Source organism: Mariniflexile sp. AS56, from assembly GCF_030552475.1.
Lineage (GTDB): Bacteria > Bacteroidota > Bacteroidia > Flavobacteriales > Flavobacteriaceae > Mariniflexile.
Genome location: NZ_JAUPED010000003.1, coordinates 115344 through 173014 on the forward strand (window position 1 = coordinate 115344; position 57671 = coordinate 173014).

Below are 57671 nucleotides of genomic sequence, written 5' to 3' on the forward strand. Positions count from 1 at the left end.
CAGAATCTTCCGTTTCAAACAAGATATTATTGTTGTGATAAAAAATATTCACAAGTAGATTTTCTTGTAAAATAGGATCGTTAGAAACTAGTTTAGACTTTCCGTTTTCAATTTCATAAACCCCATCTTTCACCTTTTGGAAGTAAATACTCTTGTTAACCTTAAAAATTTTATAAATAGTGGTTTCAGATTCTATTATCGAATATTCTTGGTTCTGCGTATTATAAATGTAAATTCTATTTAGTGATTGAAACAGAATCCAATCATCAATCGTTATAATATTCCAAATTTCTTCATCATCTAAAAAAGGAATGTTTAATTTGTCTGAAAGAGAAGTGTATTTTAATAAACCGTAAATATTGGGTTCCCAATAACCGAACTCCCTATAGCTTCCTGTGTAAACATGATTATTTATTACGTTAACTGATCGAACCGTGGTTTGTTTTATATTGGAGTGTAAAGTCCATTTAGCACCATTAAACTCCAAAAGTCCTTTGTTGTTGGCAATATAAATGTATTTGTTGTCAGATTGGGATATAGACCAATTCTGGTTTTCGGCATTATAATCTGTAGGAGTGTAAACTTCTATAGGAGGTCTTTCTTGGGCTGCTAGATAGAAATTTAAAATACAAAAAAAAAGAAAGAAAAGTGGTTTAGTTGGTTTCAATGGTGGTGCCTGTATTTGTTATGTTACTAATTTAGTAAAATTAAGGCATTAAAATAGTGTTGTATGGTATTTGTATAGGAAATTTTGTTATTAATTATACATAATAGCGTGAATTAAAAAGCTCTGTGTATAGGTTTGTAGTCTTTGTTTTAAACTTGAACTGTGTGAAATTATAAGGAAATAGTTAGTCTTTTTTCACATGAGATGAATCTCTAATAATTAACTCGGCATCAAGAATTTTTTTGTTTAAAGTTTGCTTTATGTCTGGGTTGTTTACACGTTCTAAAAATGTTAATGCAGCTAATTTCCCTATTTCCGTACTGTGTTGGTTGATGCTTGAAATAGTAGGGGTAACCATAGAGGTAAAAGGCTCGTTACCAAAACCAACAAGAGCCATATCGTTAGGTATGTCTATGTTATTCTCATTAAGTACTTGCAAGGCGCCTAAAGCAGCATAATCTCCAGCCACATAAACGGCATCAGGTCTGTTTTTTAAATTTAGAAGTTGTAGCATTTTTTCTCTACCATCTTCCAAAGTAAGACTGCTTTCTATTAATAGAGATTCATCTAGAGGTAAATCATATTTTTTTAAGGCGTCTATATAGCCTTTAATTCGGTTATTAAAAATTCGTGTACGTCTATAACCACCAATATGTGCAATACGTTTGCAGCCTTGTTCTACTAAATGTTCAACAATCATGTGGCTGCTTTCGTAATCGTTTATACCTATATAATCAACATTTAAATCATTTTCACCACGGTCAAAAAGAATTAATGGAATGCCTTTAGATTTTATTTTTTCATAATAATTTAAGCTAATTGTTTCATTGGCCATAGAAGCAATAATGCCATCAACTTGTGTAAAGAGTAGGGTGTCAATGTTACTGCATTCTTTTTTATAAGATTCGTTGGATTGTGTTATAATAATATTGTAACCTTCTTTATTTAAAACCTCTTCTATGTTTTGAATCACCGAAGAAAAAAAGTTGCTATTTGTTCGCGGAACGATGACGCCAACGAGGTTACTTTTGCCTCTACGTAGGGCACTAGCGAGGTGATTTGGTTGATAATTTAACTCCTTTGCAACCTTTTTTACGGCTTCTTTTGTTTTTGCACTAATTCGCGAATCGTCGTGAAGTGCCTTGGAAACTGCTGCTGGTGAAATATTTAACGCATTAGCAATGTCTTTTATCGTAGTTTTTTTTTTGTTTATCAATTTTTTATATATTTGCTTAATCGTTTAAGCAAAAGTACAGTATTACTTTTTATTATCAAAACAGATTATTCTGATTTAGGTTTTAGTATATTTAATGCGAAGCACTTGCTTAAACGTTTAAGCAAAAATTTTATTTAACTAATTTTATAATTAAAAGACATGAGTAGAGTAGTAACATTTGGTGAGATTATGCTAAGATTAGCACCTCAAGGATTTTTAAGATTTTCTCAAGCAGACAATTTTGACGTTGTTTATGGTGGTGGAGAATCTAACGTTGCAGTATCATTAGCTAATTATGGTATTTCTGTAGATTTTTTAACACGTTTACCTAAAAATGATATTGGTGAATGTGCTATGATGGAAATGCGTAAAAGAGGTGTTGGTGTAGATAAAATTGTTTGGGGTGGAGACCGTTTAGGTATTTATTTCTTAGAAACTGGTGCTGTATCTAGAGGTAGTAAAGTGGTTTATGATAGAGCACACTCTTCTATGGCGACTATTCAATCTGGTATGATTGACTGGGAAAAAGTTTTCGAAGGTGTAGAATGGTTTCATTGGACTGGTATTACTCCAGCTATTTCTCAAAGTTCTGCTGATGTTTGTTTAGAAGCTGTTAAAGCGGCTAGCAAATTAGGTGTTACTATTTCAACTGATTTAAATTACCGTGCAAAATTATGGAAATTCGGTGGTGATCGTGAAGCGATCATGACGGAATTAACTTCTTACTGTGATGTTATTCTTGGAAATGAAGAAGATGCTGAAATGCATTTTGGTATAAAACCAGAAGGTGCAGCAGTTCAAACTCACGGTCATGATGTAAAAGCGGAAGCATTTTTATCAGTTTGTCAACAAATGATGAAAAAATTCCCAAGAGCTAAAAAAGTAATTACAACTTTAAGAGGTTCTATCTCTGCATCTCATAACACATGGGCTGGAGTTTTATATGATGGTAAACAAATGTTACAAACACGTCAATACCAAATTACAGATATCGTTGATAGAGTAGGTGGTGGAGATTCTTTCATGGGTGGTTTAATTTATGGTTTATTAACGTACCCAGATAACGACCAAAATGCATTAGATTTTGCAGTAGCAGCGTCTTGTTTAAAACACACTATTAAAGGTGATGCCAACTTAGTAACTGTAGAAGAAGTAACCAAACTTATGGGTGGTGATGCTTCTGGTAGAGTTGCTAGATAGTAAATTTATAGCCTACAAGATTTTATAAGTCTTGTAGGTTTTTTTTAGTATTTCTTTTATTGGCTTCAACTAAATTTTAAACTTTTTAAGTGTATGAAAAAATCGATTGCGATTATTTGCGGCGGTGGCCCTGCTCCAGGTATTAATACTGTTATTAGTACTGTTGCTAAAACCTTTATGAAGGATGGATACAAAGTAATTGGTGTGCATCATGGGTATAAAGGATTACTTTCTGAAGACCCAGAAGTAAAGATTTTTGATTTTCATCACGCCGATCGTATTTTTAGTCGTGGAGGTTCTACTTTAATTATGAGTAGATTCAAACCTAAAGACAGCGATTTTAAAGCTGATTTTTTCAAAAAGAATAATGTGAAATTATTGGTCACTATTGGTGGAGATGATACAGCTTCTACAGCCAATAGGTTAACCAAATATCTTCAAACTCAAGAGCTTGATGTGGCTCACGTACATGTTCCTAAAACAATAGATAACGATTTGCCTTTGCCAGATAGAAATCCAACCTTTGGTTTTCATACAGCTAAAGATGAAGGTGTTCGTATTGGAAATACGGTTTATGAAGACGCACGAACTAGTGAAAATTGGTTTGTTATGTCTGCCATGGGGCGTTCAGCAGGACATTTAGCATTCGGAATTGCTTCGGCATGTCATTTTCAAATGATGATTATTCCAGAAATGTTCAACAAAACAACCATTACTTTCGAGAAGTTAATTAATATGATTATTTCTTCCATCGTTAAATGTAAAATTAAGGGTGTTGAATATGGTGTAGCCATGGTAAGTGAAGGTGTTTTTCATTTTATGGACGAAGCCGAAATTATAAACTCAGGTATTAACTTCACTTATGATGACCACGGACATCCTGAATTAGGAAATGTAAGTAAGTCGCATATATTCAATTATCTTTTACAAGTTAAGTTGAAAGAGATTGGGTTGGAAGTAAAAACAAGACCTGTAGAACTTGGTTATGAATTAAGATGTTGTAACCCAATTGCATTCGATTTAACTTTATGTACCTTGCTAGGTATAGGTGTTAAAAAATTATACGATCAAGGTATTTCAGGTTGTATTGTTAGCGCCAACTCAAAAGGAGATATTACACCTTTGTTTTTAAAGGATTTTGAAGATGAAAACGGAAAAATTCCACCAAGATTGGTAGATATTAATTCGGATATGGCACAGCTATTCATCAATAATTTATTCTATATTCAAGAGAAGGATTACGAAAAAGCAAAAAAATATGTTTCTAATCCGGAGGCATACGATTTTAAGAAAATATTAAACTGGAATTGAAAAAATTCTAAAGAATAAAAAATAAACAACAAAAAAATAATAACAACATGGCACAATTTTCAAGAATAGAAGTAGCTCAAGCCATGAAAGATACAGGGATGATTCCTTTATTTTTTCATAGTGATATTGAGTTAAGTAAAAAAGTATTAAAAGCTTGTTACGATGGTGGAGCAAGATTAATGGAATTTACAGCACGTGGTGATTTCGCTCACGAAGTTTTTGGTGAATTAACCAAATATGCTATCAAAGAATTACCAGGTATGATTATGGGTGTTGGTTCTGTTACAGACGGTGCAGCAGCTTCTTTATACATGGCTTTGGGTGCAAACTTTATTGTAACGCCTGTTTTAAGAGAAGATATCGCTATTGCATGTAACCGTAAAAAAGTTTTATGGTCTCCAGGCTGTGGTACATTAACTGAAATTGCTAGAGCAGAAGAGTTAGGTTGCGAAATAGTGAAATTATTCCCTGGTGATATTTACGGACCACAATTTGTAAAAGGCATTAAAGGCCCACAACCATGGACAAGCGTTATGCCAACAGGTGGTGTTTCTCCAACAGAAGAAAACCTAAAAGGATGGTTTGATGCTGGTGTAACTTGTGTAGGTATGGGGTCTCAATTAATCTCTAAAGAGATTATAGCGAACAAAGATTACGCAAAACTAGAGGCAGACGTTAAGAAAGCAATGGCTCTTGTAAAAGCTGTTAGAAAATAATTTTTTTAGTTTTCTAAAAATAAATGAAAAGCCGAACTAGTAAGTTCGGCTTTTTTTATTCAATACGTTTGTAATTCTCAGCATATATAGGATGGCCTAAACTATCAATTTCAACCTGAGTGAATGATTCTTCATCAATTGTTATATCGAAAATATATTTATTATTTTTCTTTATATGGATGTTCATGGCTTTTGAACCATAATCTAAAACCTCGGTTAAGGTACCATCTTTAAACGTATAATCTCCAACACCAAACCAATCTAAAGAATCCCAGGCACGTAACCTACTCCACATAATTTTGGTTTTAGAATACATTTTCATTTGCTTATAGTCTTTTGATGAGTTTATGGTGTCTACAGAGCCATCCTCTTTATAGTTTAAAAAGCTCACTAGCTCCCAAGCACCTTCTAAAGTATGTTCCTTTATTGGCGGTTCAACGGTTGTTTTATTGTTGCAAGAAAGAAGAAGGGATGTACAGAAAATAAATAAAAGTGTTTTCATAAATGAAACATTAAATTAATAATCGCATTACTACAATTTACGAAAAAAATAGGAGAAATAAAGTATTGAATAATAAGAGCTTATACTATGATAATATCTTTTGATAATTTTAACGTAAGTTTTATACCAAAAATTCTACTTTTGTTAAGATTAAATTTAATAGTAATTATGTCAGATACAATTGAAAAATTAAAATGTTTAATAATTGGTTCGGGACCTGCAGGTTATACTGCAGCGATTTATGCAGCTAGAGCCAATATGAAACCTGTATTATATCAAGGGACACAACCAGGTGGCCAATTAACAACAACTAACGAAGTAGAAAACTTCCCAGGATACCCTGATGGTATTACAGGTCCTGAAATGATGATGGAACTTCAAAAACAAGCAGAGCGTTTCGAAACAGATGTGCGTGATGGTTGGGTTACCAAAGTAGATTTTACAGGCGATGTACATAAAGTTTGGATTAATGAAACTAAAGAAATTCATTGTGATACCATTATTATTTCTACAGGAGCATCGGCTAAATATTTAGGTATAGATTCTGAACAGAAATATTTAAAATTAGGTGGAGGTGTTTCAGCTTGTGCTGTTTGTGATGGCTTCTTTTATAGAAACCAAGAAGTTGCTATCGTAGGGGCTGGAGATTCGGCTTGTGAAGAGGCGCATTACCTATCTAAATTATGTAAAAAAGTGACTATGTTGGTTAGACGTGATGAGTTTAGAGCATCTAAAATCATGGCTAATAGAGTTAAAAACACAGCCAACATTGAAATATTGTTCAATACAGAAACTGATGAAGTTTTAGGTGACGGACAAGTAGTTACAGGTGTGCGTGTTTATAACAATCAAACCAAAGAAAAACAAGAAATTCCTGTTACAGGGTTTTTTGTAGCTATTGGGCATAAACCTAATACAGATATTTTTAAAGGCTTTTTAGATTTAGATGAAACTGGTTATATTATAAATGTACCAGGAACTTCTAGAACAAATGTTGAAGGTGTTTTTGTCTCTGGAGATGCGGCAGACCATGTTTACAGACAGGCGATTACAGCTGCTGGAACAGGATGCATGGCAGCATTAGATGCAGAACGTTATTTGGCAGGAAAAGATGAGACGTTTGAAGTCTCTACTTCTAGTTATAATTAGAAATAATAAAACGATAAAAAAAAGCCGAAGTAATTACTTCGGCTTTTTTTATTATTTGATTTTCTTAATTTATTAAAATGTGTTTTCTTTGAGAACGATTTTAAACGGGATGTGGCGCAGTCCGGTAGCGTACACGGCTGGGGGCCGTGTGGTCGCAGGTTCAAATCCTGTCATCCCGACGAACCTAGTAATAGGAAGTATCAGAACACTGTTAATTGTATGATTATCAGTGCTTTTTGTTTTTAGGCATTTTATTTGATGCCAATTAAAAGCAATTAAACTCAATAAAAAGGTGTGCAATCAGGTGTGCACTTTCTCACCAGAATTGTCGTAAATTTAAAGAGCATTTAAAAGCAATTTGACTTTCGTTTTTACCAAAAAATGTCAAACTAAAGCCGTTAAAAATGCAGACAAACAGCACCTTTTCAATTATTTTCTTTACAAGAAAATCAAGAAGTACTGCGAACGAGTTATCCATTTATGTTCGCATTACAGTTTCTGGACAACGTTCAGAAATTAGTCTAAAACGAACGATTCTATTTAAAGAATGGGACAGTTCCAAAAACAGAGGACGAGGAAGCACTTATAAAATAAGAGTTTTGAACGCCTATCTAGACCAAGTTTATAGCCAATTATTGGATTGCCACAAACAACTGTTGGAAGAATCCAAGATCATTACAGCCAATGCCATAAAAGCAAGGTACTTGGGCGAGGATGATAACCATAAGACCTTAAAGGAATTAATAGCCTATCATAATACCAATATGGTAAGTGTTTTGAAACATGGTACGATGAAAAACTATGCTACCACAGAAAAATACTTGGATAAATTCCTAGACCAAAAACTAAACACAAACGACATCTATTTAAAACAATTGAATTATCGCTTTATCATTGACTTCGAGCAGTATTTGAGACACTATAAGAACAATAAAAAGAAATTGTCCTTATCTAATAATGGTGTCATGAAACATTTGGAACGCTTCAAGAAAATGATAAACCTAGCGGTAAAACTGGAATGGATATTGAAAAACCCATTTGCACAATTTCAATTAAAATTTAAAAAGTTTGATAGGGCATACCTAACAGATAGGGAACTGGAGCAAATCGAAAGCACTTATTACAACAACGATAGGCTAGAGCGTATAAAAGACTGTTTCATATTTTCTTGTTATACAGGACTGTCCTATGTCGATGTAAAGGAACTAACAATAAACCAAATCACCATAGGTATAGATGCGACCCATTGGATATTCACCAAACGGGAAAAAACAAACGAAAGGGTAAAGATACCCATCCTGCCCCAAGCCATGGCAATTATCGATAAATACAAGGATGCCAGTGAAAAGAAAGAAAACAGCCTGTTATTGCCCCTTTGCTCAAACCAAAAGGCAAATAGTTACTTAAAGGAAATTGCCAAAGACTGTGGCATAAACAAGAACGTTACCTTCCACGTTGCCAGACATACTTTTGCCACTACGGTGATGCTATCCAACGGAGTTCCCATAGAAACCGTGTCCAAACTGCTGGGACATTCCAAACTATCTACCACGCAGCTGTATGCACGAGTGGTGGAGACCAAGATAAGTGAGGATATACAAAACCTGCTTGCGAGGTTTGAAATAAAAAAGCAAAAAGCAATGGAAGTTTTAGAGGTTTGAAAAACGTTTTTAAAGGGATGGATTTAGAGGCTGGGTATTTAAAAACTCTTTTTGCATCAGTTCAGAAGTGTGCGCAGGGAATCCATCGCTTTAAAAATGAACCAAGCTCGCCCAAAGCGAGCGCGGTAGTAAGGACTTAATTAACACCAAAATCCCTATTAACAAATTCTATCAAATAGAGTCAAATTTTAGGATTTCCGTGATTTTTACTAAAAAACTCCTTGATTTTACTGGGTGTTCGAAGCTTTTTTAGTAAAATTCACGGAAAAACGAAATCTATTAATATGGTAACTTGTTATAAATCAATCAAATACAAATCAGTAACATCGCGCAGCGTGTTACCCTCTTGCTTTTCCCCCCCCCTTAGTTTTACAAACACGCATTATATAGAGAATTTTTTATGATAGTGAGAGCTTGTAAGAAGTAACTTCATATCGGGTGAAACTCTCAATAAATGTTAGCATTGATTAAGTTTATATGGAAATAAATTTGTTTATTGAATAATATTAAAATTAAAGTAAGTCTTTAGTATTAGTTTAAATTGTGCCAAATTTATTATTTTCTTTTTTATAGATTTGTTTAAACACTTAAGTACTCCCTAATTTAATGAACCTTATACTTGAGGAAATAGCAAAAAAAAACGAAATAGTTTTTAAAAACTTTTTTGACAAACATTATAAAGAATTAGTTTTGTCTGCCAATGGCTATCTTTTTGATAAAGATTCCAGTGAAGACATAGTACAAGAAATCTTTATATATATATGGGAGCATGCCGGTAAATTAAATATTGAAACCTCTTTAAAAGGCTACCTCTATACCATGGTAAGAAATAGATGTTTTAACTATCTAAAATCCATAAAAATTACCGATAATTTTGAATTGTTAGATTTTAATATCAATTTAATCACAGAGCACGTTTTTAATTCTACTTCAGACGAAGATAAAACCATTGTATATCATCAAATTCTTAAAATTGTTGATACACTTCCTGAAAAAATGCAGCAAGTCGTTAAACTTAAGTTTCTTCATAATTATAAGTACTCCGAGATAGCTAAGGAACTCGGGATTTCTGTAAATACTGTTAAAACACAGTTGAAAAGAGCAAAATTGAAAATTACAGAAATGGTAACAGTTATACTTGTTTTGCTTGAAATAAATCAGTAAAAATTAATATTCGTTGATTTAAAATCATTGAATTTGATTTTTTTTTGAAAAAAAAGTATTTTTTTGTCACCCATTATTATCTTTTTGTTGTCTTAATGTTAAAGCATTGTAATACAAGACAACTAAATGGAATTCAAATTAATTATAAAGAAACTAAATAACACCCTTTCTGAAGAAGATGCCACTATTTTTCGGGAATGGTATAATGAGTCCGACCTTCATAAAGCATATTTTAAGAAGGTGCAGGAAAATTATCATGATGAAACTTTTTTAATAGATATTGAAAAAGGTTGGAAAGCAGTAGAAAAGAAAATTAGGCCGGTTGCCGTTAAGAAAACCAGTTATTTAAAGTATGCTGTTGCAGCATCTATTGTGTTATTAATTTCTATTACTTTTTTAATTAAAAAGGAAAAGATTGAAGAAGTTGTTAATCCAATAATCACTAATAATAATATTCAAATAGGAACAGATAAAGCAACTTTAACCTTAGAGGATGGTACTCTTGTAGCTTTAGAAAAAGGGAAACAATACATTTCTGATAATTTAGAGAGTAATGGTGAAGAATTAATTTATAAAGCACCAAATACATCCAAAAAGGAAATTGCCTATAATTATTTAACCATTCCAAGAGGCGGACAATATCATATTGTGCTATCAGACGGAACTAAGGTTTGGTTAAATTCAGAATCTCAAATAAAATATCCAGTTACTTTTTCAGATGGGGAAACCAGACAAATTGAATTAGTTTATGGTGAAGCTTATTTTGATGTGTCGCCAAGTACAGATCATAATGGCACAAAATTTAAAGTACTAGCAGAATCACAGGAAATAGTGGTTCTAGGTACCGAGTTTAATATTAGTGCTTATAAGGACGAAAAAGCAATTTACACGACTTTAATAGAAGGAAAAGTGGCAGTAACAAACGGTAAAGCCAATACTGTTTTAAGTCCGAGTCAGCAATCAATTATTGTAAAAGAAAAAAATGGTATAAATGTAGTTAAAGCAGATGTTTATTCAGTGACTTCTTGGAGAAAGGGCGTTTTTAGCTTTGATAATATGCCTCTAGAAAATATAATGAAAGTTTTAGCAAGATGGTATGATGTAGAGATAATATTTGTTGAATCTAATTTAAAGGAAGAGCGCTTTACAGGAGTTCTAAGAAAAAATCAAAATATAGAAGATATTTTAAATTCAATTCAAACCACTAATAATATGGCCTATGTAATAAATAACAACACAATAATTTTTAAATAGAAAAAGAAAAGGGAATTGAGGCTCGAATATCTCACCAAACAAACCTCTGTTTCCCCTAAACATTAATTAACTAATTTATTAATTAACACAACAAATTTATGAAAATTAAATTAACCAATGTTCTTTCCCTAAAAAGAAAAAACGTGCTAAACATTATTATGAGAACATTTATATTCTTGTTTTGTTCCACTGTTTTTAGCTTTTCTTCAGGAGATGTTTTTTCTCAAAACGTAAAAGTTCAAATTGACTCAAACAAAACCATAACCATTGATGAGGTCTTTAATATTATTAAACAGCAAACAGATTTTAATTTTATCTATAAGTCGGATATGTTTAAAGACTATCCAAAAGTGAATGTAAAAAAAGGGAACATTAGTGCCAATAAATTATTGGAACAAAGCCTTTCAAAAGGAAATTTCAATATCGATATTTCTGGAAAACAAACGATAATAATTAGTGAAAATTCTAATGTAGAAGCACTAGCAGAAATTACAGTTAAAGGGCAAGTTGTTGATAAAAATGGTTTGTCGATACCTGGTATTACTGTATATGTTACCAACCAAAAACCTCAAGGGCAAGATGTAAATCGTGATTTCATTGTAAGAGGAACTACTACTGATATAGATGGAAACTTTTCGTTAGTTGCTGAAGTGGGCTACTATTTAGTTGCGTCAGGAATGGGCTATGAAGTTTTTGTTCAAGCAGTAACAAATCAAACTGTTTATAAAATTGTACTTAAAGAAAGAATAAGTGCATTAGACGAAGTTCTTGTTGTGGGATATGGTACTAAATCTAGAGAAGAAATATCATCGGCAATTTCTTCGATTCAAAGTGAAGATATTGCAAAAAACATAATAGGTCAAACTAGTTTTGACAGATCATTATCGGGCTTGGTGAAAGGTGTTAATGTAAGAGCCACTTCTGGAACTCCGGGGGCTGGTATAGATATAAATATTAGAGGTAATACGTCTCCCTTTTCAGGTAGTGACAACAATCCTTTATTTGTAATAGATGGTGTCCCTTTCCAAGCCAATCCTGTTGCAAACCGAGGGGATGACACTACATTTACTACTATTCAAAATCCATTACTATCTATAAACCCAAACGATATAGAAAGTATGGATGTATTAAAAGATGCTGCAGCTACCTCTATTTATGGTTCTCGTGGAGCAAACGGGGTTATTATTGTAAACACTAAAAAAGGTAAAAGAAATCAAAAAGCCAGTATTAGTTATTCAACTTCTGTAACAATGTCTGAGCCAATTAAACAGGAAGATTTTTTAAATGCTTCTGAGTGGAAAGAACATGTGGATACTTATTTTACAAACACGTTTAATGCTATACCAAGTGGTATTGTAGGTGCTGCAACTGTATCTGGATTTTCAGATATGGTAAATATTGGCCCTGGCTCTACTTATGGCGGATTAAAAGATGAGTATTTTGGATCAGGAAACACAAACTGGGGAGATGAAGTATACCGCTCTGCAGCATATACACAAAAGCATAACCTATCTATTAGAGGTGGAAATAATAAATCTTCTTACTCAGTTTCTGGAGGATATACAGACCAAGAAGGATTAATTAAAAAGGATGTTTTTAAACAATACAATTTAAGATTAGGGCTAGATAATACACTGAGTAAAACCTTCACAACGGGTACTAATTTAAATTTAAATTACTCAAAAAGGGCTTATGGATCTGCAGGTTTTGATGGTTTTCGTGGGAATGTATTAAACGCAAGACCAGACATTCCTGTATTTAATGAAGACGGTACACCTTCAAGGCTTGTTGGATCATACTTTGGTTTTCCTTCTGTTTTAGCTTCTCCATATGCAACATCTACACTTCAAAACAATACAACTAAAGCATATAACGTATTAGGAAATGTTTATGTTAAAGCTAATATTAATGAACACTTAAGTGTAAAGGCAGACGTTAATGGATCGTTTGCATCGACTGATAGTTACTTATATACTCCAAACACTGTGGTTGGTTTTGAAATACCTTTATTTGGAATTTTTCCATCATCCGATAGTTCTTTTGCTTATGATAGTCACGCTACAAATATAAATCTGACAACAGATTTAACAGCAAATTATACGAATAGTTTTGGTAAACACAACGTAAATGGCCTTATTGGTTATTCATGGGCAAGATTTAGTAGAGAATCTACATTTACTTTTTTACAAGGTTTCCCAGATGATATTGTATTAACTAATGCTTCAAATGCCAATTCAGCCAGTACAGATTCTTCTATCTTAGAATCAGGTTTAAATTCGTTCTTTGGTAGAGCGTCTTATAATTACAATTCTAAGTATTTTGTAACAATGACTCTAAGGTCTGATAAGTCTTCTAAATTTGCTCCTGGAAACCAAGAAGCTTTTTTCCCTTCTATAGCAGCAAGTTGGAACATAGCAAGAGAACCTTTTTTAGAAAACTCTAGTGTAATTAATCATTTAAGATTAAGAGCCAGCGCAGGAGAAACAGGAAGCACTAACCTTGGTAGTTATGATTATTTACAAGGGTTTAGACGTGGTTCTAGAGAAAGAGGGCTCTATGTAGGTAATGGAGCTATAGGCTTAACAAATAGGTTAGCAAACGATAATGCTAGTTGGGAAACCACAGCAGAGGTTAATGCTGGTTTAGATTTTAGAATATTAAATAATCGCCTTCGTGGTAGTGTAGATATCTATAACAGAAAAACTACTGGAGCCCTTGTAGGAACACCTATACCCTTAGAAGGTGGATTAAGTACTTTTACAAGTAATTTTATAGATATGACAAACCGAGGTTTCGAATTTGAAATAGGTGGAGACATTATAAAAACGGATGATTTCACTTGGGCAACTAGTATAAATATATCGCAAAATAAAAACAAAATAGATAAGTTAACTGCTGCATTTACTGAAAACGCAGGGTCTAGTTTTGTTGTTGGTAAAGAGATTAGTTTAATTCGTGGTTATATTGTAGAAGGTATTTTTCAAAATGAGGGTGAAATTAACAACCTTAATGCAAGTGCTCCAAGTGGTGCTTATAGCACCATAGGACAGGTTGTACCTGGAGATTATAGATACGCAGATATAAATGGTGATAATGAAATTACTATTGAAGATAGTTATGCTATTTTAGGAAGTGCTCAACCAGACTTTTTTGGAGGGTTTAATTCTACAATTGCCTATAAAGGTTTTGAATTAGCTGCTTTTTTCAATTTTTCTTCAGGAGCAGAAACAAGTTTAGCTTCAGATCTTCTTTCAGGGGGAATAAACCCAGACCCTCGTATAAATATACCTAGAAGGTTTAGTGCAGAAAATAGATGGTCTCCAACAAATACAGATGCGACATTAGCACAATTAGTTTATAGAGGAGGCAATGATGTAAACGTAAGACCATCATCTGTAAATATTTATGACGCCTCTTTTATTCGTTTAAAAAACATTCAATTAACATATAATTTACCAACAAATATTGTTAAACGCATTGGTATGGCTAATGCATCCGTATTTATTTCTGGCACAAATTTAGTCACTTGGGACAAGAACTTCCCTGGGCTAGATCCAGAAAATACATCAACAACATCTGCTACATTTGGGGGTTATAATTACCCTAATTCAAAATCTTTGTCTATGGGTATTAATCTTAACTTTTAATTTATAAAAAATGAAAAATATAATATATATAATAGTATTCGCATTCTTTATTAGTTTAAGTAGTTGCAGTATAGATAACGTTGAACCTAAAAACGTGTTACTGGAAAGCAATGCAATCACCAATGAAACTACCGCACTAGGTATATTAAATAGAATATATAATTCTGGTCTCAGAAATAGTATATATGGAAGAGATATTGGCGGTGGTGCTGGTGTCGCAATAGTTGAAAATATATCATTATCTAGTCTGGAAATAGAACTACTAACACCTTCAACATCGTTTACTGCATTTAACACAAACAATGTTTTAAATAATGAGGGTTTACTTCAGCAAGTATATGTAGATCTATATTTTAATATTAACCTATCTAATTATTTTATTGAGTTAGTAGAGCGTGGTGATGCTAATGTAAATGATTCAAGAAAAAATGAATTATTAGCAGAAGCTAAATTTTTTAGAGGTTTATCTCACTTTTCCCTACTACGCATCTTCGGTCAATTTTATGATGTAAACTCGCCATTAGGCGTTGTTGTAAGTACGCAACCCATTAGAAGTAATACCTCATTTCCAAGAAACAGTGTACAAGAAACTTATGATGCCATTATTGCCGACTTACAATTTTCTGCAGATAATGCCCCTACAGGTAGAGCTCATTATTATGTAAGTGCTACTACTGCACAAGCTTTATTAGCAAAGGTTCAATTAAACATGGGCGATTATACTAATGCAGCTCTAAATGCCCAAGCCGTTATAAGCAATACAGATGGATACCTACTTGAGCCTACTTACTCAGGTGTATTTAATGATAGATGGGGAGCAGAAACCTTACTTGCTGCATATGTAGATATTGATATTGAAGGTGCGCAAGCACACAACTTCGGAAGAAACACTTTTGGACCATCTACATTATTCCGCACTTTAGCGGATGAGCAAGATGGCCTGAATAGTGATGGAAGTACTGATAATGCAACGGGTTATGACCCAAGATATTCTTTAGGTTTTTATTTAGATCCAGCAAACCCAACTATTTTAATTGGTAAATATCCATTTGATGGTACATTTGCTGGAGGTGAAGGAAATGCTATAAAGACATTACGTATGGCAGAAATCTATTTAATATATGCAGAAGCAGAAGCAAGACGAGATGGAGGATCTTTAGCTAATGCTTTAGCTCGAGTAAACGAAATTAGAAATAGAGCTGGAGCAAGTGTAACTCCAAGAGTATTGTCAGACAAAGCAACTTTATTAGAAGATATAAGAATAGAGAAAATGCTAGAATTATATTGCGAAACTGGAGAAAACTGGTATGATTTAGTTCGTTATGATAGATTGGGAGATATTGATGCAAGTGCATTAAAACCATCCATATCATCTGTAAATAAATTAATTTTCCCTATTCCTAATGCTGCAATAATAGGAAATACGGAATTGGTTCCAAACCCATAATATTAAATTTTTAAAAAAATCAACTCTTAGTAATGTAAGAGTTGATTTTTTTTTAACTAAGCTATTTTAAATAGCCTAGTAATTTTTATCGCTTACATCTTTTAGGGAGTTATTCTACAATTATCTTTTAACTAGATTTTAACAATAGTTACTAAGGGTATTTCTTCTATTTCTACACTTATTGTATATAACATGCACACCAAATGAAAAAAATAATTGCATTACTAGTTTTAAGTTTAACCATAATTAGCTGTAATACATCCTCCAAGAAACAAGATTTATCTTATGCGTATACAGGTGTAAATTGGGATAAATATGAAGGGCACACTGTAGAAATTTCAGTTTTGGATAGTACTGTTGCACGTGTACATGCTGTAACAGAGACAGTATTCATAAAAAATGGCGCCTTCAAAATAGCTGATACATTAAAACAAATACGAAATGCCTATTTCGGATTATATACCCCTAAAGGAGATTTTGTATACAAACAAGAATTTATTTTAGAACCTGGGAGTCTAGAATTTAATCTAAAAGAAGGCAACGAAAAATCAACAATATCTGGAGGTAAATACAATGATATTATCTACACTTCATTTCTTTCTAATACAGACTACAACTTAAAGAATAAAACATTTTCTGATTATAGCAAAACACTTACTCAAGAAAGTTTTCAGGTAGATAGTGTAAGACAGAAATACAGTAAGCTATCCAAAATAGTACAAGATTTAAAAAAGGAGCATTATCTAAATATTTATAACAACAAAACAGATTCTATAACTAGTTTATTAGCATTTAGTAAACTTGGTTATACAGATGAAATAGAACAATTTTTAGATGTACTAGAGAAACAGTTCGGAAAAGGTAATCCGGAAATTTATTTAGCACGCAACACATATAAAATGATTCGTAAAAGTAAAACGATGACAAAAAGTGTAGGTGTAGGCAGTGTTATTAAAGATTTCTCTTCTAAAAATTTAAAAGGAAAAACATTTAAACTTTCTAATGTTTTAAAAGAAAACAAATACGTAGGAGGCTCAGAAGAAGCTTTTGTAAAACTAGACGAATTATTAAATTAAAAATAAAAAATATGAAAAACACATTTATAGTAATTGCATTAGCTCTAATGAGTCTATCATGTCAAAATAAAGAGGCAAAGACCATTAATTATAATATTCTATCCGGAAATATAGGTAGTACTAAAGGGGGTGAATTAAATATCAGTTCATTAAATGGGTTTAAAAAAACCATAAATGTTACGGATACAGGATTTTTTTCGGATACTCTTTTTATTCCCGAAAACGGCTTATATAATATACGTTTTGAACAAGTTAGGTTTGCTCCATACTTGTCTAAAGGTGGTAACGTTCAGTTAAATGTTGATGCAAAAAAACCTGCAAGCACATTAAAATTATCTGGAGATAATATTGCATTAAATAGTTATTTCGCATATAAAGCTAGTAAGAACTCAGAATTCATGATGAATAGAGAAACTAGTTATAATGTAGACGAAAGCGACTTCGAAATTAAAATAAATAATTTCAGCAAAGACTTAGAACAGCATTTAGAAGCAGTAAAGGATATTCCAGAAGGCATTAAAGTTAAAGAGTTGCGGGCTATCAATTTTGGAAGGTTGGCTAAAAAAAGCAATTACGAATTTATGTATGGCCACCTTAATAAAAATAGAGATTTTAAAGCATCTGATGCTTTTAAAGGAGAGCTATCTAAGATTTCTTTTGATAATGGAGACGACTATTTGTATTCTTCAGATTACCAACAAATGGTAAGCAACAATATTAGAGAAAAAGCATTTAATTATTATGAAAAGGACTCTCTGCCTTATCCAGAAGCCGAAGCCCAGGCAATTACTGAAATTAATAATGAAACAATAAGAAATGTAGAGCTGTATAAAAGTTTCTCCATGCAGTTAACCAGGTCTTCAGACAAGGAAACAGATTTAAACAAATTTTTAAGCGCCTCTACTAATGAGGCTCATAAAACAAGCATAAAAGAATTGTTTGAATCTTTAAAAGTCTTGGATAAAGGGCAACCTTCTCCGAAATTTGAGAATTTTGAAAATTATGCAGGAGGAACAACTTCTTTAGATGATTTAAAAGGGAAATATGTATATATAGATGTTTGGGCTACTTGGTGTGGGCCTTGTAAAGCTGAAATTCCTTTTTTGAAAAAAATTGAAAAACAATACCATGGAAAAAATATACATTTTGTAAGCCTTTCTGCAGATAAACAAAAAGATAAAGACAAATGGAAAAAAATGATTGCAGATAAGGAATTAGGCGGTATTCAATTAATATCGGACAACGACTTTAACACGCCATTTGTTAACGATTACAAGATCATGGGAATCCCTCAATTTATCCTTTTAGATCCAGAGGGTAATATAGTAAGAGCGAATGCTCCTAGACCTTCAGATGCTAAACTGATAGAATTATTTGATAAATTAAAAATTTAATTAAAGAACCAACTTTTTATTTATAACAGAAGCGCCAGTTTAAGGTGACTTATAATAAGATATTTATGACTCTAAAAAAACAAATTAAGACTACTATATTTTTGCTTTCAGTTGCAATTACGGTACAGTCTGTGAGTGCTCAAAAAAGCAACTCTAAGTTCACGAAAGTGCAAGAATTAGGTGGTATTCAAGAGTATTTATACCAACCGAATGGAATGAATTTATTATTGGTGCAAGATAATTCTGCACCAGTAGTAACAGTTCAAATTGTTTATCGTGTAGGTTCTAAGCATGAAGTACCTGGAAATACAGGTTCCACTCATTTACTGGAGCATCTAAACTTTAAAGGAACTCCTACTTTTAATAAACGAAAAGGAAATTCTATTTTTGGTGTGTTACAAGGTATGGGTGCTGAAATGAATGCCACTACATGGTATGACAGAACAAACTACTACGAAACTATTCCGAGTGATAAAATTGAAACGGCGCTGCATATAGAATCTGATAGAATGCGTAATTCGTTATTACTAAAAGAAGATAAAGACGCTGAAATGACCGTAGTTCGAAATGAATTTGAACGTGGCGAGAATAATCCCAACAGTTTATTAAGCAAGGAAATTTGGGCAACTGCTTATATGGCACATCCTTATCATCACAATACAATTGGGTGGCGTTCTGATATTGAAAATATGCCAATTGAAGTGCTAAGAAAATTTTACAATACCTACTATTGGCCAGACAATGCCACTTTAACTATTATTGGTGATTTTCAAAAAGAGAACCTATTTGATCTAGTTGATAAATATTTTTCTAAAATCACTAAGGCACCACACGATATGCCTCAGCCGTATACGACGGAGCCAGAACAATTTGGAGCCAGAAGAATTACAATCAATAAACCAGGGCAACAAGCCATAGTTTCAATAGCTTATAAAATTCCAGGACGATTGGATAATGACTACCCAGCTTTAAATGTTTTAAGTGAAATCTTAGGAAGCGGTACATCATCAGTTATTAATAAAACATTTGTTGATAATGGAATTGCTCTTTTTGGATATACTAGTGCGTCTGACTTTAAAGAAGTAGGGTTATTTAATATTTCATTAGGCTTTACAGCAGATAAGAACCACCAAGACATTAATTCACAAATGTTAGCAATGGTTGAAAAAGTAAAAAAAGAGGGTGTACAACAATCAGATATAGATAGAATTGTAGCTAAACTAAATGCTGAAACGATTTTATCTAGAGATGGTTCTGGTACTATTGCAAGCCAACTTAACGAAGCAATTGCTGGTGGTGACTGGAAAGATTATATCACTGGAATTGAAAGATTAAGTAAAGTAACTGCTGAAGATGTAAAACGTGTAGCTAATACTTATTTAAAGGACGACCAGAGTACCACAGGTTATTTTGTACCACAAGTTCCTGGTTCAAATCAACAAAATGGAGCAAGTGCGTCGAATTTTACGGATAGTAACAATAAATATTTTTACAGAACACCAGAGGTAGAAGCACATGATTTTGATTCAAATTCTCAAAATGTATCTTCTAATTTGAGTAATGCAGAAACTACATCTGCTTATGAAACAATTGAAGTTTCGGCAAAAGGAGATAAATTCGAAAGAAAACAAGTAGCTGGAATTGATGTGATTACTGCTAAAACTGGAGCGCAGGATTTTGTGACCGTAAGTGCAAGTTTTCCAATAGGAAGTTATTTGAACTCTAAAGGAAATGAAACTGTACCAGGTTTGACTACGCAAATGTTAAGCAAAGGAACCACAAAGAATGACAAGTTTAAATTTTCTGAGAAATTAGAGAAGCTTGGTGTTTCAATTAACGTTAATGCATCAACTTATAAGGTTTCTATTGGGTTCAAATGTCTAAAGAAGGATGTTGCTACAGTTATGGCCTTATTATCTGAGGAACTTAGAAATCCATTGTTTGATGCCAAAGAGTTTGAACTTTTGAAAGATCAATATAAAAACAGCTTAAAACAAGCCATGACAGATCCAGGAACTCAAGGTTCAATAGCTCTTTCACAAGCACTTTATCCTGTAGGTCATCCAAATTATAGTACAAGTATAGAAGAAACTATTAAAAACATAGAAGCAGTTACTATTGAAGATTTAAAACGCTTCCATAAAACTTATTTTGGTCCAGCAGGGATGCATTTAGTGGCAGTAGGTGATGTAGACACAAAGGAAATCTACTCATCTGTTAGCAATGCTTTTAAAGGTTGGAAAGGTGGCGTAATAGATAAAGCTACTTTTAAAGAGGCAACTAAGGCTAATGCTTTGACAAAAGTGGTGACAATACCGCAAAAACCAAGTGCTCAAATGTATATTGGTCAATATACTGGTATTGAAAGAAAAGACAAAGATTTCATGCCGTTTTATATAGGAACAAATATTTTAGGTGGTGGTTTCTCAGGAAGATTAATGCAAACAGTAAGAGATCGTGATGGTCTAACTTATGGAATTAATGCAAGTCATTCAGGACATACAAATACTGGTGGTTATTGGAATATTGGAGCAACTTTTAATCCAACATTGTTCCAAAAAGGATTAGATGCAACGATGGTAGAAGTTAAAAATTGGGTTAATAATGGTGTTACAGAACAGGAATTAGCTGATAATAAAACCAACCTTACTGGGAGTTTTAAAGTAGGATTATCTACAACTGGTGGTTTAGCAGGAGCTTTGTTAAGTTTTGTTGAACGTGGTTTAGAACCGAGTTATATCGACCAATATTCAAAAGATATTGAAGCGGTAACGCTGCAACAAGTAAATTCTGTAATCAAAAAGTATATTGATTTAGATAAATTAATAATTATAAAAGCAGGTTCATTAAATGAAAATGGTCAGCCTTTACAATAAAATCCCTCATCTTTCTCAGTACGTCTTGCCATGTAAATATTTTGAATTAGTTAATCAAAAAAAAAAAGAGGAAGATGAAAAAAGTGTTATTCATTCGAATAACACTTTTAAAAATAAAAAACAACTTAAAATTAACACTATGAAAAAAGTTATTCTACTACTTGCCTTATTTGTTTTTGCAATAGGTAATTCTCAAATTTTAGAGCCCGTAAAATGGTCCACAAAAGTGGTTAAAATATCAAAAACAGAATATGAATTGATTGCTACGGCAACAGTTGATGCTAACTGGCATTTGTATTCTCAAACAGTACCAGAAGGAGGTCCTATCGCTACTGCTTTTTCTTTTAAAAGTAGTGCTAATTACTTGAAAAAAGGGAATACAAAAGAGGAAGAAGGGCATACAGTTAATGATCCGATTTTTAAAATGAAAATAAAATATTTCAGTAACAAAGCTTCGTTTAAGCAACGCATTCAATTGAAAAACAAGGCACCATTTAAAGTAAATGGGGTAGTTGAGTTTATGGTTTGTGATGATACTAGATGTTTGCCACCGACAGAAGTAGATTTAGTTTTCAATATAAAATAATAGAATTAAAGTGTTCAAAATGAAAAAACTTATTTTTTTATTCTCGTTACTGTACATCACATTTGGTAGTGCCCAAGTTGTTAACCCTGTAAAATGGGCTACTTCTGTTGAGAAATTGGCAGAGGGGAAGTACAAATTAATTGCAAAAGCTAGCATAGAACCGGGTTGGCATTTGTATTCTCAAAATGTTCCTGATAATGGTCCTATAGCTACTACTTTCATGTTTGATGACGCTGATGGCGCTTTTAAACTCAAAGGAAATACCACTGAAGAAGAAGGGCATAAAGTGGATGATCCTATCTTTGGAATGGAAATTAAGTTTTTCGAAAAAACGGCAACTTTTGAGCAAATAGTAGAAGTAGCTGGCGATAAAGCAACCTTAAATGCTACCGTTGAATTTATGGTATGTGATGACTCTCGATGCTTGCCGCCAACCGAAGTTGATTTGCAGTTTAATCTTTTTGATAAAAACACTTCGCCTAAAGTGGCTAGCTCTAATACACAGAAAGATTCAGCAATTTCAAATACTTCCGATTCAAAATCAAGCTCTAAAAATGGACTTTGGGGCATATTCTTTATCGCTTTCTTTTCAGGATTTGCGGCTTTGTTAACTCCGTGTGTGTTTCCTATGATTCCTATGACGGTAAGTTTCTTTACCAAGCAAAGTAAAACAAAAGCAGCAGGCATAAAAAATGCTATTATATATGGATTATCAATTATTGTAATTTATGTGTTATTAGGCATTTTGGTTAGTTTAATATTTGGAGCAGATGCTTTAAATGCCTTATCTACCAATGTATGGTTTAATATTATATTTTTCATATTGTTATTAGTTTTTGCTACATCATTTTTAGGTGCTTTCGAAATTATGTTACCAAATTCTTGGGCAAACAAAGTAGATTCTCAAGCAGATAGGGGAGGTTTAATTGGTATATTTTTTATGGCATTAGCACTGGCTATTGTTTCATTTTCTTGTACGGGTCCTATTGTTGGAACCTTACTTGTTGAGGCTGCAGCAGGCGGAAGTCAAGTAGGACCAATTATAGGTATGCTTGGGTTTTCATTAGCCATAGCCTTACCATTTGCTTTATTTGCTGCTTTTCCTGGGTGGTTAAATTCTCTTCCAAAATCTGGAGGTTGGTTAAACACAGTTAAAGTAGTTTTAGGCTTTTTAGAATTAGCATTAGCATTTAAGTTTTTATCAAATGCAGATTTGGTTTTACAATTACATTGGTTAGAACGCGAAGTTTTTATCGCTATTTGGATTGCCATATTTGGAGCTTTAGCTTTTTATCTTTTCGGAAAAATACAATTACCACACGATTCGCCATTAACTCATATTTCTGTAGGTAGATTAGGTTTAGGTTTATTGGTTATGTCGTTTACAATATATATGATTCCTGGTCTTTGGGGAGCTCCACTTAATTTTATAAGTGCATTTCCGCCTCCACAGCATTATAGTGAATCGCCTTATGGTGTTGGGTTTACACAATTGGGATCTGCTTCAGCCAATCATGAAACAATTCCAGAAGGTGCGCATTTAATGCCTCCGCATGATATATTGGCTTTCAATGATTATGATAAAGGTTTAGCATACGCAAAAAAAGTTGGTAAGCCTGTAATGATAGATTTTACGGGGCATGCCTGTGTAAATTGTAGAAAAATGGAGCAAAATGTTTGGGTAAAACCGCATGTTTTAGAAAAGCTTAAAAACGATGTTATCCTAATTTCTTTATATGTCGATGATAAGCGGCCATTGTTGGAAAGTGAAGTTGTAGACTCTAAACTTAAACCTGGTAAGAAGTTAAAGTATATAGGGCAGAAGTGGAGCGAATTACAAACCATAAAATATAAAGCTAATACGCAACCGATGTATGTACTCATGGATCATAATGAAGAGAATTTGATTGATCCCGTAGCATATACTCCAGATATAGAAGAATACAATACTTGGTTAAAAAAGGGTATATCAAATTTTAAAAAATAGATAATTCCTAATTCCTAACTAATATCAACTAAAAAATAATTTGAGTTTAAAATCTTATGATTAAGTCTGAAACAAAAGAAGCAATATCAAATTCAAACCCATCGCGTTTAGAAACTTATTTTAAGAGCTTTAGGGATAATATTATAGGTAATAATCAAGAATTTGAATCACCTTATGGAAAGCAAAAAGTTTTATATGCAGATTGGACAGCCAGTGGCAGATTGTATAGACCCATTGAAGAAAAACTGCTTAATGAAATAGGTCCTTATGTTGCCAATACGCATACAGAAACATCAATTACAGGTAGTGTGATGACACATGCATATCACGAGGCAAGAAACATTATAAAAAATCACGTAAATGCTTCAAAAGACGATGTTTTAATTACAGTTGGAACAGGAATGACAGGTGCTATCAATAAGTTTCAGCGTATTTTAGGCATCAAGGTTAATGAAAACTTAAAAAGCCATACACAAGTTCCAGAAGAATTAAGACCTATTATTTTTGTGTCTCACATGGAACACCATTCCAACCAGACTTCGTGGTTAGAAACAATTGCAAGAGTAAAAGTGATTCCCTCCAACGAACATGGGCTCCCTTGTTCAAAAAGCTTAGAAAAACTGATTGACGAGCACAAGGATTGTCCGATAAAAATTGCAGCTATTACAGGCTGTTCCAACGTAACGGGTATTCAAACAAACTATTACGAAGTGGCAAAAATCATGCATCAAAACAATGGATTATGCTTTGTTGATTTTGCGTGTTCTGCACCTTACGTAAATATAGACATGCATCCGGATAATGAAGAAGAATATTTAGATGCAATTACCTTTTCTCCACATAAATTCTTGGGAGGACCAGGGACTTCAGGTGTGTTAATATTCAACAAGAAATTATATAAGAATGTAGTACCCGATAATCCTGGAGGCGGCACCGTAAGTTATACAAACCCATGGGGCGACCATGATTATATAGATGACATAGAAACTCGTGAGGATGGGGGTACACCGGGTTTTCTTCAGGCAATTAGAATAGCACTTTCTATTAAATTGAAAGAAGAAATGGGTGTGCAAAATATTTTAGACAGAGAACATGAATTAATTGCTTTAATTTTTGAAAGACTTAAAAACATTAAAAACCTAAGAATATTAGCTCCAGAACACACCAACAGATTAGGTGTGTTTTCATTCTATATTGAAAGTGCACATTACAATTTAATCGTAAAATTGTTAAATGATAGGTTTGGTGTGCAAACTCGTGGTGGTTGTTCTTGTGCGGGTACTTACGGGCATTATCTTTTAAAAGTAGATGAACCCACTTCAAAATCTATTGAAAAGAAAATTCTAGAAGGTTGTTTGGTAGAACGCCCAGGCTGGATACGTATGTCAATACACCCAACTATGACGAATGCCGAAGTTGAATTTATTTGTGATGCCGTTGAATTAGTTGCTAAAAATTTTAATACTTGGGGTAAAGATTACGGCTATGAAACTTCAAAAAACGAATATATTCATCATTCTAACTTAGATACAGAAAGTGAAATTATAAAAAATTGGTTTAAGCCCTAAATTTAATTTGTATCTTTATATAATTAAAAGCAAATAAATTTTGCCTTTAAATAGTTCTTTTTGATTTTAGTGTGCAATTCGGTGAATCATATTAAATTAAGAGTGTTTAAAATGCTGAAAAACAATTAGTTACAGATTGTTAAAAAATCCTGTCATCCCGACAACAAACCTAATTTAGACTTTATTGAAAAACGCTGTTAATTTTATAATTAGCAGCGTTTTTTATTTGATTTCGTGCTATTTTGAAACTATTTTGTTGAAATTAATGGCTTAGCGAATAAAGTGATTTATTATTTAAACCAATCCTCAATAATTTTACGTTCTGTATTTAAGTTAGAATGGTGTATATATTCGTTTTTTGAAACATCATAGGCGTAATCTTTACTCCAATAAAGGTGGTTCGCAGCAACCTTTTTAATAGCTTCGCATATAAATTCTACCTCACTATTCGTCATAGTTGGGTGTATAGACATCCGTATCCAACCTGGGCGCTCTACCAAGCAACCTTCCAGAATTTTCTTTTCTATTGATTTTGAAGTAGACTCATCTACATTCAGAAGATAATGCCCGTAAGTCCCTGCACAAGAGCACCCTCCACGGGTTTGTACCCCAAATTGGTCGTTTAATAATTTTACGATTAAATTGTAATGGGCATTTTCAATATAGAATGAAAATATCCCCAATCTATTTGTGGATTCTGGAGCTAATATTTTGAGGTTCTCAATGTTTTTAAGTCTTTCAAATATAATAGCATTCAATTCATGTTCTCTATCTAATATGTTTTGCATACCCATTTCTTCTTTCAACTTAATGGAAAGTGCAATTTTAATGGCTTGCAGAAAACCGGGTGTGCCACCATCTTCTCGGGTTTCAATATCATCAATATAATCGTGGTCGCCCCAAGGGTTGGTATAGCTTACCGTACCACCTCCAGGATTATCGGGTACTAAATTTTTATATAATTTTTTATTGAACACTAATACGCCTGAAGTACCAGGGCCACCCAAAAATTTATGCGGTGAAAAGGTAATGGCATCTAAATATTCTTCTTCATTTTCAGGATGCATGTCTATGCTGAGATAAGGTGCAGAACAGGCAAAATCAACAAAGCACAAACCATTGTTTTGATGCATAATTTTGGCTATCTCGTGGTAAGGTGTGCGAATGCCTGTTACGTTGGAACAGCCTGTAATAGCAGCAATTTTTATAGGGCAATTTTTATGGTCTTGAATCAGTTGTTCTAAACTATCAAGACAAGGTAAACCCTCTGCATTTGATGGGATGACCTTAACCTTTGCAATAGTTTCCAACCAAGATGTTTGGTTGGAGTGGTGCTCCATATGCGACACAAAAATAATAGGACATTTATCCTCTGGAACTTGGGTGTGTTCTTTTAAATTCTCATTTAATTTAATTCCCAAAATGCGCTGAAACTTGTTAATGGCGCCCGTCATTCCGGTGCCAACCGTAATTAAAACATCATCTTTTGAGGCATTCACATGTTTTTTTATAATGCTTCTGGCATCGTGATACGCATGCGTCATCACACTACCTGTTATAGAGGTCTCTGTGTGTGTGTTGGCTACAAAAGGCCCAATATCATTTAAAAGTTTATCTTCTATAGGTCTGTATAATCGGCCACTTGCGGTCCAATCGGCATAAATAATTTTTTTCTTTCCGTAAGGCGATTCAAATTCCGTGTCAATGCCAACAATATGCTGTCTGAACGGTGCAAAATAGGATTCAAGAGAAGACGTGTTTTCTTCTGAATTTGAAGCGTTTTTTTTTAATAAATTACTAACGAAGCCCATAATATGAATTGGTTTTTAAAAAGCCCTTTTGTGTTGAAAAAAGGGCTCCGAAAAGTTAAATTTGATGGCTAACTTATTCTTTTTCAAACTTCTTAACGCCGGTTTGAAGCCATGAAAGGTATTCCTCAACATTTGGTGTATAGCCTACAGGATCGAGTAAATTGTTTTCATTATGATCCATTAGTACATAAAACGGTTGCGAGTTAGCTTTGTATTTTAAGGTTTGCAATTCACTCCATTTTTGACCAATATACTTCAGTTTTTTTCCTGGTTTTAACTTGGACTCTGTGATTTCATTAGCCTCTAGAGGGCGTTTATCATCTACATACAAGGAAATTAAAACCACATCGTTTTTAAGGATGTTTAAAACTTCTGGCTTAGGCCACACGTTTTGCTCCATTTTTCTGCAGTTTACACAAGCCCAACCAGTAAAATCAATCATGACAGGTTTGCCCACTTTTTTAGCGTAAGCCAATCCTTTATCATAATCGTTAAACGCTAAAATATCGTGTGGTGCTAATAAATGCGCGCCATCTGGCAGCCCTTCATGCGTTTCTAAAGCAGAGGCTGTTCCTAATTTTGAATACCCGACACCATACGGTGATTCGCTATATTCTAAAGGTGGTGGGAAGGCGCTTATTAAATTTAATGGTGCGCCCCAAAGTCCTGGAATCATGTAAATTGTGAATGATAATACAACAAGTCCTAAACTTAAACGTCCCACAGATATATGTGTTAATGGAGAGTCATGCGGAAGCTGTATTTTTCCGAAAAGGTAAAATGCCAATGCTCCAAAAATGGCAATCCAAATGGCTAAAAATACTTCGCGTTCTAATAAATGTGCTTGTAATACTAAATCGGCTTGTGATAAAAACTTGAATGCTAAGGCTAATTCTAAAAACCCAAGAACCACTTTTACCGTATTTAACCAACCACCAGATTTTGGTAATGAGTTTAACCAACCCGGAAATGCTGCAAATAAAGCAAAAGGTAAAGCGATGGCTAATGAAAAACCTAACATGCCAATAATGGGCGCCAAACCACCTTTTGATGCTGCTTCCACTAATAGGGTTCCTACAATAGGCCCTGTGCATGAAAAAGATACAATGGCTAAGGCCAATGCCATGAAAAAGATGCCTATAAGGCCGCCGCGGTCTGCTTGTGAATCTACTTTATTGGCCCATGAATTGGGTAGCATAATCTCGAATGCTCCTAAAAAGGAAACTGCGAAAACTACTAAAATTATAAAGAAAACAATGTTGAACCACACGTTGGTTGCCAGTGCGTTTAAAGCATCGGCACCAAAAATACCTGTTACTGCCGTTCCTAAAAGCACATAAATAACGATGATACAAATACCGTAAATGATGGCGTTTTTTATTCCAACGGCTTTGTTTTTACTTTGTTTAGTGAAGAAACTCACCGTCATGGGAATCATGGGGAACACGCAAGGTGTTAATAAAGCTGCAAATCCTGATAAAAAAGCGATGAAGAAGATGGACCAAAGGCCTTCTTGTGAATATTCCTTTTTTGTAGGTTGCTCACCATTTTCAACAACCTCGATACTGTTTACGCTGGCTTTATCGGTTGATAGATTAAAAACCAAATCAACTTCGGTTGGTGGTAAGCAACGGGAATCGTCGCATACCATAAACTCAACCACACCATGAATGCTGGTTAGGCCATCTTCTACTTTTACTTTTTGTTTGAAGGTCGCTGTGTTTTCAAAAAACTTAATCTCCATGCCAAAAACAGGGTCATCTACCGTGTGACCTTCGTCTTCTGAAGTGTTTCCTGAAGTTTTAAATTGTCCTGCGCTATCATCATACGTAAATGTTGTTGGGATGGGCCCATCTTCTGGAACGTTTTGTGAATATAAATGCCAACCTGTTTCAATGGTTGCTTTTGTGATTAAAACATACTCGGTGTCCGATTGTTTTTCAACGGATGTTGTCCATTTTACGGGGTCTAGAATTTGGGCGTTTCCTAACGTAATGGAAAATAAGGTTAGTATGAGGATTAACTGTTTCATTTAGGTCTAATTTGTAGTCTTTTTTTCTATTAAATAAAATGTACTTCTATTGTAATAGCGAAACTAACTAAAATAGATGTTTTTTACGGAAAACGAATGCGCTTTTAACAAGAAAATATGATGTTTTTAACATGGGGTTTTAAATAAAACGAGTAGCTTGCTTACTTTATCAGATTAATTATTTTGTAACCTTTTTGGATAATTTGATTATTACTTTCAGATAAAATGAAAAGTGGGGATCTTTGATTTTGTTTTAAAATTTTCAAAAGGGCATGTCATTTTGTAATAAAATGAACATTTTTCGCATCTAATCCCTTAAAAAGGTATGTAATCGATAAGTAGTTAATTTCATGATGAAAAGCCTGATATGCCATATGATTTAATTTTAAATTTGTTAATATTGTAACTCTCAAAAAAAGCATGGAATGAACAAGAGTTTTTGTCTTATAATTTTAAGTTTTTATAGCAATTTTATTTTTGGTCAGTTTACTAATCTTAAGTTCGAAAACCTTAATACAGATAAAGGGTTATCTAGTAGCACGTGTTTAGAAGTGTTTCAAGATAGCCAGGGTTATTTGTGGTTTGGAACTATTGACGGCCTTAATAAATACAATGGGTACGAATTTGAGATATTTAGACCCATTTTAAAGGATACCACATCTATTAGTAATAATAGAATTAACACGATTCAAGAAGATAAACAGGGTAACCTTTGGATAGGAACCAATAACGGATTAAATTTTTTTAATACGAATACCAAGATCTTTAAACACGTTATTCTCTATAACGAGCCTGTAAAATCGTTGAACCCAAAGAAAATTATAAACACCCTTTTTTATGATAAGGAAGAAAACGAACTGTGGGTAGGTACCAGTAGTGGTTTAGTTAAATTAATTTTAAATAAAAACACAAGCGATCTTTCAAACTTAAAAACGAAGCAGTATGCTTTTAAATTTAATAATTTAAATAGCCTGGATAATGATAATGTTAATTCGATTGAAAAAGATGAAGACGGTTCTATTTGGGTTGGGACTAATGGACAACATTTAAATAAATACAACGCCAATACAGACCTGTTTCAAAGGGTTTTAATAAAAAATAAAATTCCTTATGAATTTAATCACATCCCTAAACGTCTTTTTATAGATTCAGATAATGATTTTTGGATTGGGAACGATGCGTCAAATATTGTTTTATGGAATAGAGGAACGAACACCTTTAAACATATTTCTGTAACAAAAAAAAGTGTTCCTTTTTACACCTTGTATCAAGATTCTTTAGGTTTGGTGTGGATTGTGACAGACGGCGCTGGGATTTTTATTTATGATAAAGTAAATGATATAGTACGCAATATAGTAAACGATCCTTCAGACCCATTTTCACTTCCTGGGAACCAAGTGTCTGATGTTATTGAAGATAAAGACGGCATTTTTTGGTTAGCAACCTATGATGAAGGTATATGTAAATTAGATATAACTAAGTCAAATTTTGGGCATTACTACTACAAAAAAGGAACGGAAAATGGTTTAAATGAGAAAAAAGTACAATCTGTACTGCAAGATTCTAAAGGACGTATATGGATAGGAGCTTATAATGGTGGTTTAAACTTGTTTGATGAAAAAGACAAGACTTTTAAGTCTTTTGGTCATAACCCAAATAACCCGAAGTCTTTGAGTTCTAATAGAATGATGTATACGTTTGAAGGTGCCGACGGAGATATTTGGGTGTGTACTTTAGATGGTGGCTTAAATAAATTCAATCCAGAATCCTATACCAGTCAACGTTTTTTTCATAATGAGTCTGATGATTCAACGATTGGTCAAAATTCTGTCTGGACGGGTGTTGAGGATAAAAAAGGGAGAGTTTGGTTAGGCCTAAGAGATGAGGGGTTAGATTTATTTGACGTAAAGAATAATAAGTTCCATCATTATAAAATAGGAAATAGTAATACTGAAGGCTTATTAAGTAATTTTGTTTTTTCGTTATTTATTGATTCCAAGGAAAGGCTTTTAGTAGGGACATCTTTAGGTTTAAACTATATTAATCTTAAAGATTTAAGAAAGGAGTTTCCTGAAGAAATTAAATTTAATGATGTTAATATAGATGGTATTACAGGAAACCGAATAAACTACATTGAAGAAGATCATTTACATAATATTTGGTTAGGTACCGATATAGGTATCTATAAATTAGACTCAAACCTTAATTTAATAAAATCTTATTTCACACAAGATGGCTTACCTAATAATTTAGTTACAGGAATAAAAGAAGATTTAGGTCATAATTTTTGGATTACAACACGAAGTGGTTTGTCCTTTTTAAACCCTTCTTCCAATCAATTTAAAAATTTTAATACACACGATGGTATTCAAGGTCTGGAATACCAAAGTAAATCGATAGAACGCACCAAGGATGGACGTATTATTGCAGGAGGTATTAATGGATTTAATATTTTCAACCCCAATGACATTGCTATTACGTCATCAATAAAGCTGCATCCTAAAATTGCTGGGTTAAAAATTAATAACAAATACATTTATGTTAACGATAAAATAAATAGCAATTTTACTTTAGATAAGCCAATTTCTGAAGTGGAAAATATTGTTTTAAATTATGATCAATCTAATTTATCCTTCGATTTTATTGCACTCCATTATCAAAACCAGGAGCAAGTTAAATATGCTTATAAAATGGAAGGTCTTAACGACCAATATATTGATGCTGGATCGAATAGAATTGTAAACTATTCCAGTTTGCCACCAGGTTCGTATACCTTTAAAGTGAAGGCTTCGGCAGTTGGCGATTGGGATCATGCTCCAGAATCTAGCGTGAGCATTACAATAAAATCACCACCATGGAAAACGTGGAGCGCTTACACTGTTTATTTTGTAATATCCATTGTGTTGTTGTACTATTTACAGAAGTACTATACCAATAGGGTTAAAGGTGAAAAGGAACGCGAATTCGACCAAATGAAGTTGGAGTTTTTTATAAATGTTTCACACGAATTTAGAACGCCATTAACCTTGATATTAAATCCTTTAGAGAAGTTAATGACGGGTATTAATGATGCTGAAGTTGTTAAAACATCGGCCACGTCTATCCAACGTAGTGCGAGACGTTTATTGTACCTGGTTAATCAATTACTAGATTATAGAAAAATGGAAGTTGGTATGGCGCCGCTTCAATTACAAAAGGGAGACATAGTTAAATTTAGTGACGATATTTTCGCTCTTTTTAAGGGAGTGGCTTCTAAGAAAGGGATTGATTATGTCTTTACCTCTGCCACTAATGAATTGTTTTCGTTTTTTGACTTTGATAAAATTGAAAAAATACTAACCAACTTAATCTCAAATGCCATAAAGTTTACTGAAAGTGGTGGTGAAATTAAGGTCTCAATTAATAAATACACAGAAAAGAATAAAAAGTTAAGTTTCCTTACCCAAGATAGTAGGAAATTAGAAAGTTATATTGAAATAGTTGTAGAAGATACCGGTATTGGTCTTGACAAAGAACAACTTAAAAAAATATTTTCACGTTTTTATAATGTCGATCCTAATAAAACGGGTACAGGTATTGGTCTTAATTATACCAAAGGTTTGGTGGAAATTCATGGAGGTGAAATTTTTGTTGAAAGCCAGTTTGGTAAAGGGACTAAATTCGTGGTTAGAATTCCGTTTAATAAAACGGCGGAATCCAGTGTTATTACAACAGTGAAGGATGAATTTTTGATAAACTCAATGAAATCTGTGGAGTATGATATGCTTATATCTGATGCGACTCAAGATTATGATGAGAAGGAAGATGCATCCAACAAAGGTAATTTGCCAAAATTATTGATAGTAGAAGATAATAAAGAGCTAAGGGATCATTTAAAAAATGAACTGAAAGGGCGCTATAAAATCATTGAAGCAGTAAATGGAGAAGATGGTCTGGAAAAAGTTTTAAAATACTATCCAGATATAGTGGTTAGTGATGTTATGATGCCAAAAATGGATGGTTTCGAATTATGTAAAAAAGTAAAATCGGAGTTTGAAACCTGTCACATTCCTGTTATTCTATTAACGGCACGGGCATTAGAAGAAGATAGAGTAGAAGGTTACAATACGGGTGCCGATGGCTATTTAGGAAAGCCTTTTAATATGAATGTTTTAAAGGCTAGAATTGGTAATTTACTAGAATCCAAACGCATTATTAGAGAGAAATTCTCCAAATTAGGGGCTGTTATTACTCCAAATGAAGTGACGAGTAACTCTATAGATGAAGCTTTTCTTGAAAAAACAACCAAAGTAATTTTAGATAATATTAGTGATATCGATTTTAAATTGGAGCATTTATTAAAAGAAATAGGCATTGGTAGATCTCAGTTTTATAGAAAAATACAATCTATAACAGGGCAAAATCCAAGTAATTTTATACGGACTATTAGGTTGAAATATGCTTCAGATTTGTTACTAAAAGGGGCTTATACCATTAAGGAAGTTACCCACATGTCAGGGTTTAATTCCGCGGCATATTTTGGTAAAACATTCCGTGAATTGTATGATATGACGCCAAGTGAATATGTGGAACATAATAAGGTCGATGAGTCTTAAAAATTAGAAATATAAGGGTGTGTCTTGTCTGTTAAGCACAAATGGGCATTGATTTATTTTAAATGGTTCATGGTTTATACAAAACCAATTCAAGTATTTTTATAATTGTAGTATAGGTTATATTTTGTAAGTATCTTACTAAATGTATATGTTTCAATTATAAAAAGTTACAGCATGAAGGTTTTTAAAATTATTTTATCAAGTGTTTTAGTTTCTTTCCTTTTAATGAATTGTGGTAAAGGAAAAAATGAATCGACTAAAGCAAATTCAGAAAGTGTACTCGATCAAAATGTTGTTAAGATAAAACGCGTTTTAAAGTCTTTGGATAGTGCCGATCGTTTCGCTAGAAATATTCCCAAGGGACAACAGCACTGGAAAACCGTAGGTGTTAAAGATTGGTGTAGTGGTTTCTGGCCAGGTGTTTTATGGTATGCTTATGAGCATTCAGGAAACGATTCTATAAAAAAAGCAGCCGAAAAATTTACAGCACCCATAAAAACAATTGCTTTTTCTCCAGCAGAAGATCATGATATTGGGTTTATGGTGTACTGCAGTTATGGTAATGGCTATAGATTAACAGGAAATGAAGCTTATAAAGAGGTGATGTTGGCTGCGGCCGATACCTTAGCCACTTTATACAACCCCATAGTAGGTGCCATTCAGTCTTGGCCTTCAAAAAAAAATAAATACCCACACAACACCATCATTGATAATATGATGAATTTGGAGTTGTTATTTTGGGCTTCCAAAAATGGTGGTGATAAAAGCCTTTATGACCTTGCTAAACGTCATGCCGAAGTAACCATGAAACATATTGTGAGACCAGATAGCGCCGTGTATCATTTAGGTGAATTTAATGATAAAACAGGTGCGTTTATTAAAGGCCATACACACCAAGGTTATGCCGATGAGTCTATGTGGGCTCGAGGGCAAACCTGGGGCATTTATGGTTTTGCAGTCGCTTATAGAGAAACGGGTGAACAGGCGTTTTTAGATACGTCTATCAAATTGGCCGACCATTTTTTAAACAGGTTACCAGAAGATGGTATTCCTTTTTGGGATTTTGACGATCCACGTATCCCGAACGCCCCTAAAGATGCCTCTGCAGCTGCTATTGCGGCTTGTGGTATGTTTGAAATTGCTAATATAATTTCAGATGAAAAGTTAAAAGCTAAATACAATAATGCCGCTAAAAAATTCGTAGAAATTCTTTCTTCTGATACTTATTTAAGTGGAAAGGCTAATGATGCTTTATTGTTGCATTCAACAGGACACCATCCTAAAGGTTCAGAAATTGATGTGCCTATTATCTATGCCGATTATTATTTTATGGAAGCATTATTGCGACTAGAAAAACTGGAGGCATCCACTAGTAATATTGGTAAAAGTCACTAAAAGATAAGATACTATGAGACATTTTAGAATCTTACTGTGTGCATGTGCTTTATTAATCACGCCTCAATTTTTTTACGGACAAACCATTCCATATAGCATAGGGAGAATTGTAGTGAGTTCTGATGGGAATGAACACGATCATGACGATTGGGCAGCAACGCCCTTTACATTAGCTCTATTGGCTGCTCAAAACTTGCAAGATAGCCTAACGGTTTACACCTTTAGTGATCATATTTGGGGGAGTAATCACAATAAAAGTGATGGTAAAAAGCAAATGCTTATAAGTGCTTTAGAGGGCAAAAAGATATTTCAATTTAAAAAATCTAATTTTATTGAAGCGGTTCAAGATTCCACGAAAGCCATAAACGCTATAACTGCCGAGATTGATAAATCCAGTAAAAGCAATCCTTTAACTATTATTGCAGCAGGCCCTATGCAGGTTGTTGGAAGTGCTATTCATCATGCCGATGCGACTAAACTGAAATTCGTCCGTATTATTTCGCATTCAAACTGGAATGATAGACATTCTGATAAACCATATGAATGGGAACAGCATTCCGGTTGGACTTGGGATGAAATCAAAGAAAAATTTGAATCCAAAGGATTGATTGTAGACAGAATAGTCGATCAAAATGGAGGTGAAGATTATGAAGGAATGAAAGCACCTAGACATATGTTCGATTGGATTAAAACATCACCCATTCGTAATGGTTCTTCAGAAACTCAAAAACAATTGGATTGGCTTTATGAAAGACAACTTACTTGCATCAAAAAAGGAGATTTTGACCCTTCAGATGCTGGTATGATTATCTATTTACTCACAGGTAAACAAAAAACCAACCCATATGATGCTAAAACGATTATTGAAAACCGTTTTTGATTAGTGATTTTAATTACTTTTAGTAGACAACATGTTCAACTAAACCAAATTTTAAATGAAAAAAACACGAATAATGCATCTGCTTATAGTGTTACTATCGATGTCTTTAATTTACTGTAAAGCATCAAAATCTATAGAGACTAGACCTGTTGTAATTCTAAATAAAGGTGTTGGTGGTAACACAACCGCCGATTTATTAAAAAGATTACAAGTAGATGTTATAGATGAAAAACCAGATTTGGTAATACTCATGATAGGTACTAACGATATGTTGAATTCAAGAAAAATGATTTCTTACGAGACTTATAAATCGAATTTAACCCGCATTGTAAATACGATCAAAAAGAATAAATCTGAAGTTTTATTAATGGGGTCTCCCACAGTAGATAGTGTGTATTTATTTGAAAGACACGACAAGAATTTGTTTAAAGAAACTCCCAATAAAAAAATTGATACGGCCATTGACATGGTGAAACAAGTAGCCATCGAACAAAACGTGCTGTTTTTTAATTTAAATCAATCCTTTAAGACTAAAGAGTTACCCAAACATAATGAAGATTTATACATTAGAAATCCTAAGAACAGTAATGCGAAAGATGGGGTGCACCCAACGCCTTTAGGCTATAAATTTATAGCGGAAGAACTTTATAACTTCCTTTCCAAAGAAGGTCTAGTCCATAAATATACTAAAATAATTTGCTTTGGCGATTCCATTACAAAAGGTTCTGGTGCAAAAGGAGGAGGGACTGTAACGGGAGAAAACTATCCGTCCTTTTTAAATAAAATGATTAATAATTTAAATTAATTACATTGAAAAAATAGCAAGCAATGGCTTTGCTATTTATAATCAATAAGCTCTTGATATTATAATTACTTACTAAAAGGCTTCTTTTCGAGTACATGAAAAAAAAATAACTGAAGTCCTTCAAATTAATTTTATAAAATGAATTATATCAAATTAAAATCCAAAAAATTATCAAAGCATTTACTTATAGGTGCCATGTGTTCTTTCATAACAGCCATCAGTTTTGCAAATTCTAAACCATCAAAAGGTGTTTTAAGTAGTTCTTTGCAAACCCAGTCAGCTAAGGTTAACGAAACCATAACTTATAGTTTTCAGTTTAAAAATGTTAAAAGTACTTCGGAAACCTACTATTTAAGTCTGCGAAACCCTCGAGAATTGGCTTGTGAAAATATTCTGAGTGATTCTAAAATCAGTTTAGAACCTCATGCAGTGCATCATGGTACGTTAAAGGTTATGATAAGCGATAGAATGTCATTGGGTAGCCATGAAGCGAGTGTGGTTGTGGTTAAAAATGAATTGGGAGATGAATTAGAAACTTTAGAGTTCATTTCAGTACGGTCAAAACCACATCCGTTTTTGTTAGTAACCGATGATGTATTTGAAGAAGCAAAACAGAAGATAGCGCAATACGATTGGGCAAAGCAAAATTTAGATAACATGCTTAAACAACTTGATGGTTTCAAGTTTCCTCTGCGTGAAATTATTACCAAACCACGCCCAACAAAAGTGTGGTCTAGTTTAAATTATAGTGCTAGTGATGGTGAAAAAGCCTTTCAGTTGGCATTGGCCTATAAGTTAACAGGAAAGGAAGCTTATAAAAATAAAGTGATTGCTTTAATAAAAGCCGTTTGCGATAAAGAACAAGGTTATTTATCTATTGGGGCAGCCACTAATGGGGTGCAAGTGCACGAGGGGAACTTCTTTCTGTTTTTATCGGCGGCCTGCGATATAGTTTATAACGAGCCAGAACTTTCTACAACAGATAAAACAAATATAGAAGCTAGCTTCCGTTATTATTTAGAATTGAATAAAAAGCACATGGATGGTTTGGGTATTATGAATCACCAAGCTAGTGCTAATGCAGGAGCTATATTTGTTGCACTGTTTTTACAAGATATTCCAGAATTGGAGTATTTAACAGAAGCGGATGGCGGAATGGCAGACCAAATAGGCAAAGGTGTTATGGCAGATGGCTGGTGGTTTGAAGGTACAGCCAACTATTGTTATTTGGTAGTACAACGTTATTCTTTGGTAGCACAAGCTTTTGAAAATTACGGAATGGATTTATACCACAGACGCTTTCCTGTTAAATTTAAAAGTAGAGATTTTGATAACGTGAAAGAAGGTTTTGCGGGTATGAAATTTGATAATTGGGGACCTACCGGGAAAAATACACGGGGTCTGGAAGATATGGTAACACCCTATGTGCCTTTTATGGATGAAAATGCTTATTTGGTATCTACCAACGATTCCGACTTAAAGGAGCCGAATGAATTTTATGAATTAGCATATCGTGAATATAAATTAGACAATTTAGCTTGGGTAATTAGTAAAACAAAACGAGAATCGTGGGTGTCTTTAATGTATGGCGTTCCAGAATTACCTGAAATCGAAGATCCAAGAACTGGATCCGATTATAGAGAAAATATAGGCTTAGTTGCATTACGCTCACAAAAAGAGGTTAAAACCCCAGAAAATCAAATTCAAGCTTATGTGAAATATGGAACACATGGTGGTTGGCATGGTCAATTTGACCGCGCAAGTTTGGTGGCTTTAGATCGTTATGGGCATAAATATTTTGGAACCGAAATGGTCTGGTTTGGTTATGGCAATCCTGGATATAAAGAATGTGTGCAAACTTCTGCAACTCACAATATGGTTGTGGTAGATGCTTTACAACAAGAAGCCGTTCCGTCAGAGCAGTTGCTTTTTTATAAAGGCGATATCATGCAAGCATCGGTCGTAGAAACCAATGCGAGATGGCGCAAAATACCAAGTTGGAATGCAAATAAGTTTCCGCCATGGGATGATACCGATTATGAGCCTGATATGAACCCTATTCAACAAAGACGTTTGTCTATTGTTACAGATGATTATGTGATTCTTGCCGATTATATGAAATCAAACCAAAAACACACGTACGATTGGTTGATACATCCTGTCGGTTTTTCATCCATTGAAGGTGCTAAAAAGAAAGGTGCTGTTTTAGATAAATTAAGTACAGTCAATGATTCACCTTATAAATATTTTGAAAAAGCCCAATGGTATACATCAAAAAAAGGCACGAAGGTTCAGTTTGATGAAAACGGAATGAAACTAGATGTGCATACGCTTTGGCCAAGAAAAGCTGAAGTTTTAATAAGTAATTACCCCAACGGAGGGAAACAACGCGATATTAGAAATAATCCAAACCGAAGAACCTATGGGGTTCGTGTACATGATAAAGAAGCTGTTTTTCTTAGTTTGATAGAACCTTATAAAGGAACCTCGGCCATAAAAAGCATGTCATCTTCATCTGAAAATACTATTACAGTTGAATTACAAGATGGTCGTATACAAACATTAAGCATTCAAAACTTGAAGGGTGATGTTCCGCAGGTGAAAATTATCGAAATGGTTCAAGGGAAGGTTTCAAAAACCGAATCAACCAATTAAAAAAATCTAATGAAAAAAATCGTTTACATTATAACATTTTTAAGTGTTTTAATAAGTGAATCACAAGTTGTAACCCAAATTAATTGGCCTGAATTTATGGCACAACACGATTTGGTTTGGGAAGAAATACCGAAGCAATGGAATGAAGGTGCCTTTGTTGGTAATGGTCAAGTTGGGATGATGGTTTATGCAAATTTAGATGATAACCGATTGGACTTTCATGTGGGGCGTCAAGATGTAACCGATCACCGTAAAGCTCCCAATAAAAAAACATCGATGAATGTTAAAGGTGCTAATCTATTTGATTATTCACGTCTGGACATTGGGCGGATGGTGTTGCGCCCCGTTGGAAAAATTTTAGATATGAAATTTCGTCAAGATTTATGGAATGCGGAAATTAGAGGAACGATTATCACAGATTTGGGTGAAATTACGCTTAGAGCATTTACACCTTATGACCGCATGTTGAATGTGATTGAGGTGACTTCAACGGAAACAAGAGCAAATCAATCTGTAAATTATAAATGGGAATGGTTACCTGGTTTACCTATTTCACCCCGTATTATTGCCAAACCAGAGACTTTGAAAACTAATGAATATCCACTTAATCCAAAACCAGAATTAAAAACTATTGATGGTGTTCAAGTTTGCGAACAGTCTTTATTGGCTGGTGGTGATTATGCAACAGCCTGGTCTAATAAAGATTCAAAAAACAACAGTTCTACCATGTATATTGCTGTTGCAAATGAAATCCCTGCAAGTCATGTTTCTGGAAAAGTAGCTGCGAAAATAGTAGTAGATGCTGCTTCGGTTTCACTGAAAACTTTGGAAGAAGCACATAGAAACTGGTGGCATACTTATTTTCAAAAGTCATTTTTATCGGTACCAGACGGTCGTATGGAGTCTTTTTACTGGATTCAAATCTATAAAATGGCGGCTTGTTCACGTGCTGATGGTCCTGTATTAGATTTGTTAGGCCCTTTTTTGAAAAACACCAGTTGGCCAGGGTTGTGGTGGAATTTAAATGTACAATTAACGTATTGGCCTTTTAATGCGAGTAACCATCTTGATATTGCGGAAAACTTCATCACATTAATTGATGATAATTTCGATTTCATGTTGCCTAATAAAAGTGGTAAGAACTTTGGAGATTTCGCCTGGGCGATGCATAACTATTGGTTAATTTATAGATATAAAGGGGATGAGGTCGCTATTCGAGATAAATGGATGCCAAAAGCGAAGCAAATAGCCAAGGTGTATGAATCTAAAATGATTAGAAATGCCGAAAATAAAATAGAGTTAACAGATATGGGCTCGCCGGAATATGGCGGTTTTAAAGCCTTTCCAAATACAAACTATAATCTCGCTTTGGTGCGCTGGTTGTTAAATACCTTAGTAGAAACGAGTGAAACCTTTCAATTAAACACCGTTGAAGTAAAAAAGTGGAAAGGCATTTTATCTGATTTGATTCCATATCCAGAAGATGAAAATGGATTAATGATTGCTAGCAACCAACCTGTGGATATATCACATAGGCATTATTCGCATTTACTTGGTCTGTATCCTTTATTTCAATTAAATCCAGATGATGCTAAGGTTAAAGAACTGGTGGATAAATCGGTGGTGCATTGGCATAAAATAGATAATAGTAAAGGTTTAGTGGGCTATTCTTATACGGGGGCAGCTTCTTTGTATGCCGCTTTAGGACGTGGAAATGATGCCAACCAGATGCTTCAACAGTTTCTAGATGGTGATATTCAAAGTGCGATGTTGTTGCCTAATACGTTTTATATGGAGGGGCATGGACGTAACCCAGTTATTGAAACACCGCTAAGTGCCGCATCAAGTATTTTGGAGTTGTTTATTCAAAGCTGGGGAGAAAAAATTCGTGTATTTCCTGCGTCTCCAGATAGTTTTGAAGCTGTCAGTTTTAAGGAACTAAGAGCAGAGGGCGGTTTTTTGGTGAGTGCTTCTCGTAAAAATGGTCTAACAGAATTTGTGGAAATTGAAAGTCTAGTTGGTAGTTCATGTACTGTGAAGATTAGCGATTGGAGTGAGGCTGTGCAAATTTCCGAAGGACGCCACATTGATATTATTAAAGTAGGAAGTGATGAGTTTCGAATTAATCTCAAAAAAGGGGAGCGCATTACCATGGCATCAAATAAATCTACAAAAGCTGAAATTCGAGTTATTCCACACCCCGCGGATGAAATCAATTTATATGGTGTAAAACAAGGAAAATCATATACAGAGGTTTATGAATATCCAGTGCCTTCTTTTAATTTACCAGAAAAAAAATAAGCAAATTTCACTAGAATAATTATGTAGCTGGTCTTGCTTAAAAAAGCATAAATTTTTAAGTAAGAAAAGGTTTGGCCTGTAAACAGTGGGTTTTTAGCCTAAAAAGGGTTTTAATTTATTGAAAATGATTCATAGTTTATATCAAAAAAAAGGAAGTGTTTATATACTTGCATAGTAACATGTAGCTAGAATTTAGATATGTGTTTTTAAAAATTTGTAGAACAAAAAGATAGATATTATATGAGAATTTTTAAACTTACTTCAGTGGTTATTTGTATAGCGTTCCTGTTATCTTGTAATAATCAAGACAAAAAGAAAAGTGGAGATACCGCTATGGTAACTGCAAAAACAAATGAAGAGGTCGTACTTGATAAAAGTGTAGCTAAAATTAAAAGTGTTTTAGGAAGTTTAAAGGAAGCGGATAGTTTTCCTAGAAATATTACTAAAGGAAAAAAGGAATGGAATAAAGTAGGCGTTAGAGATTGGTGTTCTGGTTTTTGGCCTGGTGTTCTTTGGTATGCTTATGAATTTTCGGGTGATGAAGCTATTAAAAAAGGGGCTGAGAAATTTACAGAACCTTTAAAAACAATCGCTTATACACCAGCAGATAATCATGATATTGGTTTTATGGTATACTGCAGTTATGGTAACGGATATAGATTAACAGGTAATGAAGAATACAAAAAAATATTACTTGCTGCTGCTGATACGTTAGCAACACTTTACCATCCAAAAGCGGGAACTATTTTGTCATGGCCAGAAATGAAACATAAATTTGGACATAACACCATTATTGATAACATGATGAACTTAGAGCTTTTATTTTGGGCAGCTAAGAATGGTGGCGATAAAAAATTATATGATTTAGCTAAGAGTCACGCAGATGTTTCAATGAAATATTTGGTACGTCCAGATTATTCTATTTATCATGTGATTTCTTTTGATGATAAAACAGGTGAATTTGTTAAAGGTGCTACCCACCAAGGATACGCAGACGAGTCTATGTGGGCCAGAGGTCAAGGTTGGGGAATCTATGGTTTCGCCATGTCTTATCGCGAAACAGGAGATGAAGCCTACCTTAAAACATCTCAAAAATTGGCAGACCATTTTATAGCACGTTTACCAGAAGATGGTATTCCTTACTGGGATTTTGATGATCCTAAAATTCCAAATGCACCTAAAGATGCTTCGGCAGCAGGTGTAGTTGCTTGTGGAATGTTAGAGTTGTCTGAGCAGTTGGAAGATAAAACCTTAAAAGAAAAGTATTTTAAAGCAGCAAAAGCATTAATTACACAATTAGGGTCTGATGCTTATTTTAGTGGTGATACCAATGATGCCCTGTTGTTACATTCTACAGGACATTATCCTAATAATTCAGAAATAGATGTGCCTATCATTTATTCCGATTATTACTTTATGGAAGCCTTATTAAGATTGAAGAAAATAGAGAGTAAAAATATAGAGAGTTAGTTTGTTATTTTAGTTAGTTTATGAAACCTAGTTTCATTTTGAGTAGCCCCTTAAAATTTATTTTAAGGGGCTTTTTTTTTGCGTAAAAGGAATGTTTGGGATTTGGTTATTAGTTTAGAAAAAAAACAAGCATTAGATGGACGAGGGGGTGTTTTTGTCTGTCGTGTTATTTTACCATGTTAGTGTGAATTTATTGATTTGTAGGTGAAGTACTCTAGACATAAGTAGTTTTCAGTTGTAAGAAACGGTAATGGCATGCGTGTGAAATAAACTATTTTTTCTAGAATTTGAAGTAAAAATGAGTCATAAATTAAATAGAATGGCTCATAAGTTACATTAAATACTTGTTATTATTTATAAAATTGCATCAGAAATTCTAATCAATAGTTTGAAAGCTATTGATTAGAAAATTGTCATTATTAACATTATAACAAATAAAGCTATGATTAAAGAAGCACACATTAAAAATTTCAAACCTGGTCCGATTAAAAGGATGAGGTAGTCCGGAACTTAATTTCAATCTAAATTATTTATAACAAAAAAATGTATTTATGTATAAAAGTAGTAAATTAAAAAAGTTGTCTATGAAGCCAGTTATGTTATTGGCTTTATGGTTGAGTTTTTCATTTAGCGGGGTATATGCGACTACAGCAGCTCCAGTAGATGATCAAAACAAAACAGTAACGGGTACAGTCGTGAGTGCTGATGATAGTATGGGGATTCCTGGTGTAAACGTTATGGTAAAGGGTACAAGTATTGGTGCTGTTACAGATTTTGATGGAAACTATTCTGTTAATGTACCATCAAACGCTAGCGTTTTAGTATTTTCTTATTTAGGGTATGTAACGCAAGAAATAACAGTAGGTGGTAACAATACTGTAAATGTTTCTTTAAAATCAGATCTTACAGCTTTAGATGAGGTTGTAATTGTTGGTTTTGGTACACAGAAGAAAGCAACCCTAACAGGTTCGGTAACCCAAGTAAAGGGAGAAGATATAATGAGAGGTAAGGGGTCGTCAAGTGCTGCCTTAGCTTTACAAGGAGAAGTTCCTGGATTGGTGATTACTCGTACTTCATCGCGACCAGGAAACGAAGGAACTGGTATTCAAATTCGTGGAGATATTTCAGTAAATGGAATTAGTCCATTAATATTGGTAGACGGTTTAGAAATACCAGAATGGCAGCTATCTACAATAAATGCAAATGATATTGAGAGTTATTCTGTGTTGAAAGATGGTGCAGCGGCTATTTATGGTACAAAAGCAGCAGGAGGTGTTATATTGGTTACTACTAAGAAAGGTAAACAAGGTAAAATGAAAATTAGTTATTTAGGAGAAACTCAAGTGAATTTTTCTGGAGATATGCCTGTTGCTGGTATGCAAGAATGGGGTCAATTATATTTACAGACGCTTAATAATGACACCTTCTCTTATTTAGATAACAATGGTGCAACACAACAATCAACAGGGACGCTTAGACTTGGGTTAACTAGAGAAAATTACGAAGCAATTGCTAATGGTACATTTCCTGTAGCACCAGATACCTTCTTTCTGGGTAGTAAAGAGCATCGTTTTGCTGATGTTGACCAGTTTGATGCTGTATTTGGGACTACAATATCTAAAAGACATAACCTGTCCGCATCTGGAGGAAACGAAAACGCTACGTATAGAACCTCTCTTGGTTATGCGAATGAACGTTCTCCAATAGATTTTGTTTATGATGGGGCTAAGAAATATAATTTTCGAACCAACCTTACTTATAAAGTAAATGATTTAATAAAAACGGAATTTAATATATCATACGATAATCGAGTTGTAGATGAGCCTACTCTAGGTGTTGGTGAATCGATAAATGACATGAATATTTTTCCTTTGTATAACCCACAAGGTCAATATTATGATATTTTTGGAGGAAACAATATCCTTTCTAGATTAGATGAGGGAGGACGTACCGTTACTGATGAGAAAATATTCCGTTTAGGTGCTAAATTAACCTTAGATTTAGATAAGTACGCTAAAGGTTTGTCTCTTACTTATTTTGGTAATATGAGTTCACGTAATGGTCTTAGAACAGAAAGAAAGAAGTCTGTAACTAATTACGATTGGTTTGGAGACAGTAGCCAAGGAGTAAGTAATAACACCTTATTGAACTCTTATGTTAAACTGTATGAAACTCAGGTGGATTTTCAAAATCATGTTGTTCAGGCTAATTACGACCGTTCATTTGGAAAACATAATGTATCGGCCTTAATCGGGTTTACAGGAGAGGAACAGCAGTCGAATAGGTATTATACTGCCCGATCAAACATGGCGTCTGATGGTTTAGATGACATTAATACAGGTGATATTACCACACAAGTTACAGGAGGTTCTCCCAATAATTCAAATGGTACTAGGTTTAATTCTGGAGCAGATGCTATAGGACTTGTATCGTATATTGGAAAAATAAACTATGACTTTGATGGAACTTTTCTTTTAGAAGCTTTGGGTCGTAGAGATGGTTCTTCTCGTTTACACCCAGATTTTAGGTATAAAAACTTCTATGCAGGTTCAGCAGGTGTTAATTTACATAAATTAGATTTTGTTGATAATTTAGATGTTTTCGACAATTTAAAATTATACACGTCGTATGGTGAAACTGGTTCTGTAACTGGTATTGGAGCTTATGATTATATTTCTGAAATAAACACTGGTTCAAGTATATTTGGAGCAGATCCGTCACAAAGTAACACAGCCTGGATTGGTAGTTTAGTATCTACAGATCGTACATGGGAGCGTGTTGCAACAACCAATTTTGGAGTTGACTTTTCTGTGTTAGATCGTCGTTTAGGTGGTGTGGTAGAGGTTTTTAATCGTAAAAATAACGATATGTTAATTTCTATTACTTACCCTCAAGTACTAGGAGCTACAGCGCCTAAAACCAATAGTGGTGATTTTACCAGTAATGGTTGGGAAGTTTCTTTAAACTGGAAAGATCAAATAGGAGACTTTAAGTATAGAGTAGGTGTAATGGTTTGGGATAGCAAGAGTGAGATAACCCGTATGGATGGTTCTACTTCTATTTCTCCTGGAGAAAATAGAACTATTGAAGGAAGGCCTCTTAATTCCATTTTTGTATACAAAACAGATGGTTTTTTACAAAATGATCAAGAAGTACTAGATTATTATAATGACCTTGGGTTTATTGACCAAGCAGATCAAACTAAAATGAAGACAGGATCATTAATTCCTGCTTACAGAACTCTAAATCGTTTAGTGCCAGGTAGTGTAAAACGTGTAGATGTTAGCGGTGACGGAAATATTACTACAGATGACTTGGTTTATTTTGGTGATGCCAATGCTCATAACAGCTTTGGTATCAATCTTGGCTTTGAGTATAAAGGCTTTGATTTTAGCGCATTCTTTCAAGGTGTTGGAAAACAAAATATTGTTCGTACACAAACATTGGCTTATCCTTGGCGTCGTTGGTGGCAAAACCAAAATATTTCTTATATAAATTCATCGTGGACTCCTGAAAACACAAATGCAGAACAACCAGTAATTTCTATGAACGGACAAAGAAATAACTGGAATTACGGTCACATTAATGATGTGAATGTAATTAAAGCAAAATATTTAAGAGCTAAAGTACTTTCATTAGGGTATAGTATACCATCTACATTTCTTGAAAAAGCAGGTATTGAAAGACTTCGATTATCTATAACTGGTAATGATTTATTTGTTATTTCTAACGTGAAGGATGGATTAGACCCTGAATCACAAAGCAATGCCATAAGTGGAAATATAGTACCATTCACCTCTACATTGTTGTTTGGTTTAGAGCTTAACTTTTAATTAAATAAAAAATCAAGAATATGAAAAATATAAATATAAACTTGAAGTCTATATTTCTAACAATACTACTTTCAGGGTTTATACTGAATAGTTGTGAGGAATATTTAGACCAAGATCCGCAAGATTCTGTTACAGAAGCAGTGTTCTTTGAGACAGTTGAACAATTTGAAAATGCTTCAAATTATTTCTATACACGTTTAGGTTATGAGAGTATAGAAGAAGGTCATGATTTGTCAGGAAACTATACAACACCAGATTATGGACAAGGTCTTATAACGCCAGTTGACTCTGACGATGTTTGGAAAAACAATTACATCTATCTTAGAGCTCCTAATCAATTAATTGAAAAAGCAGTTGATTATTCAGGGGAGCAATCAGAAATTGCTCCATCTGTTGGAACAGCTTATTTCTTTAGAGCTTGGCATCATTTTATTTTGCTAAAACGTTTTGGAGGTGTACCTATTGTAACACGCTCTCTTGATGTTTCTTCAGAAGAAGTTTATGCAGCAAGAAATAGCCGTTATGAAGTGATATTTCAAATTTTATCAGATTTAGATATGGCTATTGCAAAATTACCTTCTGCTAATAGTGTCGTGCAAGGAAAAATTTCTACAGATGCGGCAAAAGCCTTTAAAGCACGTGTACTGCTTTATGAAGCAACTTGGGATAAATATGTTGGAGAAGCGACAGATGGTGATGGAACAAGTACAGGAGCTGGATCTGCGAAACCTGCGGGATATCCTTCTGTAACAAGTATGTTAACTAGCGCGAAACAATTATCATTGGAAGTCATGAATAATCCTGCTTTTAAATTGTGGGATCAACGTGGTACTGCATGTGGAGATGATCATCTATTCTATCTATTTAATTTAGAAGAAGGATCAAACCCTGCAGGCTTAACAAAAGGTGATAATCAAGAATTTATAATCCAAGCTGTTTATGATTTTACTTTAAGAAATCTTAACAAAAATAATTCTCATGCTAAACCTGTTACCCCATCAAGAAAAATGATGGATATGTATTTATGTGCCGATGGGTTACCTGTGCAGCATTCTGCCGTGTTCCAAGGGTATCAAAATATGGTTGATGAATTCCAAAATCGTGACTTACGTTTAAAAAGTTTCGTTTATGAACCTTTAAAAGAATATTGGGGACGCGGTGGTAGTATTGATGGCGGTGGTGCTCAATACGATAAAACATTTGCTACAGCAGGAACTGGTTTTGATTACCGTTACGTACCACAGCTGCAAAGCAATGGTGGAGGACGTAATGTTGGATATCAAGGGCGTAAATTTGTTTCAGAACAAAAAGATAGAGACGGAAATTCAGCCTCTCCAAACTGGCCATTACTTCGTTTAGCGGAAGTTATGTTAATTTATGCAGAAGCTACAGTTGAATTAGGAAATGGAGCCATTTCTGATGCTGATCTTGATCTTTCAATTAACAAAATTAGATTCCGTGCAGGTGTAGCCCCTTTAACTAATGCCTTAATCGCACCATTCTCAGATTTAACTATGTTAGGTGAAATACGCAGAGAACGTGCTTTAGAGTTGGATGGAGAAAACCAACGTTTCGATGATTTAATGAGATGGAACATTGCAATACAGGAACTTAATAGGGACGTTTGCTTAACTTATATAGCAGGAAGAGAGTACGAAACTGCAGATAATCCAAAAGTGCCTGGAACTAAAATTTGGAAGGCAAGTGGTTTTCCTTTAGGATTAACAACTGCTGAACAAAGCCCTTCGACATATGCTGGTATTGCTACAACTAAAGTAGGAGCTTTAAAGTTGGATGTTGCTGGTAATCGTAACTGGACACTGGCACGTTATTTAAGCGGTATTCCAAATGATGAGATTAAATTAAACACAGCTTTAAAACAAAACCCAGGTTGGTAGTAGATATATAAAAAGATAATTTTAGAATTATTTTGAGTTAGTCACTCATAAAAGCAGTTGTAGTTTTTCTACAACTGCTTTTTTTGTTAACAGTTGCAGATTGCATTTGAAAACTTATGAATTATATTTAGAATGGTGTTGAAGAGATTGAACTTGTTTATTGTCGTTTCACATTATGTTGAGTCCTTCTGCTTTTAGTATTTGAGTATGTTTCGGATTTTTTATTGGTAGTTTCAGGATGAAAACTTTGAGAATAAGTTAAATAATGGTGTGTTAAGTAAACTGGCTTAATTACTATTAATATTAGTTTTTAAGGATGTAATGATGTTGTTTAATCTTAGTTTAAGTTTATCTAGTTTGTGGATAGTTCATGCTCCTATTAGGCGAGTTTATGGTTGTTGTACTTTAGTAAGGATTTTAGTAGTTCATAATACTTTATAATAAAAAAGTATTATGGTGTTTAAAAAAAAAAAACAGCTGTAAACTTAGATAGTTTACAGCTGCTTGAATACTAAAATGGACTAACTCAAATAATTTTAGTATACTTTAATTAATAGCCTGGGTTTTGTAACAAGTTATCATTTGTATTGAATAAAGACGTTGGTAATGGGTGTAAATAATTGTTTCTATCAAAGTTACGTACAGATTCTGGCTCTAATAAAATACATCTTCTTGGACCTACGGCTGTTGTTGCTGTTTTTTCTCCATAGATATAAGAACCAGGTGTATAAAGCGCGGTATTTCCTTCGTAGGCCGTACCTTCTATAACAGCACCAAAAATATCTTGATTGAGTTCTTGTTCAGCAAGACCCCAACGGCGTAAATCATTATATCTGGAATTCTCAGCATAAAGTTCAATCGTACGTTCTCTTCTAATTTCTGTTTTTAGGTCCATACCATTTAGAGTTAAAAAGGTATTGTTCATTGCAGGTAGTCCAGCTCTTTCTTTTACTAGGTTTATCGATTCGTTCATTTGTGCATCGGTTAGCCCTCCATTTAACTCATACAAAGCTTCGGCATAAGTTAAATATACTTCAGCTAAGCGTATGTATGGTAAATCTGGAGATTCTGTATAAGAATCTCTGTATACAGGCCATTTCCAAGACACGAATTTTGAATTATAATAACCGTAGTTTTCTTGTCCTGTTAAAAGTACTGAGCCGTCTTCTGGTATTTCATGGGTTGCATTATTGGTGAAATAAGCACGCATTCTGTAATCACGGTTTTGGTATTCGTCGGATGCATTTGTATAACCTTGGAATCTTGGCGACTTATCTATTGGTAAGCCATCATCTGCTAAAAACAGGTCTATCATTTTTCTTGAAGGTAGTAACCTTCCTACTGATGTGTGACTTAATAAAGCTCTACCTTGTCTTAAAAGGAAATCGTATTTACCATAAAAGATATATTCGTTATTTGAAGACTTGTCTAATCCAGCTGGGTTCGATTCACTATCCTCAAGCATAAATAAGTAATAAGAACTCATGTTATCTAACACATCATTATGGTTCCAAAGTTCGAAACCACCTTGATCCATTACTGTTTTGGATGCTGTTACCGCTTCTTGTAAATATAAGTCGATGTTGGCTGCATCAAAGCCTGTACTACCCGCTCCAGAAGCAACACCGTCACCATCTGTAGTAATGCCTACATATCTCATCCAAGTAGCTTCATGCAGAAGGATTTTAGCTTTAAAAGCCATAGCTGCCCATTTGCTGATTTTACCTTTGTCTGTAGAACTAATATCTTGCTCACGAGGTAAGCCTGCGATGGCATCATTTAAATCGGTTAAAACTTGAGCCACTACTTCGTATCTACTGTTTCGTGGGCTATTGGCTTCTTCAGAATCAACATCTAGCGATCGAGTTACGATGTTAACACCTCCAAAACGTTGTACTAAAGCGAAATGATGATAAGCTCTAAAAAACTTAGCGACTGCTACATATTCTGAAATATCGCTAGCATCACCACTGAAATTAGCAGCTCTTTCAATTAAAAGATTGATGTCGCGAAGTGCTGTATAAGCATCGTTGTAAAAATCATCAGTTACGGGAGCAAAAGAATCACCTCGACTGTAAGTTTGAATAGGTGAATCTTCTTTGTAACCTGTTAAATCTGAAGCATGATCGAGAAAATCTCCCAATGCCGTCCAAGGTAATAAATCGGTGTAAAACTTATTAGAGCCTGTTTTGAAATGCTCAATTTCGGTGTAATATACTGCGTCCGTAATTTTACCTGGTGGGGTTAAATTTATAAAATCCTCTTCACAAGCTGTAAAGAATAGCATGGCGCAGGGCAGTATTATATATATTAATTTTTTCATTTGGATATATTTTATTTTTTATTAAACGCTAATTAATGGGGTTATAATGATAGTTTTATACCAAAAGCCCAAGTACGCATGAATGGATAAGCACTGGCGTTAGAATTGGCCTGTGATTCTGGATCGTAACCATCTTTTACAGAAGTTAATTCGAATAAATCATTTCCTGAAAAGTAAAGTCGTAGCGTATTAATTGGTGTATTCCCGATTTTTAAGTCTTTTATATTGTACCCAACAATAAGAGATTTCAATCGGAGGTACCTGTTATTTTGAAGCATGAAATCTTTATCTTGGTAATTCCATTCCGCTAAGGTACTATTTGTAGTTAATCTTGGGAATTCTGCGTTCGGTGTTTCTTCTGTCCATGTGCGTCCTAACCAAGTACTAGATTGGTTTTGCCACACTCTAATAAATGGTCGGCTGAAATACCCCGTTCTTAGTACATTGTGGTCTATCGCTCCTTGGAAAAAGGCACTCACATCGAAATTTTTATATTTTGCATCTAAATTTAAACCGTAAACATAATGCGGTGCAGAATCGCCTTTATATACTAAATCTTTAGTATCAATAACTTTATCTCCGTTGGTATCTACAATACGTGTATCTCCTGGACGTAAAGCCGCAGCTGAAGTTTGTGAAGGTAAATTTCCACCAGGATTAAGACTGTTGTAATACTCGGTTACTTCTGCTTGGTCTTTAAAATAACCAGCAGTTTCCCACATGTAAAATGGATTAATTGGTTGTCCAGTAATGTTTTCACCATCACTTGAGCTGTTTAGTCCAGCGACAATCGATTCAGCCCCTTCGTATTTGGTTATTTCGTTTCTAGAATCACTCATGTTAGCGCTAATTCCAAGATCAAAATCTCCAACTTTATCTCTCCATCCTAACATAACTTCCCAACCGTTAGTTTGAAAACTTCCTATATTGGTAAATGGAGCTTGTGGAGCAACAATTGGGTTAATAATACCTTTAAGTAGCATGCCTTTATTGTCTTTCTGAAAAATGTCTACCGAACCAAATAGTTTGTGGTTAAATAATTTAAAATCTACTCCAACTTCTTTGGAGATAATACGTTCCCAAGTCGTGGTTAAACTGAATAAATCGCTAGCACTAGAGGTGGCTTGTAGAGCTGCGCTAGTTCCAAATATTGTTGTTCCATTTAAACTAACAGTAGATAAGTAGCCGAAATTATCAATACCTGATGTACTTCCTAACTCACCGTAACCACCTCTTATTTTTAAGAAGGATACGATGTCGCTATCTTTTAAGAAATCTTCTGAGCTTAGTACCCAACCACCAGAAACACTTGCGTAGTTAGACCATTTTTTACCATCGGCAAATCTTGAACTTCCGTCACGTCTGCCTTGTAATTCAAATAAGTATTTACCTTTGTAGTCATAGTTTAAACGACCGATATAACCGTAAGATCCCCAAGTGTTTCCACCACCTTCTGTTTGAATGGCTTGATCAGTAGCACCTAAATCTAAATCGTATACTCCGTAATCAACAAAACCATTTCTTCTAGCTCTAAGACCTTTAGATGTGTTTATATCTGCTTCGATTGCTAATAGTCCTGAAACGTTATGATCTCCAAAACTATTACTATAATTTAAAGCGCCTTTGTAGTTCTTGTATGTAATACGGCCTGTTTCTTCTTCAATATACGATTGGCTATTAATTTGAGCCGGAGCTACATCTCCAAACCAGTTGTAAGTTGGTACTGTTAATTGGTATATTTGATTTTCAGTATTTTGTTCACTAACCGCATAAGATCCTGTTATACTTAAATTATCGGTTAATTTGTATTCTGCTAATGCCGATATTTTAACCTGCTTCGCTATTTTGTTTTCACGACCACCATCAATAACTCTGGCTACAGAGTTTCTAGCGCCGGCAATATTACCTCCGAAGTTCCCGTACCATTGTCCTAAAGAGTTTCTAGAAGCAAAAATAGGAGGATCGTAAGTTGTAGCTTCACGATCTAAACCTCCAGAAGGACCTGAAAATTTAGTATGAAAATAGGTTACGTTAGTGCTTATTTTTAACCTTTCAGAAACGTTAACTCCATAATTTAATGAGAAATTGTAACGGTCTTTACTGTCGTCTGCAACTTTTAATCCACCTACATTTTCATCATATCCAGCAGCAATACGGAAGTTGCTTTTATCGCTACCACCAGAAATACTAATGTTTTGTTGTTGAGAATAGGAATTACCGAACATTTCATCGAATCTGTTAGAATCACTAATGTATACATCTCCCAAAGCATTCGGGAAATTATAGATACCTTCTTCTCCAGCAGCAAATCTTTCTAAAGTTTCAGTTCCTCCCCAAGGTCCAAAATTTGGAGATGCATCTTGAGATGTTGCGGCTAACCATAGCGCTCCCCATTCTTTCATGGTAGGTGTTGGTGGGCGAATACCTATTGTTCCAACACGCAAAACAGAACTTACGTCTACTTTAATTTCTCCTTTTCCTTTTTTAGTGGTAACCAAAATAACACCACCAGCAGCACGTGAACCATAAACAGATGCCGATCCGCCTTTTAATACACTGATAGATTCAATATCATTAGGGTTCATATCGTTAAAAGACGATGCGTTTATTGCAGGAATACCGTCGATAACCACAAGCGGCTCTATGCCGTTAATCGAACTTGCACCACGAATAAGGAAATCTACACCTTCGTCACCTGGACGTGATGATGTACGAGATACAACTAAGCCAGGAGTTCTACCTTGAAGCGCTAAAGCAGGGCTTCCAACAGCCAAGTCTTCAAAAACCTCAGACTTAATTTGCTCAATAGAGCCTGTTAAGGTTTCTTTTTTTGCTGTACCATAACCAACAACCACTACTTCATCTAAAGCTTGAAGGTCTGATTTTAAAGATACATTCAATGAAGTATTGTTGCCTACAGTAATTTCTTGAGTTACATACCCTAAATAAGAAAAAACTAATACGCTTTGATTTGAAGGTACATTAACAGTGTAATTACCATCAAAATCGGTTACCGCACCATTTGATGTTCCTTTTACAATAACGTTTACTCCTGGAATACCCATATTATCATCGGCACTTACTACTTGTCCAGAAATAGTTTTGTTTTGTTTAATGTCTGTAATTTTAATAGGGTCTGCGTACGCATGCGTAGCAGAAGCACATATTAAACAGCCTACTACCCAAAATAGGCTTACGAATTTTTTCAGATTTAACTGATTGTGGTTTAGTTTAGTCATAAAAAATCTTTTAAAAAGTTCTTAAATTTGTGTTAATAATTTATATCAACAAGGTTATAAAGAAATGCTTTTGGAGGGTCTAACTTATAACTCAAAACCTATTAATTATCGTCCTTTATCATGTATTTGTAGGTTTTATCTTTCTTTAGATGTGGTTGAATTTTGGTTTTTTTAGTCGTTTTTAGTTTATGGTGAGTGTTACTTTATTTGATGCTTTCTATTTTGGTTATTTATTGATTTTAAGCAGGATATTTTGAGTAAAACAAAGTGAATTAAAAGGTGGAGAGTAATCTGGTGCTTTTTGTTTTTTATTTAGTAGAAAGGGAGGTTGTTACGGCTAATTATTAATTATTAATAGTAATTATGGGTAAAATGGTTAATAGGTTATAGATATTGAGCAATAATTTAGGTTCTTTTTTATAGGTATCTTATAGATTGCAATAGAATTTGGATAACCCTGTTTTTAAGAATGAAAAAAAGTAAAAACCATATATTATTTTTAATTTGTTTTGTAGCTGCGCTAAGTAGTTTTTCACAAAATGATATCAGTAATCGTTTAGATGCTGCCCCCGTTAATGGTGGTTTAGCCATGGATAATTATTGGGTTTGGGGAAGTTCTGTGATAAAAGGCGACGATGGAAACTACCACATGTACGCTTCGCGATGGCCTCAATTTTTGCCATTTCATCCTGGTTGGATGGTGGCTTCAGAAATTGTACACGCCACTTCAAAGACACCCGAAGGCCCGTACACATTTGCCGATGTTTCATTAGGAGCACGTGGTGCACAGTATTGGGATGGGCGCTCATGTCATAATCCAAAAATTGTTAAATATCAGGATACCTATATTTTGTATTACATGGGGTCTACACACCCGTTTGAAGAAGTCACAGAAACCAATGTGAGTCAGTTCGATTTATCAAGTAAATGGTGCACAGCAGGGCGTTGGGGTAAACGTATTGGAGTCGCTACTTCCAAAAGCCCTAACGGACCTTGGGAACGCTTAGATACTCCTATTTTAGATGTGAAACCAAATTCGTATTATAGTTTCTTAACGTCCAATCCGTCTCCTTTAATTAAAGAAGATGGCTCGGTCGTTTTGCTATTTAAAGGTAGAAGTTATGCTGAAGATGGTATCAAACAAAGCGACATGAGTATTGGAGTTGCTACCGCAGATTCTTATAATGGAAAATATACAGTGGTAGGAACAGAACCTTTGTTTTCTATGGAACGTTTTGGAGAAATTGAAGACCCTCACTTATGGAGCGACGATTCTGGGTTTCATATGGTAGCTAAAGACCAAAGAGGTGCTATTACAGGGCATGGAGGAGATGGCCTTTTAGCACATTCTAAAGATGGTATACATTGGGAAGTTGATGAAAACCCCAGAGCATATACTAAAACCGTTAAGTGGGATAATGGTAAAACAATCAATCAAGGACAGTTAGAGCGTCCCTTTGTTTTTGTTGAAAACGGAAAACCGACCCATATTTTCTTTGCAACCATGGATGGTCCTGGAGGTTTTAGTAATGGTACAAAAACATGGAATATGGTGATTCCATTAAAAGATTAATTTAATTTTAAACTAAATATTTTATTATAACTAAATACATAAGCTAGAATGAACAAAAAAATATTATTATGGTCTATTACCGCAGCACTTGCAGGTTTTTTATTTGGATTTGATGTGGTTGTAATCTCGGGAGCCGATAAAAAACTTCAAGCTTTATGGGGGTCATCAGATGCTTTTCACGGTTGGATTGTTATGGGAATGGCGCTTTGGGGTACCGTAATTGGGGCTATGTTTGGAGGTTATCCAACAAATAAATATGGTCGTAAAAATACATTAATTGCTATTGGAGTCTTGTTTGCGGTTTCAGCAATAGGTTCTGCTTTATCAAATGATCCTTATGTATTTGCTTTTGCGCGTTTTATTGGAGGTATTGGTGTTGGTGCATCAACCATTGCAGCACCTGCTTATATTTCTGAAATAGCTCCTGCTAAAGATAGAGGGCGCTTAGTAGCCTTGTATCAATTTAATATCGTTTTCGGTATTTTAATTGCCTTTTTGTCTAATTTTCTGTTAAGTGGTATTGGCGAACATGCTTGGAGATGGATGTTAGGGGTGGAAGCTATTCCTGCCGTATTGTATATTTTGTTTGCATTGAAACTGCCTAAAAGCCCAAGATGGTTATTGTCGCAATCTCGAGAAGAAGAAGCTCGTGATGTTTTGAAAATGATCGATCCCAATGCGAATGTTGAAGAACAAATAGCAGAGTTTCAAAGTCATTCACATAAAAATGATAAAACTGAAACCATTTTCATCAAAAAATATAGATTTCCATTAACATTGGCTTTTTTAATTGCCTTTTTTAATCAATTATCAGGTATTAATGCATTCTTATATTATGCTCCACGTATTTTTGAAGAAGCTGGATTGGGAGAAAGTACCGCTTTGTTAAGTAGTGTTGGTATTGGTATTACAAATTTAGTATTCACATTATTAGGAGTGTTTTTAATTGATAAATTAGGAAGAAAAACATTAATGTATTTGGGGTCTGTGGGGTATATTATATCTTTAGGGTTGGTATCTGCAGCCTTTTTCTTGGGTTGGACCGGAATGGCAGTGCCTATTTTTCTATTCTTATTTATTGCAGCACACGCTATAGGGCAAGGCGCTGTAATATGGGTATTTATATCTGAAATATTCCCAAATCATTTAAGAGCTTCAGGACAATCTTTTGGAAGTTCAGTGCATTGGGTATTAGCAGCACTTATTCCATCTCTAATCCCTTTCTTGTTTAGTCATCCTATGATTGGTGCAGGCGTTGTATTCTTGATTTTTGCAGGTATGATGGTATTACAATTATTATTCGTTGCATTCATGATGCCTGAAACTAAAGGTAAAACGTTGGAAGAGTTGGAAGATATTATGATAAAGAAATAGTAACCAAAAACAATCTTAAAAGCATGAAAAGAGTTATAGGTTTTATTGGTGTTTTCTTTTTAACAC

General features: G+C 34.2%; 34 protein-coding genes and 1 tRNA gene (2 of these 35 cut by a window edge). 28 read left to right on the plus strand and 7 right to left on the minus strand.

Features of this window, described 5'->3' with window-relative positions; translation table 11 throughout:
• Positions 1-667: the 5' end (the start) of a triple tyrosine motif-containing protein gene (locus Q5N74_RS05035; protein ID WP_304387638.1), read on the minus strand. Its footprint begins 2150 nt before the window's first position; the window shows 667 of its 2817 coding nt (coding positions 1-667); the start codon lies at positions 665-667; the stop codon falls past the left edge of the window.
• Positions 668-851: 184 nt separating this feature from the next.
• Positions 852-1880, minus strand: a complete 1029-nt coding sequence (locus Q5N74_RS05040) for a LacI family DNA-binding transcriptional regulator (protein WP_304387794.1) — start codon at positions 1878-1880, stop codon at positions 852-854.
• Positions 1881-2042: 162 nt separating this feature from the next.
• On the opposite strand from Q5N74_RS05040, the gene Q5N74_RS05045 reads away from it, so the two are divergent.
• The 3 genes from Q5N74_RS05045 (at position 2043) to Q5N74_RS05055 (ending at position 5110) form a co-directional block, all read left to right on the plus strand.
• The gene (locus Q5N74_RS05045; protein WP_304387639.1) at positions 2043-3083 is read left to right on the plus strand and encodes a sugar kinase; all 1041 of its coding nucleotides are present in this window, start codon (positions 2043-2045) and stop codon (positions 3081-3083) included.
• A 93-nt stretch (positions 3084-3176) separates the two neighbouring features.
• Positions 3177-4394 (plus strand): 6-phosphofructokinase, encoded by a 1218-nt coding sequence (locus Q5N74_RS05050; RefSeq protein ID WP_304387640.1) that lies wholly within the window; start codon positions 3177-3179, stop codon positions 4392-4394.
• A 47-nt stretch (positions 4395-4441) separates the two neighbouring features.
• Positions 4442-5110: a bifunctional 4-hydroxy-2-oxoglutarate aldolase/2-dehydro-3-deoxy-phosphogluconate aldolase gene (locus Q5N74_RS05055; RefSeq protein ID WP_304387641.1), complete on the plus strand. Its 669-nt coding sequence runs from the start codon at positions 4442-4444 to the stop codon at positions 5108-5110.
• A 55-nt stretch (positions 5111-5165) separates the two neighbouring features.
• Here the strand turns inward: Q5N74_RS05055 and Q5N74_RS05060 are convergent, their stop codons facing one another.
• Positions 5166-5612 carry a hypothetical protein gene (locus tag Q5N74_RS05060; RefSeq protein ID WP_304387642.1) on the minus strand — a complete coding sequence of 149 codons (447 nt, stop codon included), beginning with the start codon at positions 5610-5612 and terminating at the stop codon, positions 5166-5168.
• A gap of 168 nt (positions 5613-5780) precedes the next feature.
• On the opposite strand from Q5N74_RS05060, the gene trxB reads away from it, so the two are divergent.
• From trxB to Q5N74_RS05125, 13 genes are all read left to right on the plus strand, one after another.
• Positions 5781-6761: a thioredoxin-disulfide reductase gene (gene trxB, locus Q5N74_RS05065; RefSeq protein ID WP_304387643.1), complete on the plus strand. Its 981-nt coding sequence runs from the start codon at positions 5781-5783 to the stop codon at positions 6759-6761.
• Positions 6762-6866: 105 nt separating this feature from the next.
• Positions 6867-6940: transfer RNA gene (locus Q5N74_RS05070), tRNA-Pro, on the plus strand.
• A gap of 225 nt (positions 6941-7165) precedes the next feature.
• Positions 7166-8422 carry a site-specific integrase gene (locus Q5N74_RS05075; protein ID WP_304387644.1) on the plus strand — a complete coding sequence of 419 codons (1257 nt, stop codon included), beginning with the start codon at positions 7166-7168 and terminating at the stop codon, positions 8420-8422.
• Between the two features lie 606 nt (positions 8423-9028).
• Positions 9029-9586 carry an RNA polymerase sigma factor gene (locus Q5N74_RS05080; protein WP_304387645.1) on the plus strand — a complete coding sequence of 186 codons (558 nt, stop codon included), beginning with the start codon at positions 9029-9031 and terminating at the stop codon, positions 9584-9586.
• Positions 9587-9712: 126 nt separating this feature from the next.
• Positions 9713-10840, plus strand: a complete 1128-nt coding sequence (locus Q5N74_RS05085; RefSeq protein ID WP_304387647.1) for a FecR family protein — start codon at positions 9713-9715, stop codon at positions 10838-10840.
• A gap of 158 nt (positions 10841-10998) precedes the next feature.
• The gene (locus tag Q5N74_RS05090) at positions 10999-14487 is read left to right on the plus strand and encodes a TonB-dependent receptor (RefSeq protein WP_304387648.1); all 3489 of its coding nucleotides are present in this window, start codon (positions 10999-11001) and stop codon (positions 14485-14487) included.
• 10 nt (positions 14488-14497) lie between these two features.
• Positions 14498-15934 carry a RagB/SusD family nutrient uptake outer membrane protein gene (locus Q5N74_RS05095; RefSeq protein WP_304387649.1) on the plus strand — a complete coding sequence of 479 codons (1437 nt, stop codon included), beginning with the start codon at positions 14498-14500 and terminating at the stop codon, positions 15932-15934.
• A gap of 203 nt (positions 15935-16137) precedes the next feature.
• The gene (locus tag Q5N74_RS05100; protein WP_304387650.1) at positions 16138-17010 is read left to right on the plus strand and encodes a DUF4369 domain-containing protein; all 873 of its coding nucleotides are present in this window, start codon (positions 16138-16140) and stop codon (positions 17008-17010) included.
• 11 nt (positions 17011-17021) lie between these two features.
• Positions 17022-18404, plus strand: a complete 1383-nt coding sequence (locus Q5N74_RS05105) for a TlpA disulfide reductase family protein (RefSeq protein ID WP_304387651.1) — start codon at positions 17022-17024, stop codon at positions 18402-18404.
• 65 nt (positions 18405-18469) lie between these two features.
• Positions 18470-21280 (plus strand): pitrilysin family protein, encoded by a 2811-nt coding sequence (locus Q5N74_RS05110; RefSeq protein WP_304387652.1) that lies wholly within the window; start codon positions 18470-18472, stop codon positions 21278-21280.
• Positions 21281-21419: 139 nt separating this feature from the next.
• Positions 21420-21866 carry a protein-disulfide reductase DsbD domain-containing protein gene (locus tag Q5N74_RS05115; RefSeq protein WP_304387653.1) on the plus strand — a complete coding sequence of 149 codons (447 nt, stop codon included), beginning with the start codon at positions 21420-21422 and terminating at the stop codon, positions 21864-21866.
• Between the two features lie 19 nt (positions 21867-21885).
• Positions 21886-23853: a cytochrome c biogenesis protein CcdA gene (locus tag Q5N74_RS05120; protein WP_304387654.1), complete on the plus strand. Its 1968-nt coding sequence runs from the start codon at positions 21886-21888 to the stop codon at positions 23851-23853.
• 56 nt (positions 23854-23909) lie between these two features.
• On the plus strand, positions 23910-25421 hold the full coding sequence (locus Q5N74_RS05125; protein ID WP_304387655.1) for an aminotransferase class V-fold PLP-dependent enzyme: 1512 nt from the start codon (positions 23910-23912) through the stop codon (positions 25419-25421).
• A 290-nt stretch (positions 25422-25711) separates the two neighbouring features.
• Here Q5N74_RS05125 and Q5N74_RS05130 read toward each other — a convergent pair whose 3' ends face one another.
• On the minus strand, positions 25712-27232 hold the full coding sequence (locus Q5N74_RS05130) for an aminotransferase class V-fold PLP-dependent enzyme (protein WP_304387656.1): 1521 nt from the start codon (positions 27230-27232) through the stop codon (positions 25712-25714).
• A gap of 73 nt (positions 27233-27305) precedes the next feature.
• Positions 27306-29264: a cytochrome c biogenesis protein CcdA gene (locus Q5N74_RS05135; protein ID WP_304387657.1), complete on the minus strand. Its 1959-nt coding sequence runs from the start codon at positions 29262-29264 to the stop codon at positions 27306-27308.
• 425 nt (positions 29265-29689) lie between these two features.
• Between Q5N74_RS05135 and Q5N74_RS05140 the strand changes: the two genes are divergently transcribed.
• The 9 genes from Q5N74_RS05140 to Q5N74_RS05180 all read left to right on the plus strand — a co-directional run bounded on the left by Q5N74_RS05140 (position 29690) and on the right by Q5N74_RS05180 (position 49096).
• The gene (locus Q5N74_RS05140) at positions 29690-33859 is read left to right on the plus strand and encodes a two-component regulator propeller domain-containing protein (RefSeq protein WP_304387658.1); all 4170 of its coding nucleotides are present in this window, start codon (positions 29690-29692) and stop codon (positions 33857-33859) included.
• 174 nt (positions 33860-34033) lie between these two features.
• Positions 34034-35254 carry a glycoside hydrolase family 88 protein gene (locus Q5N74_RS05145; RefSeq protein WP_304387659.1) on the plus strand — a complete coding sequence of 407 codons (1221 nt, stop codon included), beginning with the start codon at positions 34034-34036 and terminating at the stop codon, positions 35252-35254.
• 13 nt (positions 35255-35267) lie between these two features.
• On the plus strand, positions 35268-36134 hold the full coding sequence (locus Q5N74_RS05150; protein WP_304387660.1) for a hypothetical protein: 867 nt from the start codon (positions 35268-35270) through the stop codon (positions 36132-36134).
• A 55-nt stretch (positions 36135-36189) separates the two neighbouring features.
• The gene (locus Q5N74_RS05155) at positions 36190-36939 is read left to right on the plus strand and encodes a GDSL-type esterase/lipase family protein (protein ID WP_304387661.1); all 750 of its coding nucleotides are present in this window, start codon (positions 36190-36192) and stop codon (positions 36937-36939) included.
• Positions 36940-37077: 138 nt separating this feature from the next.
• Positions 37078-39594 (plus strand): hypothetical protein, encoded by a 2517-nt coding sequence (locus Q5N74_RS05160; protein ID WP_304387662.1) that lies wholly within the window; start codon positions 37078-37080, stop codon positions 39592-39594.
• Positions 39595-39603: 9 nt separating this feature from the next.
• Positions 39604-41895 (plus strand): glycoside hydrolase family 95-like protein, encoded by a 2292-nt coding sequence (locus Q5N74_RS05165; RefSeq protein WP_304387664.1) that lies wholly within the window; start codon positions 39604-39606, stop codon positions 41893-41895.
• A 240-nt stretch (positions 41896-42135) separates the two neighbouring features.
• The gene (locus Q5N74_RS05170) at positions 42136-43365 is read left to right on the plus strand and encodes a glycoside hydrolase family 88 protein (protein WP_304387665.1); all 1230 of its coding nucleotides are present in this window, start codon (positions 42136-42138) and stop codon (positions 43363-43365) included.
• Between the two features lie 584 nt (positions 43366-43949).
• Positions 43950-47198: a SusC/RagA family TonB-linked outer membrane protein gene (locus Q5N74_RS05175; protein ID WP_304387666.1), complete on the plus strand. Its 3249-nt coding sequence runs from the start codon at positions 43950-43952 to the stop codon at positions 47196-47198.
• A 20-nt stretch (positions 47199-47218) separates the two neighbouring features.
• Positions 47219-49096, plus strand: a complete 1878-nt coding sequence (locus tag Q5N74_RS05180) for a RagB/SusD family nutrient uptake outer membrane protein (protein ID WP_304387667.1) — start codon at positions 47219-47221, stop codon at positions 49094-49096.
• A 550-nt stretch (positions 49097-49646) separates the two neighbouring features.
• On the opposite strand, the gene Q5N74_RS05185 is transcribed toward Q5N74_RS05180, so the two are convergent.
• The gene (locus tag Q5N74_RS05185; protein ID WP_304387668.1) at positions 49647-51419 is read right to left on the minus strand and encodes a RagB/SusD family nutrient uptake outer membrane protein; all 1773 of its coding nucleotides are present in this window, start codon (positions 51417-51419) and stop codon (positions 49647-49649) included.
• A 41-nt stretch (positions 51420-51460) separates the two neighbouring features.
• Positions 51461-54658 (minus strand): TonB-dependent receptor, encoded by a 3198-nt coding sequence (locus Q5N74_RS05190; protein ID WP_304387669.1) that lies wholly within the window; start codon positions 54656-54658, stop codon positions 51461-51463.
• Positions 54659-55127: 469 nt separating this feature from the next.
• Here Q5N74_RS05190 and Q5N74_RS05195 point away from each other — a divergent pair, with 469 nt between their 5' ends.
• The 3 genes in view from Q5N74_RS05195 to Q5N74_RS05205 are tightly spaced (at most 48 nt apart) and all read left to right on the plus strand, a layout consistent with a single transcriptional unit that may run on beyond the window.
• The gene (locus Q5N74_RS05195; RefSeq protein WP_304387670.1) at positions 55128-56231 is read left to right on the plus strand and encodes a glycoside hydrolase family protein; all 1104 of its coding nucleotides are present in this window, start codon (positions 55128-55130) and stop codon (positions 56229-56231) included.
• Between the two features lie 48 nt (positions 56232-56279).
• Entirely contained in the window at positions 56280-57605 is a 1326-nt protein-coding gene (locus tag Q5N74_RS05200) for a sugar porter family MFS transporter (RefSeq protein WP_304387671.1), read from the plus strand.
• Positions 57606-57628: 23 nt separating this feature from the next.
• Positions 57629-57671: the start of an alpha/beta hydrolase family protein gene (locus Q5N74_RS05205; RefSeq protein WP_304387672.1), read on the plus strand. Its footprint extends 779 nt past the window's final position; only the first 43 of its 822 coding nucleotides appear in the window; its start codon is at positions 57629-57631; the stop codon falls past the right edge of the window.

Excerpts from the sequence above, each read along its gene's own strand:
- Q5N74_RS05075 (WP_304387644.1), top strand. The coding sequence starts at position 7,166 with ATGCAGACAAACAGCACCTTTTCAATTATTTTCTTTACAAGAAAATCA.
- Q5N74_RS05160 (WP_304387662.1), top strand. The coding sequence starts at position 37,078 with ATGAATTATATCAAATTAAAATCCAAAAAATTATCAAAGCATTTACTT.
- Q5N74_RS05115 (WP_304387653.1), top strand. The coding sequence starts at position 21,420 with ATGAAAAAAGTTATTCTACTACTTGCCTTATTTGTTTTTGCAATAGGT.
- Q5N74_RS05105 (WP_304387651.1), top strand. The coding sequence starts at position 17,022 with ATGAAAAACACATTTATAGTAATTGCATTAGCTCTAATGAGTCTATCA.
- Q5N74_RS05045 (WP_304387639.1), top strand. The coding sequence starts at position 2,043 with ATGAGTAGAGTAGTAACATTTGGTGAGATTATGCTAAGATTAGCACCT.
- Q5N74_RS05175 (WP_304387666.1), top strand. The coding sequence starts at position 43,950 with ATGAAGCCAGTTATGTTATTGGCTTTATGGTTGAGTTTTTCATTTAGC.
- Q5N74_RS05125 (WP_304387655.1), top strand. The coding sequence starts at position 23,910 with ATGATTAAGTCTGAAACAAAAGAAGCAATATCAAATTCAAACCCATCG.
- Q5N74_RS05190 (WP_304387669.1), bottom strand. The coding sequence starts at position 54,658 with ATGACTAAACTAAACCACAATCAGTTAAATCTGAAAAAATTCGTAAGC.
- Q5N74_RS05130 (WP_304387656.1), bottom strand. The coding sequence starts at position 27,232 with ATGGGCTTCGTTAGTAATTTATTAAAAAAAAACGCTTCAAATTCAGAA.
- Q5N74_RS05140 (WP_304387658.1), top strand. The coding sequence starts at position 29,690 with ATGAACAAGAGTTTTTGTCTTATAATTTTAAGTTTTTATAGCAATTTT.
- Q5N74_RS05135 (WP_304387657.1), bottom strand. The coding sequence starts at position 29,264 with ATGAAACAGTTAATCCTCATACTAACCTTATTTTCCATTACGTTAGGA.
- Q5N74_RS05080 (WP_304387645.1), top strand. The coding sequence starts at position 9,029 with ATGAACCTTATACTTGAGGAAATAGCAAAAAAAAACGAAATAGTTTTT.
- Q5N74_RS05095 (WP_304387649.1), top strand. The coding sequence starts at position 14,498 with ATGAAAAATATAATATATATAATAGTATTCGCATTCTTTATTAGTTTA.
- Q5N74_RS05150 (WP_304387660.1), top strand. The coding sequence starts at position 35,268 with ATGAGACATTTTAGAATCTTACTGTGTGCATGTGCTTTATTAATCACG.
- Q5N74_RS05165 (WP_304387664.1), top strand. The coding sequence starts at position 39,604 with ATGAAAAAAATCGTTTACATTATAACATTTTTAAGTGTTTTAATAAGT.
- Q5N74_RS05170 (WP_304387665.1), top strand. The coding sequence starts at position 42,136 with ATGAGAATTTTTAAACTTACTTCAGTGGTTATTTGTATAGCGTTCCTG.
- Q5N74_RS05155 (WP_304387661.1), top strand. The coding sequence starts at position 36,190 with ATGAAAAAAACACGAATAATGCATCTGCTTATAGTGTTACTATCGATG.
- Q5N74_RS05180 (WP_304387667.1), top strand. The coding sequence starts at position 47,219 with ATGAAAAATATAAATATAAACTTGAAGTCTATATTTCTAACAATACTA.
- Q5N74_RS05085 (WP_304387647.1), top strand. The coding sequence starts at position 9,713 with ATGGAATTCAAATTAATTATAAAGAAACTAAATAACACCCTTTCTGAA.
- Q5N74_RS05120 (WP_304387654.1), top strand. The coding sequence starts at position 21,886 with ATGAAAAAACTTATTTTTTTATTCTCGTTACTGTACATCACATTTGGT.
- Q5N74_RS05090 (WP_304387648.1), top strand. The coding sequence starts at position 10,999 with ATGAGAACATTTATATTCTTGTTTTGTTCCACTGTTTTTAGCTTTTCT.
- Q5N74_RS05200 (WP_304387671.1), top strand. The coding sequence starts at position 56,280 with ATGAACAAAAAAATATTATTATGGTCTATTACCGCAGCACTTGCAGGT.
- Q5N74_RS05100 (WP_304387650.1), top strand. The coding sequence starts at position 16,138 with ATGAAAAAAATAATTGCATTACTAGTTTTAAGTTTAACCATAATTAGC.
- Q5N74_RS05185 (WP_304387668.1), bottom strand. The coding sequence starts at position 51,419 with ATGAAAAAATTAATATATATAATACTGCCCTGCGCCATGCTATTCTTT.
- Q5N74_RS05055 (WP_304387641.1), top strand. The coding sequence starts at position 4,442 with ATGGCACAATTTTCAAGAATAGAAGTAGCTCAAGCCATGAAAGATACA.
- Q5N74_RS05050 (WP_304387640.1), top strand. The coding sequence starts at position 3,177 with ATGAAAAAATCGATTGCGATTATTTGCGGCGGTGGCCCTGCTCCAGGT.
- Q5N74_RS05145 (WP_304387659.1), top strand. The coding sequence starts at position 34,034 with ATGAAGGTTTTTAAAATTATTTTATCAAGTGTTTTAGTTTCTTTCCTT.
- Q5N74_RS05195 (WP_304387670.1), top strand. The coding sequence starts at position 55,128 with ATGAAAAAAAGTAAAAACCATATATTATTTTTAATTTGTTTTGTAGCT.
- Q5N74_RS05060 (WP_304387642.1), bottom strand. The coding sequence starts at position 5,612 with ATGAAAACACTTTTATTTATTTTCTGTACATCCCTTCTTCTTTCTTGC.
- trxB (WP_304387643.1), top strand. The coding sequence starts at position 5,781 with ATGTCAGATACAATTGAAAAATTAAAATGTTTAATAATTGGTTCGGGA.
- Q5N74_RS05110 (WP_304387652.1), top strand. The coding sequence starts at position 18,470 with ATGACTCTAAAAAAACAAATTAAGACTACTATATTTTTGCTTTCAGTT.